Raw genomic sequence first — 57,671 nt, 5'->3', positions numbered from 1 at the left:
AGCGTGAACGCGAGCTGACCATGGTTTTTGAATCCTTCGGTTTCAAGCATGGTATTCCTATCGATGCGGATTACGTGTTTGACGTGCGTTTCCTGCCGAACCCGCACTGGGATCCTAAATTGCGCCCGATGACTGGTCTCGACAAACCCGTCGCGGCGTTCCTCGACAGACATACGGAAGTGCACAATTTTATCTACCAGACGCGCAGTTATCTCGAGTTGTGGCTACCGATGCTGGAGACCAACAACCGTAGTTATCTGACCGTGGCCATCGGTTGTACCGGTGGTAAACACCGCTCCGTCTATGTCGCCGAACAACTGGCGGATTATTTCCGCTCGCGCGGTAAGAACGTTCAATCCCGTCACCGTACGCTGGAAAAACGCAAAACATGACCGTAAAACAAACCGTTGAGATCACCAATAAGCTGGGAATGCATGCGCGCCCGGCCATGAAACTGTTTGAACTGGTACAGGGCTTCGATGCGGAAGTGCTGCTGCGCAATGATGAAGGCACCGAAGCAGAAGCCAGCAGCGTGATTGCGCTGCTGATGCTGGATTCTGCGAAAGGCCGGCAAATTGAAGTGGAGGCCAGCGGCCCGCAGGAAGAAGAAGCGCTGGCGGCGGTGATTGCGCTGTTTAACGCAGGGTTTGATGAAGATTAATTCAGTACAGCTTATTGCGATCCAGGAACGCTTCCCCGCCTAACTGCCGCATCTGGCGCAGGATCCATGCCTGACGACTGCGTACATAGCCAGATGGCGCGGCGGCCTGAAAACGGATCGGGTTTGGCAATACGGCGGCCAGTAGCGCCGCTTCTGACATACTTAAGCGGCTCGCCGGTTTATGGAAATAGCGCTGTGATGCTTCCTCGACGCCAAATACGCCGTCCCCGAACTCAGCGATATTAAGGTAAACGGTCAGGATCCGCCGTTTGGTCCACACCGCTTCCATCCCAAGCGTCAGGCCTGCTTCCAGCCCTTTACGCACCCAGCTTTTTCCATCCCATAGCAGCAGATTTTTTACCGTCTGCTGTGAGATCGTCGAGGCACCACGAATACGGTTCTCATGGCGCTCGTTATGCGAGAGCGCTTTCTCAATGGCGCTAAAATCCAGCCCCCAGTGTTCTGGAAAACGCTGATCTTCAGCGGCCACCACCGCCAGCGCCATCCACGGCGAAATATCATCCATACCGACCCAGTCGGAATGCGCGACATAGCCAAAGTCGCCGCTAAACCACGCGCCCAGCTGGCGTTCCACCATCACGGCGGAAAAAGGTACCGGCAGGAAACTGAACAGCACAATGCCGCCACCCCAGAAGAGTGCCAGTACGCATAAAACCCGCAGAGCAATGCGCTTTAAGGTGGCTTTCAACGGGCCGCGAAACCACTTCCTCATTCGGCCAGTACCAGTACGCGCGCCACCAGCTTTTCGATACCGGAAGCGGCCTGCGCGATGTCCTCTGCCAGCATATACGCCGGCGTCGTCACCACTTTGTTCTCTTCATCCACGACAATATCGTCGACCGGGCAAGGCACATGCTCGGCCCCCATCTCTTCCAGCACTTCTGCGGTATCAATATCCGTGCCGATCGTCAGACGTAGGGGAAAATCGAAGATTTTCGGCAACATTGCCGGTGCGATGCACATAAAACCGAGCGGTTTACCTGCTTCGTGCATCTCCAGCGCCAGCGTTTTAAGGCTGCTGTCAACGGTGCATTCACTGCCGAGGCTGGCAAAATTACTGAGGTTTTTCGCTGCGCCAAAACCACCTGGTACAATCAGCGCATCCAGATCATTTGCAGATGCCTGCGATAACGGCTGGACATTGCCACGGGCAATACGGGCGGATTCAATCAGTACATTACGGCGCTCAGCCAGCGTCTCACCCGTGAGATGGTTTACCACATCGCTTTGCCATTTATCGGGAGCGAAACAGACCGCCTGCGCACCATGACGGGCAATGGCTAACAGCGTAATCACCGCCTCATGAATCTCAGAACCGTCATACACACCTGCGCCGCTGAGAATCACGCCGATTTTTTTCATTTTGCTCATCCTTTATGCAACGTACTGTCGATAATTAAAAATTTTGATAAGGGAGCCTTGCTTCACACATTTCACTGATTGATGTAACAAATCATTTAAGATTTGCTATCTTATGTGCGTGTGGTCGAATTTTTTCAGGCTACGCCCTTGCAAAAAATATAATTTATTACGGCGCAGCCACGATTTCCCTGGTGTTGGCGCAGTATTCGCGCACCCCGGTTAATCCGGGGTCATTTTTTTCCAGCGTCCGCCACCCAGGCTTTTAACACCGCCACATCATTGCGCCACTCCTGCTTCATCTCTTCCACCCAGTCGCCAACATTGTCCCACCAGGCAGGAAGATCGGGAGACTGAATCTGCTGGCCAAGCTGTTGCAGATGGCGCAGCCCGACAGAACCTGCGGCGCCTTTAATTTTATGGCCCTCTTCCACAATCCCTTTTTGGTCGCGCGCGGTCAGGTTTGACTCGAGCACGCTCAAATAACCCGGCATCATTTTTTCAAACACATCCAGCCCGTCGGTAATCAGTTTCGGCCCGACCAGCTCGATATACTGTTCAAGCATGGCGGTATCAAGCAGCGTTTGTACTTTACTGTTGTCCATGGTTGTCACAGGTTCCTCCTCACTTTCACTCGCATCCCAGAACTTTTTAATCATGGCAGTTAATGCCGGGACTGCCAGCGGTTTGCTTAATACATCATCCATGCCCGCATCGAGGTATTCCTGTTTGTCTTTCAGCACGTTGGCGGTAAGCGCCACCAGCGGCGGTAAATCCTCACGCGCGTAACGGCGGGTCAACTCTCGCGAAATATCCAGCCCGGTCATATCCGGCAACTGAATGTCCAGCAACACCAAATCGTATTCACCCGGCGTGAACATCTCCAGCGCGGCAGTACCGGTCATGGCGACATCCACGCTGCTGCCCAGTTTTTCCAGCACCGAGCGCGCGACGATCACGTTCAGCTCGATATCTTCTACCAGCAGCACATGTAACGCCGGAAGCGGCATATCGTCATCTTCAAACGCGTCTTCAACTTCTTCCGCTACCGCCGGAGCGTGAATGGTCAAGGTAAATATCGAACCCGCCCCTGGCTCACTGCTGACAGTTATGTCGCCGCCCATGTTCTTCGCCAGACGGCGTGAAACGGCCAGACCTATACCGGTTCCCGTCGCCGGTTTACCGCCGTGGCTATCTTTCACCTGGTAATACATGGCGAAAATTTTATCCTGCTCATCGCGGGGAATACCGATCCCGGAATCCTGCACTTCAAAGTGCAGCATATCGCCTTCGTCATAACGCACACGCACCACGACCTGCCCTTCACGGGTAAATTTAACGGCGTTGCTGATAAGGTTCCAAAGGATCTGGCGCAAACGCGTCCCGTCCGTAACCACCTGATGTGGCAGCGGTAACGTTGGATCAAGAACAAAGCGCAACCCTTTCTGGTGCGCCTGCAGAGCCGAGAGGTTTTCCAGATCCGCCAGGAAGCTGGTGAAATCAAGCGGTTGGTTATCCAGCTGGACTTTACGCCGCTCCATCTTATCCATGTCGATAATATCGTTGAAAATATTGCCGAGCGTTACGGCGGAAACATGGATCGTCTTCAGGTATTTTCCCTGCTCTTGCGTTAAATCGGTATCCAGCAGAATACGGCTTAACCCAACAATGCCATTCAGCGGCGTACGCAACTCGTGGCTGATGGTGGAAATAAAGGTGGTCTTATCCCGGCTGGCGCGCTCAAGCGCGTCCTGGTAGCGTTTACGCTCAGTGATATCGCGACCAAAGCCCATCAGCCCGTGGCGTTTACCGACGCGATCGTAATAAGGGACTTTGCGGATCTCGAAACAGGCTTTGCGGCCGTCCGGGTAATCCAGCCACTGTTCGTAGGTTAAAGAGACGTTGTGACGGAAAACTTTTTCATCGGTCTCAATCACTTTTTCCGCTGCTTCCGGTGAATAGACATCCTGCGGCTTGAGGTGAATAAGCTGCTTCTCGCTCTTACCGGTCAGCAACTCCATCGCCCGGTTACAGCCGGAGAACTCTTTATCTTCGTTGCGATAGAACACCAGATCCGGCGAAGCGTCGAGGAAGGAACGCAGAAAAGAGGATTGCTGCTCAAGCTGGATTTGCGTCTGCTCGCGCTCCTGCATCTCTATTTTTAGCTGTTCAAAGGTTTCCTGGCGCTCGGCTTCCGCTTTCTCGCGGTCGCTGATCTCCTGGTTAAGCTTGGCAATATTGTCTTTCAACTGCACATTGAGTTTCAGGTCGCGATCGCGCATCTCTTCCAGTTTTTCGACCAGCCGCGATAACCGCTGGCGCGACTCTTCGAGCTGCTCAACCACCACCGACAGGAAATAAACCGCCCATGGCGTGATCAGCAAGCCAAAAAAGATGGAGCGGATAACATCAATGCTTTCTACTTTCCCCTGCAACACCATGGTAACGGCCATCTGCACCACGATTGCCAGCACCACTAGCGCCAAAGCAAGCAGCATGGAAAAACGCACCAGACCCAGCTTCATCATCAGGTCGACGTAATATTGCGCCAGTAAACGGATTTGCTTCATAGAGATTTCCTCGAACAATTCCGCTCAATAATACTCAATTCTGAGCAAGGCGTTGAAGCTTGTGCAAAAAATGCAGGGGTGATTAGCGTTTCGTGATGAGATCAGACGGGTAATTGCCAGCAACGCCCCAGCGCAGAACCTTGCCCACCCTGCTCTTTCAGGTAGCGATCCAGCTCGACCATTCCCGTCCAGCGGTTTTCACACCACAGCGGGGCAAGCAGCGTCGGGCGACGTGCGCTGGCGGAGACACGGTGAAAAATCACCTCCGGCGGCGTATGGCGAATCATTTCGCCAGCGATGACGGTGTACTCTTCCAGCCCGATTCCATTCAGGCGCCCCGCTTCCCAGGCCTTCGCCATAGTGCTGCCTTTCACGATATGTAAAGGATGTAGCTTGATGCCGTCGACGCCGGTTTCTACAACGCGCTGTATCGTCTCCAGGCACTCTACGTGGCGCTCGCCGGGTAATCCGACAATAAGATGAGCGCAGACTTTCAGGCCGCGCTCACGGGCTTGCTGTGTCGTGTGTTGATAACAGGCGAAGTCGTGCCCGCGATTGATACGATGCAGCGTTTTATCATGCGCGGTCTGCAAACCCAGCTCCAGCCACACTTCATAACCCTGCTCACGGTATTCACACAGCAAATCCAGCACAGCCTCCGGTACGCAATCCGGGCGTGTTCCCACACACAAGCCAACAATATTCGCCTGACTGACTGCTTGCTGGTACATCGAGCGCAGCACCTGCACTTCTGCCCAGGTGCTGGTGTACGCCTGGAAATAGGCGAGATAGCGCCGGGCGCGGTTCACCAACAGTGCCTGGTGAGCAAGTTGTGCGGCAATAGATTGATGCTGCTGCGCTTCGTCAGCAAAAGAGGCGACATTACAGAAAGTGCAACCGCCGCGACCAATGGTGCCATCACGGTTAGGGCAGCTAAATCCGCCATGCAATGTCAGTTTATGGACTTTTTCGCCATAGCGGCGGGCAAGATCCCCACCAAACATATTGACTAATTTCTGTAACTGCATAATCTGAAAGGCCGCCCAAATAAAAGGGCGTAGCCTGCCACTTTTAGCTTTCGTCGGCGATGACCTGGATCAATCGCCCTGGAAGGCTTTTATTCATTGCATAATCAGTCAATATAATCGCAATTTCATGCACCCTAAAGACGATTACTTTTCCTTATGTCGCTGCGTTATTTTGCAGAAATACTATCACGCGTGAAAAACAGTGCGTTCATGCGACTCTGACGCACATAGCAGAATAAAAATCTGCCATTAAAACCCCACTCAGAATAGAACATCAGAAACAGCGCTTTTAGATAGTGAGTCAGATCACACTATGCTGCCGCCTGGTAACGCGTTCATTGAATGTAAAAATCCTTAAATAACCATAAATATCAATAACGTAAACATCTTTTAGCACATTTTTGTATAAATAAGCTCGGCATTTGACCTGTGTACGGATTCCCGATAACTTGGGAATCCGCTGGAAGCTTTCTGGATGAGCAGTCTGCTCATCATATTTATGCAGTAATTGAGATTCCCTCTTAAGCAAGTCCTCAACACTTGTGTATCGATGCGAAAAGGAAATTAAAGAGGGCGACATGCGAGGCAATTGCCCCGTCGCCATGCTCTTTTTGTGCCTGTGCGTAACGTTCTGGAGGGGCTCTCGTAGAGCCTGGGGAGGTTCACTGATATGTTGTACGATAAATCTCTTGAGAGAGATAACTGTGGTTTCGGCCTGATCGCCCACATAGAAGGCGAACCTAGCCACAAGGTAGTGCGTACCGCTATTCACGCACTGGCCCGAATGCAGCACCGCGGCGCGATTCTCGCCGATGGCAAAACCGGTGACGGTTGCGGCCTGCTGCTGCAAAAGCCCGATCGTTTTTTCCGTATCGTTGCGGAAGAACGCGGCTGGCGCTTAGCTAAAAACTACGCCGTTGGTATGCTGTTCCTGAATCAGGATGCCGAAAAAGCCAACGCGTCGCGCCGTATTGTAGAAGAAGAACTTCAACGCGAAACCCTGTCGATTGTCGGCTGGCGCGATGTGCCAACCAACGAAGGGGTGCTCGGTGAAATCGCCCTCTCCTCGCTGCCTCGTATCGAGCAAATTTTTGTTAACGCCCCTGCGGGCTGGCGTCCGCGCGATATGGAGCGCCGCCTGTTTATCGCCCGTCGCCGCATCGAAAAGCGCCTGCAGGAAGATAAAGAGTTCTACGTATGTAGCCTCTCGAATCTGGTGAACATCTATAAAGGTCTGTGTATGCCGGCGGATCTGCCGCGCTTCTACCTGGACCTGGCGGATCTGCGTCTGGAATCGGCCATTTGCCTGTTCCACCAACGCTTCTCCACCAACACCGTACCGCGGTGGCCGCTGGCGCAGCCGTTCCGCTACCTGGCGCACAACGGTGAAATCAACACCATTACCGGTAACCGCCAGTGGGCGCGTGCGCGTACTTACAAATTCCAGACGCCGCTGATCCCGGATCTGCATGACGCCGCGCCATTCGTCAACGAAACCGGCTCCGACTCCAGTTCCATGGATAACATGCTTGAACTGCTGCTGGCGGGCGGGATGGATATTGTGCGCGCCATGCGTTTGCTGGTGCCGCCAGCATGGCAGAACAACCCGGAGATGGATCCGGATCTGCGCAGCTTCTTTGACTTTAACTCCATGCATATGGAGCCGTGGGACGGCCCGGCGGGCATCGTGATGTCCGATGGTCGTTTCGCCGCGTGTAACCTCGACCGTAACGGCCTGCGCCCGGCGCGCTACGTCATCACCAAAGACAAGCTGATCACCTGCGCCTCTGAAGTGGGGATTTGGGATTACCAGCCGGACGAAGTGGTCGAGAAAGGCCGCGTTGGCCCTGGCGAGCTGATGGTTATCGATACCCGCGGCGGACGCATTCTGCACTCCGCTGAAACCGATGACGATCTGAAAAGCCGCCACCCGTACAAAGAGTGGATGGAGAAAAACGTCCGCCGTCTGGTGCCGTTCGAAGATCTGCCGGATGAAGAAGTCGGCATGCGCGAAATGGACGATGACCTGCTGACAAGCTACCAGAAACAGTTTAATTACAGCTTCGAAGAGCTCGACTCAGTGATTCGTGTGCTGGGCGAAAACGGCCAGGAAGCGGTCGGTTCAATGGGTGATGACACGCCCTTTGCCGTGCTTTCCAGCCAGCCGCGCATCATTTATGACTACTTCCGCCAGCAGTTCGCGCAGGTCACCAACCCGCCTATCGATCCGCTGCGTGAAGCGCACGTGATGTCGCTGGCGACCAGCATTGGCCGCGAGATGAACGTCTTCTGCGAAGCGGAAGGCCAGGCGCACCGTTTGAGCTTTAAATCGCCGATCCTGCTGTTCTCTGATTTCAAACAGCTGACGACGATGAAAGAGGAACACTATCGCGCTGATACGCTCGATATCACCTTCGACGTCACCGAAACCACGCTGGAAGAGACCATTAAAGCGCTGTGCGATAAAGCTGAGCAGATGGTGCGTAACGGCACGGTTCTGCTGGTGCTCTCTGACCGTAATATCGCCAAAAACCGTCTGCCAGTTCCGGCACCGATGGCCGTTGGCGCGATTCAGACCCGCCTGGTTGATAAGAGCCTGCGCTGCGACGCCAACATTATTGTTGAAACCGCAAGCGCCCGTGATCCGCACCACTTCGCGGTGCTGCTGGGCTTCGGCGCGACGGCAATCTACCCGTACCTGGCATATGAGACGCTGGCGAAACTGGTGGACAGTAAAGCCATCGAAAAAGATTACCGCACGGTGATGCTGAACTACCGTAACGGCATCAACAAAGGGCTGTACAAGATCATGTCCAAAATGGGCATTTCGACTATCGCCTCTTACCGCTGTTCGAAACTGTTTGAAGCCGTCGGCCTGCACGATGATGTTTCCGGGCTGTGCTTCCAGGGCGTGGTCAGCCGTATCGGCGGAGCCGGTTTTGCTGACTTCCAGCAGGATCTGCTGAACCTTTCCAAACGCGCATGGCTGGCACGTAAGCCGCTGGAGCAAGGTGGTTTGCTGAAGTATGTCCACGGCGGCGAGTACCATGCGTACAACCCGGATGTGGTGCGCACGCTGCAACAGGCGGTACAGAGCGGCGAATACAGCGATTACCAGCAATACGCGAAGCTGGTGAATGAGCGCCCGGCGGCAACGCTGCGCGATCTGCTGGCGATTACGCCGAATGGCGAAGCGGTGAGCCTGAAAGATGTTGAACCGGCGACGGAGCTGTTTAAACGCTTCGATACCGCAGCGATGTCCATCGGCGCCCTGAGCCCGGAAGCGCACGAAGCACTGGCGGAAGCGATGAACAGCCTCGGCGGGTTCTCTAACTCCGGCGAAGGCGGCGAAGATCCGGCGCGCTACGGCACCAATAAAGTGTCACGCATCAAACAGGTGGCCTCTGGTCGTTTCGGCGTTACGCCTGCGTACCTGGTCAACGCGGATGTTATTCAGATCAAAGTGGCTCAGGGGGCAAAACCGGGCGAAGGCGGTCAGTTACCGGGTGATAAAGTCACGCCGTATATCGCTAAACTGCGCTACTCCGTGCCTGGCGTTACGCTGATCTCCCCACCGCCGCACCACGATATTTACTCTATCGAGGATCTGGCGCAGCTGATTTTCGACCTGAAACAGGTCAACCCGAAAGCGATGATTTCCGTCAAACTGGTTTCCGAACCAGGTGTTGGCACCATCGCGACCGGCGTGGCGAAAGCCTACGCTGACCTGATCACTATCGCCGGTTATGACGGTGGTACCGGTGCAAGCCCGCTCTCTTCGGTGAAATATGCCGGTTGTCCGTGGGAGCTTGGCCTGGTAGAAACCCAGCAGGCGCTGGTGGCTAATGGCTTGCGTCATAAGATCCGTTTGCAGGTGGATGGCGGTCTGAAAACCGGCCAGGACATCATTAAAGCGGCGATTCTGGGTGCGGAAAGCTTTGGTTTCGGTACCGGCCCGATGGTGGCGCTGGGCTGTAAATATCTGCGAATTTGTCACCTGAACAACTGCGCGACCGGTGTGGCTACCCAGGATGAGAAGCTGCGTAAAAACCATTATCACGGTCTGCCGTTCAAAGTGACCAACTACTTTGAATTTATCGCCCGTGAAACCCGCGAGCTGATGGCGCAACTGGGCGTTAAACGTCTGGTGGACTTGATTGGCCGTACCGATCTGCTCAAAGAGCTGGATGGCTTCACTGCCAAACAGCAAAAACTGGATCTGTCGAAACTGCTGGAAACAGCGGAGCCGCATCCGGGCAAAGCGCTCTACTGCACCGAAAACAACCCGCCGTTTGATAATGGCGTGCTGAACGCGCAGTTGCTGCAACAGGCGAAACCGTTTGTCGATGAGAAGCAGAGCAAAACCTTCTGGTTCGATATTCGCAACACCGATCGTTCCGTCGGCGCGCTGCTGTCGGGTTATATCGCGCAAACACATGGCGACCAGGGGCTGGCGGCAGATCCGATCAAAGCGCACTTTAGCGGTACCGCAGGCCAGAGCTTCGGCGTGTGGAACGCAGGCGGCGTGGAGCTCTATCTGACTGGCGACGCCAACGACTACGTGGGTAAAGGTATGGCTGGCGGCTTGCTGGCGGTACGTCCACCGGTTGGTTCTGCCTTCCGCAGCCATGAAGCGAGCATTATTGGTAACACCTGCCTGTATGGCGCAACCGGCGGTCGTCTGTACGCCGCAGGCCGTGCGGGTGAGCGTTTCGCGGTACGTAACTCTGGCGCTATCACCGTGGTGGAAGGTATCGGCGATAACGGCTGTGAATACATGACCGGCGGTATCGTCTGCGTATTGGGTCGAACCGGTGTTAACTTTGGTGCGGGAATGACGGGCGGCTTCGCCTATGTGCTGGATGAAGATGGTGAATTCCGTAAACGCGTGAACCCGGAGCTGGTGGAAGTGTTGAGCGTCGATGACCTCGCCATCCACGAAGAGCACCTGCGCGGTCTTATCACCGAGCATGTGCAGCATACCGGTTCGCAGCGCGGCGAAGAGATCCTGGCGAACTGGCCAGCCTTCGCCAGCAAATTCGCGCTGGTTAAGCCGAAGTCCAGCGATGTGAAAGCACTGTTGGGTCACCGTAGTCGTAGCGCAGCAGAGCTGCGTGTGCAGGCGCAGTAAGGGGTAGCAATGAGTCAGAACGTATACCAGTTTATCGACTTGCAGCGCGTTGATCCGCCGAAGAAAGCGCTGAAGATCCGTAAAATTGAATTTGTTGAAATCTATGAGCCGTTTTCAGAAGGCCAGGCCAAAGCACAGGCAGATCGTTGCCTCTCCTGCGGCAACCCTTACTGTGAGTGGAAATGCCCGGTCCATAACTACATCCCGAACTGGCTGAAGCTGGCAAATGAGGGGCGTATTTTTGAAGCGGCTGAACTGTCGCATCAGACCAACACCTTGCCGGAAGTGTGTGGCCGCGTTTGCCCGCAAGACAGGTTGTGTGAAGGTTCCTGTACGCTGAACGACGAATTTGGCGCGGTGACCATCGGCAACATTGAACGCTATATCAATGATAAAGCGTTCGAAATGGGCTGGCGCCCGGATTTGACCGGCGTGAAACAGACCGATAAACGTGTGGCGATTATTGGTGCAGGTCCGGCAGGTCTGGCCTGTGCCGATGTACTGACCCGCAACGGCGTGAAAGCGGTGGTGTTCGATCGTCATCCGGAGATCGGCGGCCTGCTGACCTTTGGTATTCCGGCCTTTAAGCTGGAAAAAGAGGTGATGATCCGCCGTCGTGAAATTTTCACCGGTATGGGTATTGAGTTCAAACTCAATACCGAAGTGGGTCGCGACGTACAGATTGACGAGTTGCTGAAAGAGTACGATGCGGTTTTTCTTGGCGTCGGGACTTATCAGTCAATGCGCGGCGGGCTGGAAAATGAAGACGCAAACGGCGTGTTTGACGCGCTGCCGTTCCTCATCGCTAACACCAAGCAGATTATGGGCTTCGGTGAAACGCCGGAAGAACCGTATGTCAGCATGGAAGGCAAACGTGTTGTGGTGCTTGGCGGTGGCGATACCGCAATGGACTGTGTGCGTACGTCAGTGCGCCAGGGCGCGACGCACGTTATCTGTGCCTATCGCCGTGACGAAGAGAACATGCCAGGTTCGAAACGCGAAGTGAAAAACGCGCGCGAAGAGGGCGTGGAGTTCCAGTTCAACGTGCAGCCGCTGGGCATTGAAATCAATGCCAACGGTAAAGTGTGCGGCGTGAAGATGGCACGCACCGAAATGGGCGCGCCGGACGCGAAAGGCCGTCGCCGTGCTGAAATTGTTGCCGGTTCTGAACATGTGGTTCCGGCCGACGCGGTTGTTATGGCGTTTGGTTTCCGCCCGCACAGCATGGAGTGGCTGGCGAAACACAGCGTTGAGCTGGATTCGCAGGGTCGCGTTATTGCGCCAGAGGGCAGCGAAAATGCGTTCCAGACCAGCAATCCAAAAATCTTTGCTGGCGGCGACATCGTGCGTGGCTCCGATTTGGTGGTAACGGCGATTGCCGAAGGCCGTAAGGCGGCGGACGGCATCCTGAACTATCTCGAAGTGTAATATCCATGTAGCGACCAAAAAGGAGGCTTCGGCCTCCTTTTTTATGCGCATGTTAAACACAAAAAAAAGCAGAACCATCAGGTTCTGCTTTCCAGGTTACTTCACCACACGCAGCGATGGACGCCCACCGCGCGGCGGCGGATCGTCATCCGGGCTGTTATCGTGATCGTCTTCGTGATCGGGTTTATCACCGTCGATAACCGACATCACCGTCTCGCTTTCCTGCGCTGAAGTATGATCGTCATCGTTCAGGCTGACGACCTCTTCATCGTACGCGGCTTCCGGTTCAAACATCGTACCGGCGCCGTTTTCACGGGCATAAACCGCCAGCACGGCAGCCATTGGCACTTCAACCTGACGCGGCACGCCGCCGAAGCGCGCGTTGAAACGCACTTCGTCATTCGCCAGTTCCAGGTTGCCAACCGCACGCGGCGCAATGTTCAACACGATCTGCCCGTCACGCGCATACTCCATCGGCACGCGTACGCCCGGCAACGTCACATCAACAACCAGATGCGGCGTAAGCTGGTTATCCAGCAGCCATTCGTAGAAGGCCCGCAGTAAATACGGACGGCGTGGAGACAGTTGTGACAAATCCATGCAATTAACCCCGGCCCAGGCGCATTTCGCGCTCGGCTTCTGTCAGAGAGGCAAGGAAGGAATCACGCTCGAAAACGCGTGTCATATACCCTTTCAGCTCTTTCGCACCGGCACCACTCAGTTCGATACCCAGTACCGGCAGACGCCACAGCAGCGGTGCGAGGTAGCAGTCAACCAGGCTGAACTCGTCGTTCAGGAAGTACGGTTTCTGGGTGAACAGCGGGCCAATCGCCAGCAGCTCTTCACGCAGCTGTTTACGCGCCGCATCCGCCTGTGCGCCACTGCTGTTCTGGATGGTATTCATCAGCGAATACCAGTCTTTCTCAATACGGTGCATGTACAGACGGCTCTCACCGCGCGCCACCGGGTAAACCGGCATTAACGGCGGGTGCGGGAAACGCTCGTCCAGATATTCCATAATGATGCGTGATTCCCACAGGGTGAGTTCACGATCTACAAGTGTCGGTACGCTTTGATTCGGGTTGAGGTCAATCAGATCCTGAGGAGGATTATCCTTTTCCACGTGCTCAATTTCGAAGCTGACACCTTTTTCGGCCAGCACGATACGGACCTGATGGCTATAGATGTCCACAGGACCAGAAAACAGCGTCATTACCGAACGTTTGTTGGCAGCGACAGCCATGAAAACCTCCAGGTATATATTCAGAATTTACTGCTACCGGACTTAATCGACCGGTCAGATGTTGAGTTAACTACCCGCGCGTACTGTCACTCTCGTTATAAGGCAAACAAAAAATGAACAATCCCAGCCATTTGGGCAGAAAATTGGATGATAGTTTACCAGATTTTGCGGGCTTTGTGGTGAGGGGATTCTGGAAATGCTGAAAAAGAAGAGATAATCAATGGATTGCTGTGGATAACACGATCTTTATCCATAAAAAAACCCGGTTCGCACCGGGTTTTTTCGCCAATCGTTCTGCCGAAGCAGAAACCAATTAACGTTTGGAGAACTGCGGACGACGACGTGCTTTGCGCAGACCGACTTTTTTACGTTCAACCTGACGCGCGTCACGAGTGACGAAGCCAGCTTTACGCAGTTCGGAACGCAGGGACTCGTCGTACTCCATCAGAGCGCGGGTGATACCGTGACGGATCGCACCAGCCTGACCGGAGATACCACCACCTTTAACGGTGATGTACAGATCCAATTTTTCAACCATGTCGACCAGTTCCAGCGGCTGACGAACTACCATGCGGGCAGTTTCACGACCGAAGTACTGTTCCAGCGAACGCTGGTTGATTACGATTTTACCGTTGCCCGGTTTAATAAACACGCGAGCGGCGGAGCTTTTGCGGCGACCAGTGCCGTAGTATTGATTTTCAGCCATTGCCTATAATCCCGATTAGATGTCAAGAACTTGCGGTTGCTGTGCCGCGTGGTTGTGCTCGTTGCCAGCGTAAACTTTCAGTTTACGGTACATAGCACGACCCAGCGGGCCTTTTGGCAGCATGCCTTTAACCGCGATTTCAATCACACGCTCAGGACGGCGAGCAATCATCTCTTCAAAGGTCGCTTCTTTGATACCACCGATGTGGCCGGTGTGGTGGTAATACATTTTGTCTTCGCGCTTGTTGCCGGTTACAGCAACTTTTTCTGCGTTCAGAACGATGATGTAATCACCCGTATCAACGTGCGGAGTGTATTCCGCTTTATGCTTACCGCGCAGGCGACGAGCCAGTTCGGAAGCCAGACGGCCCAGAGTTTTACCGGTCGCGTCAACAACATACCAGTCGCGTTTTACGGTTTCTGGTTTAGCTGTAAAAGTTTTCATTAAAAGCTTACCCAAATAATTAGTTACACGTTGGTGAACACCCAAACGTTTAGTCAGTTGAGGTTCACACGACATTGTCCAGCAAACCTACCCCTTCGAATAGCCTATGCCGGCGCAGAGAAAGTTTCGGGAAAAAAACCTTCTTGTAACGTGGGGTCGCAGGATTATAGAGAAGTCGGGGTCAAAGATCGACCCCTTTTCGTGATTTGACGCAGGTTTTGTCGCCCTCTGGCAATAAAAGAAGGCAAGGCCGCATCAGGGCATATGTGCGCGTTTCAGATATTCTTCGCTCTGCATCTCTTGCAAGCGAGATAAACAGCGCTGGAACTCAAACTTCAGCCGCTCACCCTGATAGATGTCATGCAACGCTGCCGCTGCGCTAACCACCAGCTTCACGTGACGCTCGTAGAATTCATCCACCAGCGCGATAAACCGCCGCGCTTCGCTCTCCATCAGCGGCGTCATCACCGGCACATCAAATAACATAACCGTATGAAAGAGCCGTGAAAGCGCAATGTAGTCATGCTGGCTGCGGGCATCCACGCAGAGGGTAGAAAATGACACCGCCAGCGTCTGGTTTTCCACACCCAGCGTTGGCAATGGCCGATGATTAATCTCCAGTTCCGGCGCGTTTTGTCGTGCCGCGCCCGCCAACGCCAGCCACAATTTGTCCATCTGCTGAACGGTACTGGCATCTAACGGCGTTAACCACAGGTGCGCCTGCGTTAGTGTACGCAGCCGGTAGTCCACACCCGCGTCGACATTCATGACGTCGCAAAACTGCTTAATAGCGTCAATCGCAGGTAAAAACCGCGCCCGCTGCAAACCGTTACGGTACAGTTCATCCGGCGGAATGTTCGATGTCGCCACCAGCGTGATACCACGTGCGAACAGCGCTTTCATCAGCCCGCCAAGCAGCATGGCGTCCGTGATATCCGAGACAAAAAACTCGTCAAAGCACAGCACATCGGTTTCGGCTTTAAAGCGGTCGGCCACGATTTCCAGCGGATCGCTTTGCCCCTGTAGCGAGGTCAGTTCTTCATGGACGCGCAGCATAAAGCGGTGAAAGTGCAGACGCTGTTTACGCTCGCCGGGCAGACTTTGATAGAACATGTCCATCAGCCAGGTTTTTCCCCGCCCGACGCCGCCCCACATATAGAGACCACGTACAGGTGCGGCTTCTTTGGGCTCACGTTTGCCGAGCAGCTTGCTAAATTTCGCCATCAAGCCACCACTTTGCGGCGCGGCGGGTTCGCTGCGGTTAATTAATGCCTGGTAAATGACATCCAGCCGTGAGACGGCTTCTTTTTGCACATCATCCGGTTGATGGCTACCCTCGTTCAGGGCATTTAAATATCGCGATGTTGGGGAAAGGCTCTGCATGGTGTTGTTGTTATTCCTTGAAAATCGATCCGCCCCCACAGGGTTGACGAAAAAAAGGCCGTTCTACACTACGCGATGCTGCGTCAGGATTCCACTTCTGCACGATTAGCGGTTATAGTGGCACAATCAGGCGCAGGCAGGGAGCTTGCAGCCCACACCCTACGGAATCAAAAAACAACGGGAGAAGTTCATGACCTGGGAATATGCGCTAATTGGGTTGGTTGTCGGCATTATTATTGGTGCCGTGGGTATGCGTTTCGGAAACCGCAAATTGCGCCAACAGCAGGCCTTGCAGTATGAGCTGGAAAAAAACAAAGCGGAACTCGAAGAGTATCGCGAAGAGCTGGTAAGTCATTTTGCCCGCAGCGCTGAACTGCTGGATAACATGGCGCACGACTACCGCCAGCTTTATCAGCATATGGCGAAAAGTTCGTCCAGCCTGCTGCCGGAAATGTCTGCGGAAGAGAACCCGTTCCGCAACCGTCTGGCTGAATCTGAAGCCAGCAACGATCAGGCACCGGTGCAGATCCCGCGTGACTATTCTGAAGGTGCTTCCGGCCTGCTGCGCGGCGGCGCCAGCCGTAAGTAATCGAACACATCATAAATATTTACGGGCGCGCTCCTTGCGCCCGTCCCTTCTTGCGCATCGCAGCTATTATTTAGTCATTCACCTCATTGTTACCCGGTTGAAATTTCAATAACATCAAACTGTTTTGGGGCGTCATTCCTTCCACTTCAGGTTACGAGAGCCAGCATCAATGAAGAAACAAACCCAGCTGTTGAGTGCATTTGCGTTAAGTGTCGGGTTAACTCTCTCGGCACCCTTTCAGACCCTTGCGGCAATGCCGTCACAAGTCCCTGGTCAGGGAGCGTTACCCAGCCTCGCGCCGGTGCTGGAAAAGGTTCTGCCAGCGGTTGTTAGCGTGCAGGTAGAAGGCACGGCGGTACAAGGTCAGAAGGTCCCTGAAGAGCTGAAAAAATATTTCGGCGAAGAGATGCCGGATCAACCCCAGCAGCAGCCTCAGCCGTTTGAAGGTCTCGGCTCCGGGGTGATTATCGACGCCGCTAAAGGTTACGTGCTGACAAATAACCACGTGATTAACCAGGCACAAAAAATCAATGTGCAGTTGAATGACGGACGCGAATTCGAAGCCAAATTGATTGGCGGGGACGACCAGAGCGACATCGCGCTGCTGCAATTACAAAATGCGAGCAATCTGACGCAAATTGCCATCGCCGATTCCGATCAACTGCGCGTTGGCGACTTCGTTATTGCCGTTGGCAACCCCTTCGGCCTGGGGCAAACCGCCACGTCCGGGATTGTTTCTGCGCTCGGTCGCAGCGGCCTGAACCTTGAAGGGCTGGAAAACTTTATCCAGACCGATGCTTCCATTAACCGTGGCAACTCCGGCGGCGCGCTGCTCAACCTGAACGGCGAACTTATCGGCATTAACACGGCGATACTCGCACCGGGCGGCGGTAGCGTCGGCATCGGCTTCGCGATCCCAAGTAACATGGCGCAAACCCTCTCTCGCCAGTTGATTCAGTTTGGTGAAATCAAACGCGGTCTGCTGGGCATTAAAGGCACCGAAATGAGCGCGGATATCGCCAAAGCCTTTAACCTGAACGTGCAGCGCGGCGCATTTGTCAGTGAAGTGCTGCCGAATTCGGGTTCGGCGAAAGCAGGGATCAAATCGGGTGATGTGATTGTTAGCCTGAACGGTAAGCCACTGAGCAGCTTCGCTGAACTGCGTTCGCGTATTGCGACCACCGAACCAGGTGCCAAAGTGAAGTTAGGCCTGTTACGCGATGGCAAACCAATGGATGTTGAAGTGACGCTTGATAAAAGCACCTCATCTTCCGCCAGCGCCGAACTGATCTCTCCATCACTGCAAGGCGCGGAGCTGAGCGATGGCCAGTTGAAAGATGGCACCAAAGGCATCACCGTTGGTAATGTGGAAAAAGGCAGCGCCGCCGCGCAGGCTGGCCTGCATAAAGATGACGTGATCATTGGCGTTAACCGCGATCGTGTTCAGTCGATTGCTGAAATGCGCAAAGTGCTGGAAGCGAAACCTTCCGTTATGGCACTGCATATCGTGCGGGGCAACGACAGTATCTATCTGCTGCTGCGCTAAGTAATTCTGCCGCCGGACATCACCGCCTGCGTGTGATGTCCGGATAACTCATGTTATGCTGCTGCCGTTCTACTTTTAATGACTATCCCATCATGTATGTGAAGCTTTTACGTTCCGTGGCAATCGGTTTGGTCGTCGGTGGTCTGATCATCGCCGCCATGCCTTCGCTGCGTAAAAACATTCCGCTCGCAACGCCGCAAATCGACAGCGCCGATGAAACGCCTGCCAGCTATAACCCGGCAGTTCGTCGCGCAGCGCCTGCGGTCGTGAACGTCTATAACCGTAGCCTGAATAGCTCCACCCATGATCGCCTAGAAATACGTACGCTCGGTTCCGGCGTCATCATGGATCAACGCGGCTATATCATCACCAACAAACATGTAATCAACGATGCGGATCAAATCATTGTCGCGCTGCAGGATGGTCGGGTGTTTGAAGCGTTACTGGTGGGCTCGGATACGTTGACTGATCTGGCGGTATTGAAGATTAATGCGAACGGCGGCCTGCCGGTGATCCCCATCAACACAAAGCGCACACCGCATATCGGCGATGTGGTGCTGGCGATCGGCAACCCGTATAACCTTGGTCAAACGACGACCCAGGGGATTATCAGCGCCACGGGTCGTATCGGTCTGAATCCCAGCGGGCGGCAAAACTTTTTGCAGACCGATGCATCCATTAACCACGGTAACTCCGGCGGCGCGCTGGTAAATTCGCTGGGCGAACTGATGGGTATCAACACCCTGTCGTTTGATAAAAGTAATGACGGCGAAACGCCGGAAGGTATCGGATTCGCCATTCCCTTCCAGCTGGCGACCAAAATCATGGATAAGTTGATCCGCGATGGCCGAGTGATCCGTGGCTATATCGGCATTGGCGGCCGGGAGATCGCGCCGTTGCATACTCAGGGCGGCGGAATCGATCCGATCCAGGGGATTGTCGTCAACGAAGTCTCGCCGGATGGCCCGGCGGCACGCGCGGGGATTCAGGTCAATGATGTGATCACCTCGGTGAACGGAAAACCGGCTGTTTCCGCTCTCGAAACCATGGATCAAGTGGCGGAAATCCGGCCAGGGTCTGAAATTCCGGTCGAGGTCATGCGCGATGACAAGAAACTCACCTTCAAGGTCACGATTCAGGAATACCCGGCGACCAACTGAGCGCCATAAAAAAACCGGAGCAACAGGCTCCGGTTTTTTCTTCCTGCACGTGCAGGACAACAAGGCTTAACGATTAACGAAATCGACACCAAGCTGAATATCTTTTTTCAGCGTATCCAGCATGCCTTCCAGCGACTGCTGTTCAAACACGCTGAGCTTACCGATAGCATGACGCTCCTCGATACCGTTTTTGCCCAGCAGCAGCGGCTGCGAGAAGAAACGCGCGTATTCGCCGTCACCTTCCACATAAGCGCACTCAACAACGCCTTGTTCGCCCTGTAGCGCGCGCACCAGCGACAAACCAAAACGTGCGGCGGCCTGGCCCATGGAAAGCGTTGCTGAACCGCCACCCGCTTTCGCCTCGACCACTTCTGTACCGGCGTTCTGAATGCGTTTTGTCAGATCGGCCACTTCCTGTTCGCTGAAGCTTACGCCCGGGATTTGCGACAGCAGCGGAAGGATTGTTACACCAGAGTGACCACCGATAACCGGGACTTCGATATCTGTTGGCTGTTTGCCTTTCAACTCTGCCACGAAAGTATTGGAACGGATGATGTCCAGCGTGGTAACGCCAAACAGCTTGTTCTTATCGTAAACACCGGCTTTTTTCAGCACTTCAGCGGCAATCGCGACTGTCGTGTTTACCGGGTTAGTGATGATGCCAATACAGGCTTTCGGCGCGTTTTTCGCCACCTGAGCGACTAGGTTTTTCACGATACCGGCGTTGACGTTAAACAGGTCGGAGCGATCCATACCCGGTTTACGCGCCACACCCGCGGAAATCAGCACCACATCGGCGCCTTCCAGCGCAGGCGTCGCATCATCGCCGGAGAAGCCTTTAATGGTTACAGCGGTAGGAATATGGCTGAGGTCAACGGCAACCCCAGGGGTGACAGGTGCAATATCATACAGGGAGAGTTCTGAACCTGAAGGCAGTTGTGTTTTCAGTAGTAGGGCGAGCGCTTGACCGATACCGCCGGCCGCGCCGAGGACTGCGACTTTCATCCTAAACTCCTTATTATGGTTAGCTAAATATTTTGTTACTCCGTTGCGGCGACCTTAATCCACCCTGGTAATTATGACAGTAAACGCGCCAAAATAGTGCGGCGCAGCCCACTGTTAAGATCTTATATAAGGATGGATATGACCGTCAGATCGGCAAGCTAAGCAACTAACACTCAGAGTCTATAATATAGCTGCGATATTCACCAAAATAACATCAACTTTATAACATTTAATTTACTTTTTAATCTTATTTGCGACGTAAGACACATGTGGCTGTGCTTCATCACAGGATTTGATAAACTTCGCGCCTTCTCAGCAGTTTTCAGAAATTCCCTCGCGAGAATATTTGCATAAAAATTCATCAATATGCATAATAATGTTGTTTTCACGGCCATATTACGGGTGACTTATGCGAAGCTCGGCAAAACAAGAAGAATTAGTTAAAGCGTTTAAGGCGCTTCTTAAAGAAGAGAAATTCAGTTCTCAGGGAGAAATTGTTCAGGCTCTGCAAGAAGAGGGCTTCGACAATATCAATCAGTCTAAAGTCTCTCGCATGCTGACCAAATTCGGCGCGGTGCGCACGCGCAACGCGAAAATGGAAATGGTTTACTGCCTGCCAATCGAACTGGGCGTTCCCACGACCTCCAGCCCGCTGAAAAACCTGGTGCTGGATATCGATTACAATGATGCCGTCGTGGTGATCCACACCAGCCCTGGCGCTGCGCAGCTGATTGCGCGTCTGCTGGACTCTCTGGGTAAAGCGGAAGGCATCCTTGGTACCATCGCCGGGGATGACACTATTTTCACCACACCAGCCAAAGGCTTCACGGTGAAAGATCTCTACGAAGCGATTCTGGTACTGTTCGAACAAGAACTGTAATTAACATCTCTCCCCCGGCTTCGCTCGCGGGGGAATGTTCGGCTTTTCGCTCCACAATTCGACTTTTCACCTACCGCTAACTTAGCAGTTAGTGCGATTTATGGTTTCACCTCCCTTTCCCAGCGTATACCACCGCACAAAAAATCAAATTCAGCTATCCATATGATTTTCTTAACTATCGTTAACTAAATTCTTACCTGAATGCTGTCTTTTATGCCTTTAAGCAATATAAAACCACAAATCATATTCCAATTCATAATGGTTATAATTAGCTTGGTATTAATTATTCGCGTGACTAGTGTATACTTGATTTTGTGATGAGGGTCACGAAACAAGGCCCTCCGAAAAATTTAAAGAAAAGAATACGACGAGGTAAGAGACATGAATATCAAATCAACCGTTGCAACACTGAGTATCCTTTCAGCCCTGTCATTTGGCGCTTTCGCGGCGGATTCCATCAACGCGGAACAGGCGCAATCTCGCCAGTCGCTGGGTACTGTTTCTATCGGTTCTGTCACCGCATCACCGATGGACATGAACGCGCAACTGAGCAAAAAAGCGGAAGAACAAGGTGCGTCAGCTTACCGCATTATTGAAGCACGTAGCGGCGACCAGTGGCACGCAACCGCAGAGCTGTACAAATAAGTTTTACCGATAACCCTATGTATTCGTCCCTCAACGGCACCAGGCATAAAAATAGCAGTTCAATCCTTCTCGCCGTTGAGCCTCTCTAAAGGAGACAGACAATGAAACGTAATACCATCATCGCATCCCTTGGCCTTGCATCCCTGATCTCTTTCGGCGCGAGCGCCGCAACGCTTGTTAACAGCGATCAAGCCAGCAACCTGCAATCTATCGGCAGTGTTTCTATTTCCCAAAGAGCGGGCGTCCCGATGGACATTCGCCAGGAGCTCTCTGCTAAAGCCGATCAGGCTGGCGCGAGCAGCTACCGTATTATTGAAGCACGTACGGGGGATAGCACCCACGTTACAGCTGAACTGTATAAATAAACCCTCGTCGTCTTGTCCGACGACTTGCCCCTGCCTGTCAGGGGCTTTTTTTTGCCTTCGCTCACCGCACATTAAACCGCAGCTCGCCTTCCAGCTCCTCTTCCGCTTCATCAAATAGCAGGATCAATGCCCCAAAACGGCGGCGCTTTTTTTCCGGCAGATGAATAAATTCAATTTCCAGCGGCAAAGGCAGCGCGCCATCCATCACCATGTCCCACAGGGAATCCAGATCGTGAACTTTCTCGCGCTCAATAGCGAACTGGCGGCTAAACTCGCGGTAGAAAGCACTTTGATCGTCAATATGTTTAAAATCGAAAGTGTAGATATTCATTTTCCGCCATCAGCCCAACAGGGAGGCAGACGCCGCCCGCATGATTACAATCCCCCAAGGTGCAGAGTTTTCACTTCCAGAAACTCTTCCAGCCCCAGCACAGAACCTTCCCGGCCGAGACCGGATTCTTTCACCCCGCCAAACGGCCCCAGCTCCGTTGATACCGCGCACTCGTTAATGCCGATCATGCCGCTTTCGATCGCCTGCGAAACGCGGAATACCCGCTGCAGGTTCTGCGTATAGAAATAGGCGGCCAGACCAAACGGTGTTGCGTTGGCGCGCTGCACCACCTCCTCTTCGCTGGTGAAACGGAAACAGGCAGCTACCGGACCAAACGTCTCTTCCTGCGCCAGTTTCATGCCATCGCTGCAATCACCCAGCACCGTTGGCTGCCAGAAGTTTCCGCCGAGGCTGTGCGGTTTACCGCCGGCCAATACTTTCGCCCCTTTGGCGACGGCATCGTCGACGTGCTCGCGCACTTTATCCACCGCAGCGCGTTCAATCAGCGGTCCGACAACCACCCCTTCATCCAGACCATTCCCCACTTTTAATGCATTAACAGCCTCTGTCAGTTTTTGCGTAAAGGTGTCGTAGACAGATTCATGGATATAGAAGCGGTTAACGCTGACGCACACCTGCCCCGCATTACGGAATTTATTGGCGATAGCACCCTGCACCGCAGCGTCAATGTCAGCATCCTCAAACACGATATAAGGCGCATTCCCTCCCAGCTCCATCGACACTTTTTTCATGGTTTCAGCCGCGTTGCGCACCAGCGTTTTCCCCACCGCCGTCGAGCCGGTGAACGAGATTTTGCGCACGTCATGGCTGGCCATAATGGCATCGCTGATTTCAGACGTGTTCCCGGCAACGGCATTCAGCACGCCATCCGGCACACCGGCTTTTTTCGCCAGCGCCAGCAACGCAAAAGCGCTAAGCGGCGTGTTATTCGCCGGTTTGATAACGCCGGTACAGCCTGCCGCCAGCGCGGGCCCCAGTTTGCGGGTCAACATCGCCATCGGGAAATTCCACGGTGTAATCGCGGCCACCACGCCAATCGGTTCTCGCGTCGCCAGAATGCGTGAGCCTGGTTTAATGGGCGGGATAATTTCACCGTTTGCGCGTTTCGCCTGCTCAGCAAACCACTGAATAAAGCTGGCGGCATAGTCGACTTCACCTTCCGCTTCTTTCAATGGTTTGCCCTGCTCAGTGGTCATCAATCTGCCCAGCCAGCTTTTGTTTTCAATGATCAATTCATACCAGCGGTACAAAATGGTCGAACGCTCTTTCGCGGTTTTCGCCCGCCATGCGGGAAAAGCGCGCGTTGCGGCGGCAATGGCTTCTTCTGTCTCTTTCTTACCTGCTTTGGCAACTTTCGCGATAGTTTCACCCGTAGCCGGATTCAGAACGTCAAAGGTGGTGTCCAGCGTTTTCCAGACCCCATCAATCAGATAGCCGGTCTGAAAAAGCGCGTTGTCCTGCAGTGACTGCGTTGTCATTTGTCCTCCCGATCTGCGGTTTATAAAAACTTCTGGAAAGTATAGCTATAAAAAAACCGACGCTTTTGGCGTCGGTTTGGCATTAACTGCTGGTCAGTGCATGTTGATATTTGTGCAACATACCTGTTAGCCGGTGTACCGGCTCGGTAACCTGCGGCGGTGCGTTCCAGTGATGTAGCTTGTGCTGGTAGATATCCAGTTCTTCCAGCAACTGGGTGAAGTAACGGCGACGTTTCGTGTCGTTACCTGCGGATATCACTTGTGACGCCGTACGCCGTAACTGGCGATGAAAAGCCGAAAGATCATCATTAATCGGCACCGGCGCATCCCGCAGGCGCTGATGCGCAATAATCAACGTCAGCGCGAGGCGAAACTTCGCGATATCACCAGGAAATTTATTCAGCAGCAAGAAAAGCTGTTGATACAGCGCGGGCAGATGGTTCTCTTTGCGCCGCGCAGTATTGGTGGTCATTGCCGAGACAGCAGCGGAAACAAACTGGTTCAACAGCATGCGCCCGGTGCGCGCCTGGGAGTTATCGCGCACCAGCAAAAGCACGACCATCGCCAGAACCACGCCAACCAGCTGACCCAGCGCGTTATCAAGAAACTGGCTGAATTTAAAGGTCATCGGATTATCGAGCACCAGAATATTAATGGTGCCCGCCAGCGTCGCCATTGAACCCAGCCGCCTTTTTTGCACTTCAATACCAATAAAGAATGCCAGTACCGCCAGGCTAATACACAGCAGCAGCATGCTTTGTTGCGTCGATGGCAGGATAACCAGGTAATAAAACGAACCAATCGGCAGCGCCCATAACATGCCGTAAATGAAGTCTTTCGCCACCATTTTCGGGTTGGGCAGACGCATCGCCAGCGACGTGACCACCGCGATCATCACCATCGAACCGCTGCCGGATGTCCAGCCGGTCCACAGCCAGAACAAGGTGCCCAGCATGCAAGAAAGCGTGGTGCGCCAGAAGTTAACCATCGCATGGTGGCGTTCGGCTGATTCTGCTTTCACCACCACTTCGCCCTGCAGAACCTCTTCTTCAACAGCGCTGATTTTCGCGTTGCCAATCACACCGCGTTTTAGCAGCAGATAGCGGGTCGCTGCACCAACCCAGCTATAAATAGTAACTGGCGTTTCCCGCTCACCGGTCCAGGCAATGACCCGGCGCATTCTTTTTAACTGCTTGTGCATCTCCTGCACGTTATCGACCGGCTCGGCAAACAGCTCGCGAAACGTGTCGGTGATAAGCTCCGGACGGGTGTTCTGAATCAGATAGGTTTCACACGCCTGGGTGATGAGCGTCAGCGACAGGGTATTGATCACTTTCAGGCGGCGGTTAGCGCGTCCCCAACGGGAAGACTCAATATTCAGATTGCTGCGCATCCCTTCAAGTGCCGTGGTACGGCGCACCAGCCCAGCCCAGGCTTTGTCCACCTCTTCGCTGTCACCATGTTTGATACACAACTGCATCAGTTGATAGTGCGCCAGCAGCAGGCTATCCAGCTCGCGGTCAATTTCCTGTTTGACGGAGCGCGGGGAAAAGAGCAGATCGGCAACAATCGCGCAGAGAATGCCCACCACGATTTCACTGCACCGCTCAACGGCAAATTGCGGTGCCAGCAGTGGTTCCGTCTGAATGGTGACGACAATAATTAACGCGGTATAACCCGCCAGCCCCCAGGCGTAAGAGTTTTCAACGCGCACCAGCGACGAGACCCAGGTACAAAACCCGGCCCAGACACAGCACACCATTAACATCAGAAGCGGGGTGCGGATCAGCATGATGATAATGGCCAGCCCGGCGATACAGCCGATAAAGGTGCCGACAATACGCAACATCCCCCGGTAGCGAATCGCCCCGGAATAGGGCTCGCCACCGGCGGCAAAAGCGGGTCCCGCCGCGACAATCGCCGCGGTTAACACCGCCCAGCGCGGGGTTTCAAGCTGAAAGTGAAAGCCAACAAACAGTGCCAGTACGACGGCAAAGGCCAGCTTGAAAGCAAAACGCAAATGCTGGCTGGCAATGGATAACAGCCCCATAGCGATTACCCCAGCTCACGCAGGCGATGCGCCATTTTGCGAAAGAACGAATCCTGGCTTTCATCACGATCGGATTTACCCGTCACCACCACCGTCGCGGTGGTGCCCGCCGGCCACAGGTTGCCTTGTTGTTTGTCGAGACGAATGCGCACCGGCACACGCTGCGCCAGCCGCACCCATTCAAGGTTGGAATCGACGGTCGCCATGCCTTTGCTGTCATTGCTGCTGCTGGCGTTCGTGACGCCTGCGGCGATGCTATCCACCGTCCCTTTCAATACCAGGTTGCTGCCAAGCGGGGTGATCTCCGCGCGATAACCCGGACGCACGCCTTCCAGCTTGGTCTCTTCCATGTACGCCAGAACGTAGAACGTGTGTTGTTTCACCAGCGCCACCGCGGTGGAACCCCGGGTAATAAATTCACCGGCATACACATTCAGGTTCGTGACCCAACCATCGGCCGGTGCTCGAATGATCGTACGCTCCAGATCCAGCTTCGCCAGATCGCGTGCCGCCTGGGCTTTGGCCAGCTGATGCAGCACGGTTTGCAGGGTGTTATTGGCCTGGTCGATCTCTTCGCGCGACATGGCCTGTACGCCTAACTGATTACGCCGCCCGGCTTCGCGGCGTTTCTCCGCCACCAGCGCTTCGTAGTAGGCGACATCGGCTTCATCTTCCGCCAGCGCTTTTTGGTAACGCGGTTGATCGATGGTGAACAGCACCTGGCCCTCTTTCACCAGTTGGTTGTCATGCACATTAACGGCGGTGACAAGCCCAGTGACATCCGGCGCGATAGCGACGACGTCGGCACTAAAGCGCGCGTCGCGCGTCCAGGGCGATTCGGTGTAATAAACCCAGGCGCGGAAAATCGCGATGAACGCCAGGATCACCAGCACCATAGTGATAGCGGTGCGAGAGATATTTCTTGTTAGTGTTTTCACTTCTACCTCAAACAAACAGGCGCGACAGCAGGTAAAAAAGGCAGCAATACAGCGCAGTGTTAAACAGCGCCGGGTGCCAGACAAAGTCATAGATCCCGGTGGGGACCAGCATCCGGCGCACCAGCCAGAAGATCGCTAGTGACAAAATTAATTCGACAAAAATCGGTGGGAACGACAAACCGAACACCACGATGACGGGAAACAGACTCATGTTGACCTTGATTAGACAGCGTGCAGGTGACAATTCGTTCTAACGTCACCGCAGGAGTAAGGGCAAGGAGAGCCAGGCGAGAGTGACGTGAATATTCTTAATAGATAGTATATTAACGTAACTGTTATGCTGTTATCTATATTATGTGATCTAAATCACTTTTAACTCAGAGTGAATAATGGAACGACTAAAACGCATGTCGGTGTTTGCCAAAGTGGTGGAATTAGGTTCGTTTACCGCCGCTGCCCGACAGCTACAAATGAGTGTTTCCTCCATCAGCCAGACCGTCGCCAAACTTGAAGATGAGTTGCAGGTAAAGCTGCTAAACCGCAGCACGCGCAGTCTGGGCCTCACCGAAGCGGGGAAGATTTACTATCAGGGTTGCCGCCGGATGCTGCATGAAGTGCAGGATGTTCACGAGCAGCTTTACGCCTTTAACAACACACCCATCGGTACGCTGCGTATCGGCAGTTCTTCAACCATGGCGCAAAATGTGCTGGCAAAAATGACCGCCGACATGCTCAAAGAGCATCCGGGTTTGTCGGTAAATCTCGTCACGGGTATCCCGGCGCCGGATCTTATCGCTGACGGTCTGGATCTGGTGATCCGCGTCGGCGCATTGCAGGATTCCAGCCTCTTCTCCCGCCGCCTTGGGGCGATGCCAATGGTGGTTTGCGCGGCAAAAAGTTACCTCGCCCAGTACGGCATTCCTGAAAAGCCAGCGGATATGGTTAACCACTCATGGCTGGAATACAGCGTGCGTCCGGATAACGAATTTGAGCTGGTGGCACCAGAAGGGATCGCCACGCGATTAATTCCACAAGGGCGTTTTGTCACTAACGATCCGATGACGCTCACGCGCTGGCTGACGGCAGGCGCCGGGATCGCATTCGTGCCGTTAATGTGGGTGATCGACGAGATCAACAGCGGTCAACTTGAGATCCTGCTGCCGCGCTACCAGTCGGATCCGCGCCCGGTTTATGCGCTCTATACCGAAAAAGATAAGCTGCCGCTAAAAGTGCAGGTGTGTATTAACTATCTGACGGATTACTTTATTGAAGTGGCGAAGGTGTACCAGGGAATGCAGGGACGCAGCGTGTGATAGAGTGAGAGTCACCCTCTTCGTGCGAAGAGGGTGAGAAGAGCGTTAAGCCGTACCGCCGACGGTCAGGTTATCGACTTTCAGCGTCGGTTGGCCCACCCCCACTGGCAGGCTCTGCCCCTCTTTGCCGCAGACGCCAACGCCATTATCCAGCTTCAGATCGTTACCCACCATGGAGATCTGCTGCATCGCTTCGATACCGGAGCCAATCAGCGTTGCGCCTTTCACCGCTTTGGTGACCTTACCTTTTTCAATCAGATACGCCTCAGAAGTGGAGAAGACGAATTTACCGGAAGTGATATCGACCTGGCCGCCGCCAAAATTCGGGGCGTAGATGCCGTAGTCGACAGATTCGATAATCTCCTGCGGCGTTGATTTGCCCGCCAGCATATAGGTGTTGGTCATACGCGGCATCGGCAGATGCGCGTAAGATTCACGACGCCCGTTACCGGTCGGCTTGACGCCCATCAGACGCGCGTTGAGTTTGTCCTGCATATAGCCTTTCAACACGCCGTTTTCGATAAGCACGTTGTACTGGCCCGGCGTTCCTTCATCATCAATCGCCACAGAACCACGACGATCGGCGATGGTGCCGTCGTCCACAACGGTACACAGTTCTGAGGCCACCAGCTGCCCCATCTGGCCGCTAAATACCGATGTTCCACGGCGGTTGAAGTCGCCTTCCAGCCCGTGTCCAACCGCTTCGTGCAGCAATACGCCCGGCCAGCCCGCGCCCAGCACCACCGGCAGCGTGCCCGCAGGCGCGGCAACGGCAGAAAGATTGACCAACGCCATACGCACGGCTTCTTTCGCCCACGCATCCGCACGAACGTCGCCATCCACATCCTGCAAGAACCAGTCATAACCAAAACGACCGCCGCCGCCGCTGGAGCCGCGCTCGCGTTTGCCGTCGTCTTCAACCTGTACGCTCACGGAAAGCCGCACCAGCGGGCGAACGTCCGCCGCCAGCGTACCATCGGTCGCCGCCACCAGAATGAGTTCGTAAACGCCAGTCAGGCTGGCGGTCACTTCCTGCACGCGTTTATCCGCCGCGCGCGCTGTTTTATCCACGCGACGCAGAATATCGAGCTTCTCTTCCCGGCTCATGCTTTGCAGCGGATCGATGCTGGTATAAAGGCTTTGATGCTCAACCGCGCCCAGCGTTTTCACTTTGCCATCGCCCTCTTCCCGCACGATGGTACGCGCAGCCTGCGCGCTCTGTTCCAGCGCCAGCAGGCTGATTTGGTCCGCATACGCAAAACCGGTTTTCTCACCGCTGACGGCGCGCACGCCCACGCCCTGGTCGATATTGTAAGAACCATCTTTAATGATGCTGTCTTCTAAAACCCAGGATTCGTGATAGCTCGACTGGAAATAGAGATCGCCGTAATCAAGACGACGCGCGGTCAGTTGACCGAGGATAGCAAACAGATCCTGATGGCTCAGGCCGTTCGCTGCCAGAAGTTGTTCACTTACCAGATTAAGACTCATCATTTTTTCTCGTCGTTGCCGCCACTGCGGGCAATAAAAAGTGCGATATAAGGAGCTTGAGGCAATTCGCCGATGCCGTCAAATCATTGCTTTTTGTCCGTACGCGGCTGGCGCAGGACTTCGTTGATTTGCGGCTGATCGACCGGGCCAGTAATGCGGTAGCGCAGAATCGAGACTTTGTTCCACAGAGGCCCCAGCACTTTGCTGGCGGCAAACACCGCCGCACCGACAATCGGGTTAACGGCAAAGGCCGCCGCCACACCGACAGTCGTGGAAATTTCTGGCGCAACCACCGCTTCCATATCCAGCTCGCGGCGCACCAAATTCACCGAGCCTTTCATGGCGATATCCGCTTCCAGACCGTCCACCAGCGTATCGTCGGTATGCAGCACACCATCCTTGATCCACGCCGTGCTGCGAATGGAATCAAACCAGAACCCCTCGCTGCTGAAGGTATCGCTGAAATCAAAACGCAATTTACGCCACAGCGAGTCGACGCTGAACAGGCGCAGCAACTGCCCGGCATGGCCGGTGCTGATATCGGTAATTTTGCCTTTGCCAAGACGCGTACGCAGGATGCCATTGAGCGACTCCTCCTGCGGTTGCCACGGAGTGCTGCGCCAGTGCAGGTCATAATTAATATCAAACGATGAATCACGCACCGGTGTCGGTATGCCAAAAAAGCCCATTGCAGAATCAATTTTCTCGCCGCGCAGCACGCCTTTTAGTGAAGTACGCTCCGCGCCTTCACGGTTGACCCATTCACCGTCGGCGGTGAGCCGCGCAGTGCCGCTGTCCACCAGGCCGTTCGCCAGCGTCAGCGTATCGCCCTGAATGGCGAAATCGCCATCGATGCGACCATATTTTTGCCCCCACAGCCAGCACTCTGCGCAACGCAGTTGCAAATCCGGCCAGCCGGTAAAATCGATCCGTGTCTGACCGCGCAACAGCGTTGAAGGGGAAGAGATGTCATCATCATTCGGTGCCGTGTTCGACGGGTTGTAGTAGAGGTAGCGGATCGCGGCCTGCCACGGCGCATTATCATGGATCGTCAATGTACCGCTGATTTCGCGCCCCTGCGCTTCAATGGTCGAACCCGAATCTTGCGGCTGCGAAACAATGCTGAGGTTATTCCACTGCTGCCCGCCCAGCGTCAGGGCTGGCGTACGCAGCGTAATGCTCTGCGGGAAGGTGGTTGCACTGCTGACATTATTTGCCACGCCCTGCCTGAACAGACCCAGCCACTGCGCGCCGTTCATTGCCGGCAAGTTGAGTTCAAGCCCGGCCTGATCCGGCAGCGGTGGTAGCGTACGGCTGTCCGAGGTCCAGATCCCGCGATCGAGCGTCAGCTTATTATTCAGCAACCAGCGGCTGTTAAAATGGTTGTTACCACCAGCATTACCGGTTAAATCGAAACTGTGCAGGTTCCCTTCTACCTTTACCTTCAGCGGTAACGCTTTGCCTGCGGGTTTATCCAGCGGCGGCGGTAACGTGCTGGCAAGGCTGCCCAGATCGCCGTCAATATTGACCTTGTAAGTAGTGCCGCCACGGTGCGGCAACTCTACGCCGACATCGCCTTTCCATGCGATGCTGCCGCGCAGCGCATCATTAAGTTGTGGGGGTAAAACGCCGGTTTTTGCCGGTTGCCAGTTTCCGTTGAGATTCACCGCCACCTGATAGGCTTTATCCCCTTCGGTGGTGGAGAAATCGAGGTTCACCGGTTGGTTAAACCAGGTTGCCTGTAATGGTTCGCTTTTCAGCGTACCGTTCTCGAAACTGAATTTGCCGCTGAGGTTCTTCAGTGTGCTGTTAAGCGGCTTGATAAACAGGCTGTTGTTGTTCAGCGCCACGTCACCTTTGGCGACGGTCTGCTCGCCGTCCAGCGGGATATCAAGATGTAAGCGAGCGCTTACATCACCATCGATTTGCAGCTCATCCAGCGCACTACCCAGCGTATCGTGCAGCGGCGTCTCTTTGAAATAGGGCCCAACGGCTTTGCCCGGCCCGTTAATGTCGGCATCAATCAACAGCTTCTCTTTGACGTAATCCGGGATGTTGGCAGTCAGGTTGCTGGCCGTTACACCACCCAGCGCCACTTGACTACTTTTCATCCACAAGCCGTCGTTGAGGAAGTCGAGATCGATATCGAGGTTTTGCAGCGCCGGCCAGTCAGGCTGGAAAGCAAAAGTCGCGTTGCGCAGCGGCACCGCAACTTCAAACTGGCCTTCATTGTGCTTAAACGGGAAGAGCTTAGGATTACCGCCAAACAGCAGCGTGGCATCTTGCGTCTGCCCGCCTTTGATCGACGAGCTCAGATACGCTACCAGCTCTTTACCCATCAAATTTTCCGGGAAGTAGCGCCAGGCTTGCCCGGCATCTGTCACATTGATGCCAGCCAGGATACCTAACCAGGGCTCATCACCTTGCAGCTGGAGATAGCGGAAATCACCGCGTGCGCGCAGGGCATTAGCCTGAACGTCGATATTGCGCCCATCCAACTGGAAGCCGTGTTCGTTATTCTGCCAGTTCAGCGTGGCAACGCCTTTTTCAATCTCCAGCGGTTCGGGGAATACCGTCTTATACGGCATCTTCGCCTGCGCGATATCAGCGGTTAAACGCCCGTATTCCAGGCTGCCGGCAAGCGTTCCACTGAGATGTTCAACACCGGGCAGCAGTTCCCACTGTTGCCAGGCAATATCCTGCCACTGCGCGTGGAAGCGCGTTTTTTCTGTCGCCTGCAAAGGGATATCCAGCGCCAGCTGCTCCAGCTTGCCGCGAGGCTGCATGGTATGCCAGATGTCATACAGTTCCGGGGAGATTTTCTGCGCAATCGGCAGCAGCCCCTCTAAGCCACTGAGCTCAAGGTTACTGGCACGTACGCGCAATTCATCGCTGCGCACGCTGCTGGTACCGCCCACTTCCTGTGCCGGAACCCAGGCAAAACTCAGCGCGCCCTGCGGCCAGGGGTGATCATCAATTGCGATACGCGTTACTGGTACATCAAACTGCCAGCCCTGCTGCTGACGAGAGACATGGGCGGTAAGGTTATCCACCGTCATGCGGTGCTGCGTATTATTGCCCTGCCAGCTGGCACCGCCTTTTTTCAGCCATACGTCGCCGCTTTCCACCACACCTTTGCTTAATGTCATCCAGCCTTCAAGGCTGAAGCGCGCGGTATCCAGCGCGACCTTATCCTGCATCCATTTGGCGAGCCAGGGTTTGACATCAATGTCGTCCGCCTGCAACCACACGCGGCCATTATTCAACAGCCCGTTGTCGTCACGTAGATCCATGCGTACCTGCATAATGCCGTGCTGACCGGTGAGGCTCGACAGGCTGACTTGCCCTTCCGCACGGTGACGATCGTTGCCGTTAAGCCAGGTAAGTTGCGGGATCGCCAGCTCAGCGCGCTGCCCGGAGAGCGTTAAGAAGCTGATGCGGCTGTCGCGCAGATCAAAGTGATCGAACTGGCGTAAAAACAGATCGCTGATGCGATCCGTGGTGATAGGTTCGCCGGTGTCATTGCGTTGTAGCGGGGTATTGCTATGCGCGACCAGCTGATAAAAGGTGAGATTGCGAAACTGCCAGCGCATGTGCAGCAGGCTTTGCCAGACATCCAGCGCCAGCGTCACACGTTTGACCGACAGCTCGCCGCCATCGGGCAACGTCGCGTTAATATCGCGCACATCCAGTTCAGGGCCGAAATTTTCCCAGCGCGCCTGTATCTGGCTGGCCGAGACAGGAACGCCGGTTTGTGCGGTGATACGCGCCAGAATGGGCTCGCGCCAGCTATCCAGATGGGGCAGGACAAGGCGCAGCCCACTTACCAGCAGCGCCGCGATAACAATCAGCGTCGCGCCTGTAAGCAGCAATATCCCCGGCAGTCGCCTCACGCCTCTCTCCTTGTCAACCAAACCCAGACCCGCTCATGTCGCAGCACGCTGCGAATTACATCATTACTACGTCAAACTGCTCCTGATTATAGAGCGGCTCGATTTGCACTTTTACCTGCTTGCCAACGAAGATTTCCACCTCCGCCAGCGCGTGCGACTCTTCACCTTTCAGGGCCTCCGCCACCGCCGGGGAAGCGTAAACCAGGAAACGATCGGAATCATAAGCATGATGCACGCGAACGATCTCGCGCATGATTTCATAGCACACGGTTTCCACCGTTTTAACGGTGCCGCGTCCATGACAGGTGGGGCATTCATTGCAGAGGACATGTTCCACGCTTTCGCGCGTGCGTTTGCGCGTCATCTCGACCAGACCAAGCTGGGAGAAGCCATTAATGCTGGTCTTGACCCGATCTTTGCTCAGCGCCTGCTCCAGCGAGTGCAACACGCGACGGCGATGATCGTCATTATTCATATCGATAAAATCGATGATGATAATGCCGCCCAGATTGCGTAAGCGCAGCTGGCGGGCAATGGCCTGCGTGGCTTCAATGTTGGTGTTGAAGATGGTGTCGTCGAGATTGCGATGGCCGACAAACGCACCGGTGTTGATATCAACGGTGGTCATCGCTTCGGTTTGATCGATGATCAGATAGCCGCCCGATTTCAGTTCCACTTTGCGCTCCAGCGCGCGCTGAATTTCATTCTCCACATCGTAAAGATCGAAAATCGGCTGACGGCCGCTGTAGTGTTCGAGCTTGCTGGTCATCTCAGGAATGTATTCCGCCGTGAACTCCAGCAGCGCTTCAAACGTCAGACGCGAATCCACACGGATACGATCCAGATGAGCGTCGGCGAAATCACGCAGCACGCGCTGCGCCAGCGCCAGTTCACCGTAAAGTTTGCAGCGGCTTTGTTGGCGCTTTTTACGCTCCATCACCTTCGTCCAGACGCGCTTGAGGTACGCCGCATCGGAGGCGAGATCCTCTTCGCACACGCCTTCAGCCGCAGTACGGATAATAAAACCGCCCTGCTCATCGCAATACGCCGCAACGACCTGCTTAAGGCGTTCACGCTCGGCTTCACTCTCAATACGCTGGGAAACGCCGACATGCGAAGCGCCCGGCATAAAGACCAGGTAACGGGATGGCAGTGTGATATCCGTGGTCAGGCGCGCACCTTTAGTACCCAGCGGATCTTTTACCACCTGCACCATTAAGTCCTGCCCCTGGCGGACCAGTTCGGAGATGTCGCGCACGGTGAAGTTTTTCTGCTCTTCCCCGGCAACGCATTCGGTGTGCGGCATAATGTCGGAGGCGTGCAGGAACGCCGCCTTTTCCAGACCAATATCTACAAAAGCCGCCTGCATGCCCGGCAGAACCCGGCTAACCCGACCTTTGTAGATATTGCCTACTATCCCGCGCCGTGCTTCGCGCTCGATGTGAATTTCCTGCAGAATGCCGCCGTCAATATAAGCGACGCGTGTTTCCGATGGAGTAACGTTGACCAACAATTCAGCCGTCATGATTATCTTTTCCCTCGCGCAGTGCGTTAAAATTGCTCAGCAATTCCCAGGTTTCCACCAGCGGTAAACCCACAACGGCATGATAACTACCGTTTATTTTTCTCACGAAACAGCCACCCAGCCCCTGAATGCCATAAGCACCGGCTTTATCCAGCGGTTCCCCGCTGGCGACGTAATCGGCGATATCCTTTTCCGATAACACTCTGAAAGTCACTTCTGTTTCCACCAGACAATCGAGCACATGCTGGCTATCTGCCAACGCAACCGCCGTCATCACCTGATGTGTTTGCCCGGAAAGCTGGCGCAACATACTGGCAGCATGCGAGGAGTCTTTTGGTTTTTCAAGCACTTCACCATTAAATATGACGATTGTGTCCGCGCCCAGCACAGGCAGATCGCTTGTGGCCATCGCCACACCGGCCTGCGCTTTTTCACGCGCGAGGCGTAACACATACTGGCGGGCGCTCTCCTGCGCCTGACGCTGTTCCTCAATACCCGGAACAATACGCGTGAAAGTGACGCCCAGTTGGGTGAGCAACTCCTGGCGGCGAGGAGAACCGGAAGCAAGCCAGATATCAGTCATAAACGCCTTATTGCACCGCAAACTGCTGGCGGATCTTACGCATTAACAGGAAGAGCCACGGCCAGAGCACGCCATTGACCAGGCTGCTCCAGAAAATTTCTGGTTTAAACGACACATTAATAACCAGAAACTCCGCCCAGAAGACAATAACTTCTGTCGCCAGCGACAACAGCATCACCACCAGCGCCTGTTGCCAGAGCGCCAGATTACGGAACAACTGGAATTTCAGTGCGACCAGATAGGCGACAATGCTTAACGAAAGCGCGCGTACACCGAGGGTGGATCCGCTAATCAGATCCAGTATGGCACCCATCGCGAAACCCGTGCCAACATTTACGCGGTGCGGCAGCGCGAGGATCCAGTAAAGCAAAATGAGCAATACCCAGTTTGGCCGGTAGACAATGATGTCATCCGGCCAGGGCATGATTTGAAGCAACAGTGCAATTAAAAACGAGAGCCAGATAACCCAGCGCCCCTGGCTACGGTAACTTGCCACTATTGCCCTCCCGGAGAGACTTGCGGCGGCGGCTGCGTAATGCCAGTCGCCGGAGCGGGCATTGGCGCAGGCGGACCCATCGCATCAGGAGAAGGAAGTACCTGCGGCATCATCTGCAGCAGACGTTCGTTCGCCACACGATGCACATCTTCCGGTGTTCTTGGGTTAGTACCGTTACGATCCGCGCCCCACAGCAACAACAGATAACGCAAACGTTGCAGGCCTGCGGTTGGACGCGCCTGAATCACGGTATAAGCACGCTGGGTATCCAGCTTAACCGACGAGACCACCGCAACCGGATACCCTTCCGGGAAACGCCCGCCCAGACCTGATGTCACCAGCACATCGCCAACACGAATATCCGTATTCGCCGGTAAATGTTCGAGTTGCAGATCGTCTGTGCAGCCGTTACCGGCGGCAATCACGCGGATATCGTTACGCAGCACCTGAATCGGCAGCGCATGAGTGGCATCGCAAATCAACAAGACGCGGCTGGTCAGTTTCGCTACCGCCACCACCTGGCCGACAACGCCTTTATCGCTGATCACCGGCTGGCCTTCGTACACCCCGTTCGCACTGCCTTTGTCGATAACCACCTGGTCGCTGTAAGGATCGTTAACCGTCGAGATCACCTGGGTCACCATTTTCTGCTCATCCTGACGCAGCGGAGAGCCCAGCAGTTCACGCAGGCGCGCGTTCTCCTGCTTGTACTGCCCTAACATCAGCAGTTCACTGTTTTTTAGCAGCAGTTCCTGACGTAATGCCCGGTTTTCAAGCTCAAGCTGGTCGCGCGAGGCCAACGTCTGGGAAACGTTATCTAATAATTCGCGGGGACCATTGGAAATAAAATAGAAAGGACTGACGGCAGTATCCATGTACGTTCTGATTTGACTGAACGTACCGAGGCGGCTGTCGGCAATAATGACTCCGAGCGCCACCACAACCGCCAGGAAAAGGCGAATCTGCAGTGACGGGCCACGGCTAAAAATTGGCTTCATAGGCTTTGCGTATTCTCAGGCCAGACAGATGCGAAGCGACTATCCGCTTCGCATCTGACGCGGACTATTCTTCGCTGAACAAGTCGCCGCCGTGCATGTCGATCATTTCCAGCGCCTTGCCGCCGCCGCGCGCTACGCAAGTCAGTGGATCTTCTGCAACTACAACTGGAATACCCGTTTCTTCCATCAACAGGCGGTCAAGGTTGCGCAGCAGCGCGCCACCACCGGTCAATACCATACCGCGCTCAGAGATATCAGAAGCCAGTTCCGGCGGACACTGTTCCAGCGCAACCATCACTGCGCTCACGATGCCGGTCAGCGGTTCCTGCAGCGCTTCCAGAATTTCGTTGGAATTCAGCGTGAAGCCACGCGGAACACCTTCAGCCAGGTTACGGCCACGCACTTCGATTTCACGCACTTCATCGCCCGGGTAAGCAGAGCCAATTTCGTGTTTGATACGTTCTGCGGTTGCTTCACCAATCAGGGAGCCGTAGTTACGACGAACGTAATTAATGATCGCCTCATCGAAGCGGTCACCACCAATACGAACAGAAGAGGAGTAAACCACGCCGTTCAGGGAGATAACGGCAACTTCAGTGGTACCACCACCGATATCCACCACCATTGAACCGGTCGCTTCAGAAACCGGTAAGCCAGCGCCAATTGCAGCCGCCATCGGTTCTTCAATCAGGAACACTTCACGAGCACCAGCGCCCTGCGCGGATTCACGAATTGCACGGCGTTCAACCTGAGTGGCGCCAACCGGCACACAAACCAGAACGCGCGGGCTCGGACGCATAAAGCTGTTGCTGTGCACTTGTTTGATAAAGTGCTGAAGCATTTTTTCGGTCACGAAGAAGTCGGCGATGACGCCGTCTTTCATCGGGCGGATGGCTGCGATATTGCCCGGCGTACGACCAAGCATCTGTTTCGCTTCATGACCGACTGCGGCCACACTTTTCGGTGAACCGGCACGATCCTGGCGAATGGCCACCACGGAAGGCTCATTCAGTACGATGCCTTGTCCTTTTACATAAATCAGGGTATTCGCGGTACCCAGGTCAATGGACAGGTCATTGGAAAACATGCCACGAAATTTTTTCAACATACTAAGGGATAATCCTGAAAGCTGGGGCGGAAACAAAATCCGCTTACTTTACCAACCACACGTAGCAGCGACAAGGCATAAGAATCATCTGCTACGGTGAAAATTAGTGCAGTTTGTTTCCTTTGTTGCAAAACGACATGATTCTGCCCGGAAGTAAAAAAAGCCCATCTTCCAGTCTGTTGCGTTTGCAGTTTTTCATAAGGACAAACCGGCTTTGTTCACTGCGATAATCCGGCGGGCAGGCACGCACACCCCCAAACATGGCAGCGCGCATTATTCTACGTGAAAACGACTTAAACAGCAGTTCAAACCGAGTATCTTTGCGAATATTTTTTCACATTGGTATCGAGCGGTTGGGAAGCCGCGATAAAATCGCCCTGCCCACCCGCAACACCCCGTTCCACCAGCGTCTGCCATTCGCCACGAGAGCGAACACCGGTCGCGAAAACTCGCGTTCGCGTGCCTTTGCACGCTTCCACGAGGCTCTGCACCAGAAGCTGGTTTTCGGTGCGCTTTTCAATGTTCCTGACCAGCCCCGGATGCAGCTTTAATAACTCAACATCCAACGCTTTAATCCAACTGGTGCTCACCAACGTCAGACCCGCCTGATTTACCACCACGCGGGCGCCTAATGCGTTGATTAAACGCACCACCGACTGTAACCGGCTGATATGTTGACAAACATCCGCCTCAGCAAGTTCAAAAATAATCCGTTTACGTTGAGATTTTTCGCACTGCATTAATATATCGCGTAGCCAGCGTTGAAAACGGGGACGGATCAATGATTCCACTGTTATTTGCATGGCGAGGTTTTCTTCCGGCCAAAAACCCATAAAAGGAATCAGCCGCGTCACCTGCAGGCGGTCATACTCTTCAGCAAGACCAAACTGCTGCACCATGGGCATATACTCTTCGGCAATCACTTCTTGTTCGCCGTCGAAAATGCGGCACATCAGCTCGCGGTGATGAACCTGGCCATCACGGTTGATCGCCGGTTTCTGATACACGCGCGGCCCGCCGCGGCTCAGCATCTGCTCAATCAGCGTCCGCCAGCGCACATTTCCACGCCCTTGCTCCGGCAATGTGTCGTCGTACACTGACCAACTGTTTCCGCCCTGCAACACCGCGTTGCGCGCTGCGGCTTCGGCATGCTCCATGACTTGCACACCGGCTTGCCCACTACGCCAGGCACAAATACCAATGTGCATAATGTCTTCGCGGGTCAGCGCTTTATTTGGGGGTAACCCGTCCACTGCTTTCAGGATCTGCCCGGCGATGCTCTCCGCTTCCTTTAATGTGCGATGCGGCAGCAGTACGGCGAAGTCGCTGCGATGGTAGCGAGCCAGTAACGCGCCGGGATAACGCATAATAAAAGTAGAAAGCAGATTAATGAGGGTAAAGAGATACTCTTCGGTGGTGGTTCCACCGCTATCGCGCAGCAGATCAAAGTCCGGCAAACGGATCATCATCACCACGCCGTGCGAACCCACCTTTTCCTGATCTTCCAGCAGCGTGGCGAGCTGGTTATCAAAAAACAGACGGTTATTGAGGCCCGTTCGCTTGTCCTGCGCCGCATAGGAGCGGATAAGCGTATCCATGCGGCTACGTTGATCGCTGGCAAACTGGATATCTGTCAGCAGCACATCCAGCGCGCTGCTGGTGCGTGATGGCCACTCATAAATGCTGCCGCGAACCTGCGGCCCGCGCTCGCCGTTGAGGATACGCGTCGCGCGTGTCTCCAGCAGTTCCTGCCCGGAAAGCTGTCGCCGCAACCAGCGAACGGAGAGAAAGAGGATCACAATCATAAAACCGATCGCCACCGTCAGCGGCGCGGTGGTTAACAACGAACGAAAGTAGTTCGCCATAGGATCCTGGTAAACCAGCGTGAAGGTGAAACCGGGATTTTTCAGGGAGGGAATATGCAGCTCCCGATATTGATAGTTGCTGCCTGCCGGGCGATAACTTCCGTTATGCGAATAACTGAGCACCGTGCGCTGGCCTTGCTTAATCTGAATCTCAATAATGTCTACCGGCACCATTAATTCATCAAGCTGCGGCAACAACCGCGAAACCGGCGTTGAGATCAAGCGCGTATCAATAATTGCCGCCACCGCTTCCACACGATTGGCAACCTTATTTTGAATCGCGTTATAGAAGCTCAGTGAACATCCAATCAGGGTGACGAAAAACGCCAGCCCTGTCAGTAGCGTCACAAAAGCTGAAAATTTCGTCGTTAATCGCATCCTTGTGTTAACTCCGCTTGTATAAAGAACGAAACGATACCGCTCAGGGTTACGTCATTGAAGTAAGTGCTAACTTTGGTGTCTACCCGCGTCCCGGGATAGCGTGGAGGCGGCAGGGAAAACTGGCACCGCGTTTCATATCTGCGAGTATAGCCCTCAGAAATTTTTTGCCAACAATCAATAAGCCTGAAAAATGTCTTAACCTGACTATTTACAATGTTTGGTAACACACTCATGCTCGCGCTCACGCTTCGCTTACACCATGCTTGACGAGAGACTAACGGAGGATGTGATGAAGAAAAAACTAACTGAAGCCGATGTCACTGCGGAATCCGTTTTTATGTTACAGCGCCGCCAGGTGCTGAAAATGCTGGGAATTAGCGCCTCGGCATTGACCCTGGCACCCGGCGCGCGGGCCGATCTGTTGGACTGGTTTAAAGGCCATGACCGGCCAAAAGCGCCATCAGGAAAAGCGCTCGATTTTATGCAACCTGCGCAGTGGAAAGCCTCTCTCCCGCTGACACCGGAAGAGAAAGTCACCGGCTATAACAACTTCTATGAATTTGGCCTCGATAAAGCCGATCCTGCCGCCAACGCCGGGGGAATGAAAACCGATCCCTGGACACTGACCATTGATGGTGAAGTGGCGAAACCGTTAACCCTCGACCACGCGGCGCTGACCTCGCGTTTCCCGCTGGAAGAGCGAATCTACCGGATGCGCTGCGTAGAGGCCTGGTCGATGGTGGTGCCGTGGATCGGCTTCCCGCTGCATAAACTGCTGGCGTTAGTTGAACCCACCAGCAACGCAAAATATGTCGCGTTCCAGACACTTTACGCACCGGATCAGATGCCGGGGCAAAAAGACCGATTTATCGGCGGTGGCCTTAAATACCCGTATGTTGAAGCGCTACGTATAGATGAAGCGATGCATCCGCTCACGCTGCTTACTGTCGGGGTGTATGGTAAAGCGCTGCCGCCGCAAAACGGCGCGCCGATCCGCCTGACTGTGCCGTGGAAATATGGTTTTAAAGGCATCAAATCGATAGTCAGTATCAAGCTCACCAGTAAACGACCGCCGACCACCTGGAACCTTGCCGCGCCCGATGAATATGGCTTCTACGCCAACGTAAACCCGCATGTGGATCACCCACGCTGGTCACAAGCAACGGAACGTTTTATTGGATCCGGCGGCGCGCTGGATGTAAAACGTCAGCCAACGCTGCTGTTTAATGGCTACGCTGAAGAAGTGGCTTCGCTTTATCACGGGTTAGATCTGCGGGAGAATTTCTGAGTGCGCTTAACGGCAAAACAGGTGACATGGTTAAAAGTCGCATTGCATCTGGCGGGTCTGCTGCCTTTACTTTGGCTTTTCTGGGCGGCGAATCAGGGCTATTTCAGCGCCGATCCGGCGAAAGACATCCAGCATTTTACGGGCAGAATGGCGCTTAAATTCCTGCTCGCCAGTTTGCTGGTAGCACCGCTCGCACGCTACGCGAAACAACCTTTATTAATCAGAACCCGGCGTTTGCTGGGACTGTGGTGCTTTGCCTGGGCGACGCTGCACCTGACCAGCTACACCTTGCTGGAACTGGGTATTAATAATCTTTCATTATTAGGACAAGAGTTGGTAACGCGCCCTTATTTAACGCTGGGTGCCGTAAGTTGGCTGATTTTGCTGGCATTGGCGTTGACCTCAACGCAATGGGCGCAGCGCAAGCTGGGAAAACGCTGGCAACAACTACACAATTTCGTCTATCTGGTGGCGATCCTCGCACCGATTCACTACCTTTGGTCGGTGAAAATCTTGTCACCGCAGCCGATCCTTTACGCTGCCGCCGCGATTGGGCTGTTAGCGTGGCGCTATAAGAAGTTTCGCCAATGGTGGCGTTAACACGCTCATTGTGTGCAGTTCTCCGCAGATCTACTATCATTCACCGCCAGATTCCGGGCGGTGGTTGATAATCTTCCCTGATAAGACCAGTATTTAGCTGCCAATTGCTACGAAATGGTTATAATGTGCGACTTTGGTTTTCCTGACAGGGGTTTTTAGCCTCTGAAAAGGTGACAATCGCGAATCGAAGGTATATTTTGTTTTTTACCCGAGAATCGCAGGAGATAGCGGCACAATGGCTGGCAAGTTCCACATATTAGTTTTGAACGGACCGAACCTGAACATGCTTGGCACCCGCGAGCCGGATAAGTACGGCACGCTTACGCTCAGCGAGATTGTTAACGGTTTGAGCACCGAAGCGGCAGCGCTTGATGTGGAACTGGCGCATTTTCAGTCAAACGCGGAGTACGCAATCATCGACCGTATTCATCAGGCTAAAGACATTATGGACTTCATCCTGATCAATCCGGCCGCGTTTACGCACACCAGTGTTGCTATCCGCGACGCATTGTTGGCAGTCGACATCCCGTTTATCGAGATCCACCTGACCAACGTGCATGCGCGGGAGCCATTCCGCCACCACTCGTATCTGTCAGATATCGCCGAAGGTGTTATTTGCGGGCTGGGTGCGGAAGGTTATTCATACGCTTTACAGACGGCGGTAAAACGCCTGTCACAATCACACTAAACAAGAGTACGGAACCCACTCATGGATATTCGTAAGATTAAGAAACTGATCGAGCTGGTTGAAGAATCAGGCATCTCCGAACTGGAAATTTCTGAAGGCGAAGAGTCTGTGCGCATCAGCCGCAGCGCGCCGAATGCTGGCTTCCCGGTGATGCAGCAGGCTTATGCTGCGCCGATGATGCAACAGCAACCAGCCCTGTCTAACGCTGTCGCAACTGCCGCAGCGCCGGAAGCCCCTGCAGCCGCAGCGGAAATCAGTGGTCACATCGTACGTTCCCCGATGGTCGGAACCTTCTATCGCACCCCGAGCCCGGACGCGAAAGCGTTTATCGAAATCGGCCAGAAAGTCAACGTGGGCGATACCCTGTGCATCGTTGAAGCCATGAAAATGATGAACCAGATCGAAGCCGATAAATCAGGCGTGGTGAAAGCCATTCTGGTTGAAAGTGGCCAACCGGTTGAATTTGACGAGCCGCTGGTCGTCATCGAGTAAACGAGGCGCACATGCTGGATAAAATTGTTATCGCCAACCGCGGCGAGATTGCACTGCGTATTCTTCGTGCCTGTAAAGAACTGGGCATCAAGACTGTCGCCGTGCACTCCACTGCGGATCGCGATTTAAAACACGTACTGCTGGCAGATGAGACCGTATGTATCGGTCCTGCGCCATCAGTAAAAAGCTATCTGAATATCCCGGCAATTATCTCCGCCGCCGAAATTACCGGCGCGGTGGCGATTCACCCGGGTTATGGCTTCCTCTCTGAGAACGCCAACTTCGCTGAGCAGGTTGAGCGCTCCGGCTTTATCTTCATCGGCCCGAAAGCTGACACCATCCGCCTGATGGGCGACAAAGTGTCGGCAATCACCGCCATGAAGAAAGCTGGCGTACCGACCGTACCGGGTTCAGACGGCCCGCTGGGCGACGATATGGATGCAAACCGCGCCCATGCTAAGCGCATCGGTTACCCGGTTATCATCAAAGCCTCCGGCGGCGGCGGCGGTCGCGGTATGCGCGTTGTGCGCAAAGACGCCGACCTGGCGCAGTCCATCAGCATGACGCGTGCGGAAGCGAAAGCCGCTTTCAACAACGACATGGTGTACATGGAAAAATACCTGGAAAATCCTCGCCACGTCGAGATCCAGGTGCTGGCCGATGGTCAGGGTAACGCTATCTATCTGGCAGAGCGCGACTGCTCCATGCAGCGCCGCCACCAGAAAGTGGTCGAAGAAGCGCCAGCACCGGGCATCACCCCGGAACTGCGTCGCTATATCGGCGAGCGCTGTGCGAAAGCCTGTGTCGATATCGGCTATCGCGGAGCGGGTACGTTTGAGTTTCTGTTCGAAAACGGCGAGTTCTACTTCATCGAGATGAACACCCGTATTCAGGTTGAGCACCCGGTTACCGAAATGATTACCGGCGTTGACCTGATCAAAGAGCAGTTGCGTATCGCAGCCGGTCAGCCGCTGTCCATTAAGCAAGAAGAAGTGGTGGTGAAAGGCCATGCGGTGGAATGCCGTATTAACGCCGAAGATCCGAACACCTTCCTGCCTAGCCCGGGCAAAATCACTCGCTTCCATGCCCCTGGTGGGTTTGGTGTGCGCTGGGAATCGCATATTTACGCCGGTTACACCGTACCGCCGTATTACGATTCAATGATTGGCAAGCTTATCTGCTACGGCGAGAGCCGCGATGTGGCGATTGCGCGCATGAAGAATGCGTTGCAGGAGCTGATTATCGACGGGATCAAAACCAACGTTGATCTGCAGATGCGTATTATGAGCGACGAGAACTTCCAGCATGGTGGCACCAACATCCACTATCTGGAGAAAAAACTCGGTTTGCAGGAAAAATAATCTGCAATCAGCGCAAAAGGCCGGATCTTCCGGCCTTTTTTGTTTTTCTCTCCCCGGAACCTGCCCATAGGGTACAATCCCCGCTTTCTTCATTTACAAGGGACAAAAATGGACAACCGTTTTGTTCAGGCTCACAAAGAAGCCCGCTGGGCGCTGTGGCTGACCCTTCTTTATCTTGCCGCCTGGTTAGTGTGCGCTTACATACCGGGTACAGAGCAGGGCTTCACCGGGCTGCCGCGTTGGTTTGAACTGGCCTGCCTGCTTACGCCGCTGGTATTTGTTTTACTTTGCTGGGCGATGGTGCGTTTTATCTTCCGCGATATCTCTCTGGAGGATAACGATGCAAACTGAAATTATCGCCGTGCTGATAATCTACCTGATCGTTGTCTTCGGCCTCTCTTTCTATGCGATGCGCCAGCGTAGCAGCGGTACTTTCCTGAGCGAGTACTTCCTCGGTAGCCGTTCCATGGGTGGATTTGTGCTGGCGATGACGCTGACCGCAACCTATGTTAGCGCCAGTTCGTTTATTGGCGGGCCGGGAGCCGCGTACAAATTCGGCCTTGGCTGGGTGCTGCTGGCAATGATCCAGGTTCCCACCATTTGGCTGTCGCTGGGCATTCTCGGCAAAAAATTCGCAATTCTGGCACGTCGCTACAATGCGATTACGCTCAACGACATGCTGATGGCGCGCTACCAGAGCCGCGCGGTCGTGTGGATCGCCAGCGTCAGCCTGCTGGTGGCCTTTGTCGGTGCGATTGCCGTGCAGTTTATCGGCGGCGCGCGTCTGCTGGAGACAGCGGCCGGCATCAAATACGAATCAGGCCTGCTGATCTTCGGCATTACTATCGCGTTGTATACGGCGTTTGGCGGTTTTCGCGCCAGTGTGTTAAACGACACCATGCAAGGTCTGGTGATGCTGATTGGTACGCTGGTGTTACTGGTCGGCGTGATCCATGCGGCGGGCGGATTGCATAACGCCGTTGCTACCTTGCAGCATATCGATCCGAAACTGGTTAGCCCGCAGGGCGCGCACGACATTCTTTCCCCGGCGTTTATGACCTCGTTTTGGGTGCTGGTGTGTTTTGGCGTTATCGGTCTGCCGCATACCGCTGTGCGCTGTATTTCGTATAAAGACAGCAAGTCGGTGCACCGTGGGATCATTATCGGCACCATTGTCATCGCGCTGTTGATGCTGGGAATGCATCTGGCGGGAGCGCTGGGTCGTGCTGTGCTACCGAATCTGTCGGTGCCGGATCAGGTTATTCCCACATTGATGGTCGAAGTGTTGCCACCGTGGGCCGCAGGGTTGTTCCTTGCCGCACCGATGGCCGCGATCATGTCCAATGTCAACGCGCATCTGTTGCAGGCTTCCGCGACAATCATCAAAGACCTGTGGTTAAGCGCGCAGCCGACTAAAATTCGTCATGAGCCACGCTTAAAACGCATTTCCACCGTGACAACGCTGGTACTCGGCATTTTGATGATGCTGGCGGCATGGCGTCCGCCAGAGATGATCATCTGGCTGAATCTGCTGGCGTTTGGCGGGCTTGAGGCGGTATTTCTGTGGCCGCTGGTGCTGGGTCTTTACTGGGACCGCGCGAATGCCACCGGCGCGCTCAGCGCCATGATTGTTGGCGGTGCGCTGTATGCCGTGCTCGCCACCTTTAATATTCAGTACCTGGGCTTCCATCCGATTGTGCCCTCGCTGCTGTTAAGTTTGCTGGCCTTCATTGTCGGGAACCGTTTCGGTCAACCCGCGCCGCAGGCCCCACCTATTTCTGTTAATGAATAAAGAGTTATGCCATGCCTTGGATCCAACTGAAACTGAACACCACCGGCGCGAATGCGGAAGATCTGAGCGATGCTCTGATGGAAGCAGGCGCGGTGTCCATTACCTTCCAGGACACGCACGACACGCCCGTATTTGAACCGCTGCCGGGTGAAACCCGTCTGTGGGGCGATACCGACGTTATCGGCCTGTTCGATGCGGAAACCGAGATGGCGGACGTCGTTGCCCAACTCGCTCTACACCCGCTGCTCGGCGAAGGTTTCGCCCATAAAATTGAGCAACTGGAAGATAAAGACTGGGAGCGCGAATGGATGGACAACTTCCACCCGATGCGCTTTGGCGAACGCCTGTGGATCTGCCCGAGCTGGCGCGAAGTGCCGGATGCCAATGCGGTGAATGTGATGCTCGATCCGGGTCTGGCATTCGGAACCGGCACGCACCCAACCACCTCGTTGTGTCTGCAATGGCTCGATGGCCTGGATCTTGTCGGCAAAACTGTGATCGATTTTGGCTGCGGTTCCGGGATCCTTGCGATCGCCGCCCTGAAACTGGGTGCGGCTAAAGCGATCGGTATTGATATTGATCCGCAAGCGATCCAGGCAAGCCGTGATAACGCCGAGCGCAACGGCGTTTCCGAGCGTCTCGAGTTGTACCTGCCGAAAGACCAGCCAGACGCGATGAAAGCCGATGTGGTGGTTGCCAATATTCTGGCTGGCCCGTTGCGTGAACTGGCGCCGCTAATCAGCGTATTGCCCGTCGAGGGCGGCTTGCTGGGGCTCTCTGGTATTCTTGCCAGCCAGGCAGACAGCGTGTGCGAAGCCTATGCCGAACTCTTTACCCTGGATCCGGTGGTCGAGAAAGAAGAGTGGTGCCGTATCACGGGACAGAAAAGGTAAAACTGAACGCGGCCTGCGGGCCACGTTTCGCGGAGCCAGCGCGCTGAACTGTCGAAAAAACCAGCCAAAATGCCGATCAAAAAATTGCGAGCAGCTTCGCAAAAATCGTCATTTTTGTCTGAAAAAACAGCAGTTCAGCCGCTTATCACCCGCGAAAAAACGATAACTTGTGCGAATTTATGCGTTATGTGAAATTTTTATCTTTTACATAACCCTATGAAAAACATGATTTAATACGTTTATTGCCCCGGTGGACTGGCTATTCCTTGATCTACAACAGAGGATTGCTCAAAGTTTGGCCTTTCATCTCGTGCAAAAAATGCGTAATATACGCCGCCTTGCAGTCACAGTATGGTCATTTCTTAACTCATGCGCATCGGACACCACCAGCTCAGAAATCGCCTGATCGCAGCGCCCATGGCTGGCATTACTGACAGACCATTCCGGACGTTGTGCTACGAGATGGGAGCCGGTTTAACCGTATCCGAGATGATGTCTTCTAACCCACAAGTGTGGGAAAGCGACAAGTCCCGACTGCGGATGGTGCACATTGATGAACCCGGTATTCGCACCGTGCAAATTGCCGGCAGCGACCCGGATGAAATGGCGGAAGCCGCACGTATTAACGTGGAAAGCGGCGCCCAGATTATTGATATCAATATGGGTTGCCCGGCTAAAAAAGTGAATCGCAAGCTTGCAGGTTCCGCCCTGCTGCAATACCCGGATCTGGTGAAGTCGATCCTGACCTCGGTAGTTAATGCAGTGGATGTTCCTGTCACTCTGAAGATTCGCACGGGTTGGGCTCCAGAACACCGTAACTGCGTAGAAATTGCCCAACTGGCTGAAGAGTGTGGTATTCAGGCTCTGACCATTCATGGACGCACCCGCGCCTGTTTGTTCAACGGAGACGCTGAGTACGACAGTATTCGGGCAGTTAAGCAGAAAGTTTCCATTCCGGTTATCGCGAATGGCGACATTACTGACCCGCTTAAAGCCAGAGCTGTGCTCGACTATACAGGGGCGGATGCCCTGATGATAGGCCGCGCAGCTCAGGGAAGACCCTGGATCTTCCGGGAAATCCAGCATTATCTGGACACTGGGGAGCTGCTGGCCCCGCTGCCTTTGGCAGAGGTTAAGCGCTTGCTTTGCGCGCACGTTCGGGAACTGCATGACTTTTACGGTCAGGCGAAAGGTTACCGAATCGCACGCAAACACGTCTCCTGGTATCTCCAGGAGCACGCTCCGAATGACCAGTTTCGGCGCACATTCAACGCCATTGAGAATGCCAGCGAACAGCTGGAGGCGTTGGAGGCATACTTCGAAAATTTTGCGTAAACAGAAATAAAGAGCTGACAGAACTATGTTCGAACAACGCGTAAATTCTGACGTACTGACCGTTTCTACCGTTAACTCTCAGGATCAGGTAACCCAAAAACCGCTCCGTGACTCGGTAAAACAGGCACTGAAGAACTATTTTGCTCAACTGAATGGTCAGGATGTTAATGATCTGTATGAGCTGGTACTGGCTGAAGTAGAACAGCCACTGTTGGACATGGTGATGCAATACACCCGTGGTAATCAGACCCGCGCGGCGCTGATGATGGGCATCAACCGCGGTACGCTGCGTAAAAAACTGAAAAAATACGGCATGAACTGATTTTTAATCAGTGAGTTGTATTGATAAAAAGGCGCTAACCGGCATGGGACAGCGCCTTTTTTATTGCCTGAAATAGCGCTAAAAACCCCGCTTTCCCTGTCATTCCGGGGTTACGGATTCGTGTATATTTCAACAAATGGTTGCAAGAAAGGGAGATACGGAATGATTCGCAAGTATTGGTGGCTGGTGGCTTTCGCCCTGTCGATTCTCATGCTGGATAGCTTAATCATGTACTGGGTTGAGTATATGACCACCGAGATCGATAAGTGCCGCAATATGAACTCCGTAAATCCGCTCAAACTGGTTAACTGCAATAATCTGTAAGTGATTGCTTGTAGCGAAAATTCGCGAAAACGCAGCCATCACCCTGATTAACGCAGGGATTTAAATCATTTTGAGCCATCTCCATACGATGCTAATGTCTCAGCCCTTTTCGCCAGTCCGATCGTAGTAATGCGTAACGCCCTTAGTGAATGAGTTGATGACACCATGCTGGATAGCCAATACGACTATATCCTTGTTGTTGTTTCTTTTATCGTAGCCATTTTAGCCTCTTATACCGCCCTGAATATGGCCGGCCGAGTTTCCACCAGCAGCAAGGGATCGTCATGGGTCTGGCTCAGCGGTGGCGGCGTAGCGATGGGGATAGGCATCTGGGCGATGCATTTTATCGGCATGCTGGCGATGAACATGTCGATGAACATGCGCTACGAACCGTTTCTCACGGCCCTCTCCATGGTTATCGCGATCGGCTCTTCGTTGTTCGCGCTGTGGCTGGTGAGCGCCCCGCATCTGCATCTGCGTCGCCTGATCCCGGGCGCAATTGTCATGGGCCTGGGTATTGCAGCGATGCACTATACCGGCATGGCGGCGCTTCAGGTCTCCCCGGCCATTATCTGGAATCTGAACTGGGTCGCCTTATCGTTAGCGATCGCGCTGGTCGCCTCTTTCGCCGCCCTGTGGCTCACATTTCATCTACGTCATGAAGCGGCCCAGGTTGCGCTGATGCGTTTTGGTGCGGCAATTTTAATGGGCGTCGCCATTGCTGGTATGCATTACACCGGCATGATGGCGGCTCAAATCCCTCACCAACATGCCATGGGGCATAACGGTTTTAACAATAACTGGTTAGCCGTACTGGTCGGCATGATGGCCTTCTCGGTGCTGGGCATTACGTTACTGGTGTCGATGTTTGATGCGCGTCTGCAGGCGAAAACCTCGCTACTGGCAACTTCACTGGCGGCCGCAAACCGCGAACTGGCGCGGCTGGCGTTGCACGATACCTTAACGCGTCTGCCTAACCGCGTGTTGCTGGAAGATCGCCTTGAACAGGCCATCAACAAAGCCAAACGCGAAGGCTCTTTCTTCGCGCTGATGTTTATGGATCTCGACGGTTTCAAAACCGTCAACGACGCCTGGGGCCACGATGTCGGCGATAAATTGCTGGTCGCGGTGACCGATCGCCTGACACAAAAATTAAAAGGGCAATATACGCTGGCGCGCATTGGTGGTGACGAGTTTGTTCTGCTGGCAGAAGTCAGCGCACCAGATGAAGCAGCAACGCTTGCCAGTTCGTTGGTACGCGTGATCGATAAGCCCTTCACTATCGATCCCTATGACGTGATGGTGACGCTGAGCGTCGGTATTGCACTTTATCCGCATGACGGCAAGAACGAACGGGAATTGATGTTCAACGCTGATGCGGCGATGTATCACACCAAGCATATGGGCCGTAACGGTTACCACTTCTTTCAGCCCTCGATGAACACGCTGGCGCAAACACAGCTGCAGTTACTCAATGATTTGTGGATGGCACTGGAGCGCCAGGAGTTCCGGCTGGTTTATCAGCCCAAATTTAAAGCCCCCGCGGGGCCAGTTATCGGCTTTGAGGCGCTGTTGCGCTGGCATCACCCTTACCAGGGCGTGCTCACTCCGGATGTTTTTTTGCCGCTGGCGGAGAAAACCGGTCTGATTGTGCCGCTTGGTAACTGGGTAGTGGACGAAGCCTGCCGTCAGCTTGGCGAATGGCGTAAAATGGGGCACCTTGACTGGTCTGTGGCGGTGAACCTTTCCACCCTGCAATTTGAACAGAGTTCTCTGGTGGCAACGATTATGGAGGCGCTGAAAAAGCATGATGTGCCGCCGCAAAAATTAATCCTGGAAGTGACCGAAACCACGGCAATGAGCAATCCGGATGAGAGTGTGCGCGTGTTGACGGAGCTGACAGATGCGGGCGTTCAATCCTCAATCGATGATTTTGGTACAGGCTACTCCAGTCTGCTGTATCTGAAACGTCTTCCGGCCTGCGAATTAAAAATCGACCGTGCGTTTGTTCGTGAGTTAAGCCGGGAAGGCGAAGATGCCACCATCGTCTCCGCCATCGTAGCGTTAGCCAGGACGCTGAATTTAAAAGTTGTAGCGGAAGGTGTGGAAACAGAAGAACAACAAAAATTTCTCACTGAGCTGGGCTGTAATACGCTGCAGGGGTATTTATTAGGTAAACCGGTGAGCGCGGAGTCTATTACTTCTTACGGAAATAAACTTCCCCCGCCCGAGCCCCTCTCCTGAAGATGGATTGATTTAAATAAAGCGCCTGCAGGCGCTTTTGTTTTACCAAAGCCGTAAACTAGATTATTCTTATAAAAATAATGCCATGCACCATCTCTATTTAATCAAGCGCTTACGCATTGCAATAGAATTTTTTATTTCACTCTTCATCTTTTCTGCACTATTTAACCTGCGACGTAGTTTTGTCTTCATGATTTTTACAAAGAACATAATTTGAGATTATTGCACCCGGGAATTTGCGCAGGCGAATGGTAAAATATGCCTTATCGATTCTGGACAGATATCGTAATTATTGATATCGGGGATCGTGATTATTTCGAGGTAATATTATGAAAAAATTCATTTCCGTGGCATTACTGGCGACCTTCCTGGCAGGCTGTGCCCACGATTCTCCTTGTGTTCCGGTGTACGATGATCAAGGTCGTCTGGTACATACCAATACCTGTATGAAAGGCACAACTCAGGATAACTGGGAAACTGCCGGCGCAATTGCCAGCGGCGCAGCGGCGATTGCCGGTCTGACGCTCGGTATCGTAGCGCTGACGAAATAGTTTAAAAAGCCAAAAGTTATAAAAAGCGCGGTTCGCCGCGCTTTTGCTTTATTAAGGTGCAGTTAATTTTGCATAAGTAAATTTTCAGCCCCATAAGCAAGCAGTAATAAAAAAATAAGTACAGATTTCCTTTTATCTGCCCCTACTGTTTTTCACTTTTTCCTCTTTTTCTCTATTTTTGCGTGACCCATTTCACAAAGCGATGCCAATCAAGATATTGCTTATATTCACGCAGGAAACTTGTCTGTTAATTCCCTCTTAACGGCGTTCTCTTTTTGCTCTGTTTTGTGGCGTAGGTTGTATTTTTGCACCACAACGGGGCAATGGTTTTATTTTTTCCTGTCTACACTCTCAATATTGCGCCTGTGCTAGCCAAATAACGGCACGCGCAAAACTGGCACTACCTTTGCTTTAAAGAGTATGGCCATCGCCACAGACAGGTTCAGGCGTTTCCCGAACGCCTTATATAACGATAAATTTTTCGCCACACAGGATGCATTATGAAAAAGATGATGATCGCCAGCCTGGCCGCTGCCGGTGTACTGTTTGCTGTCGCAAATCAGGCACATGCAGGCGCAACGCTGGATGCCGTTAAAAAGAAAGGTTTCGTACAATGCGGTATCAGCGACGGTCTGCCTGGCTTTTCCTACGCGGATGCGAGCGGTAAATTCACCGGTATCGACGTGGACGTTTGCCGCGGCGTTGCCGCCGCCGTATTCGGTGACGACACGAAAGTAAAATATACCCCGCTGACGGCCAAAGAGCGTTTTACCGCTCTGCAATCTGGCGAAGTGGATATGCTCTCCCGTAATACTACCTGGACCTCTTCCCGCGATGGCGGTATGGGCCTGTCATTCACTGGCGTAACCTATTACGACGGTATCGGCTTCCTGACCCACAACAAAGCAGGCCTGAAAAGCGCTAAAGAGCTGGACGGCGCAACCGTTTGTATTCAGGCGGGCACCGATACTGAGCTGAACGTGGCGGATTACTTTAAATCCAACAAAATGAAATATACGCCGGTGACCTTCGACCGTTCCGATGAATCCGCGAAAGCGCTGGAATCAGGCCGTTGCGATACACTCGCTTCCGACCAGTCTCAGCTATATGCATTGCGTATCAAACTGAGCAACCCGGCAGAGTGGATCGTATTGCCGGAAGTGATCTCGAAAGAGCCGCTGGGGCCGGTGGTTCGCCGTGGTGATGATGACTGGTTCTCGATTGTTCGCTGGACGCTGTTCGCCATGCTGAACGCAGAAGAGATGGGTGTTAACTCGAAAAACGTCGATGAGAAAGCCGCTAACCCAGCAACGCCGGATATGGCACACCTGTTAGGTAAAGAAGGTGACTTCGGTAAAGACCTGAAGCTGGATAACAAGTGGGCTTACAACATCATTAAGAAAGTCGGTAACTATTCAGAAATCTTTGAACGTAACGTCGGTTCTGAAAGCCCGCTGAAAATCAAACGCGGCCAGAACAACCTCTGGAACAACGGCGGTATTCAATACGCTCCGCCAGTGCGCTAATACGTAAGTGCTGTAACGGGCGCTACGCTTGCGTGGCGCCCAGCCCAGAGTCATGGTTACTGAGGTTTTCCTATGTCCCATCGCCGCCCAACCGTGAAAGGCGCTATCTCCCTTTCTAACCCTGCGGTTCGCGCCTGGCTGTTTCAAATCCTTGCGATTATCGCCGTGGTCGTTGTCGCCATTTATTTGATACACAACACCGTTACTAATCTGAATAACCGCGGCATTACCTCCGGCTTTGCCTTTCTGGATCGCGCAGCCGGATTTGGTATTGTTCAACATCTTATTGATTATGAACAAGGTGACACCTACGGGCGTGTATTTCTTGTAGGCTTACTTAACACGCTGCTGGTTTCCGCGCTGTGCATTGTGTTCGCTTCGTTCCTCGGCTTTTTCCTCGGCCTCGCTCGTCTGTCTGAAAACTGGCTACTGCGGAAGCTATCGACCATCTATATCGAAACGTTCCGTAATATCCCGCCGCTGTTGCAGATCTTTTTCTGGTACTTCGCGGTGCTGCGTAACCTACCCGGCCCGCGCCAGGCGGTCAACGCAATGGAGCTGGTGTTTCTGAGCAACCGGGGCTTGTATATACCCTCCCCACAAATGGGCGAGGGCATGCTGGCGTTCGTGGGCGCGATAATCCTGGCGGTGGCTATCTCCATCGGTCTGTTTCGCTTTAATAAAATGCATCAAATCAAAACCGGGCAGCTACGCCGTACATGGCCTGCCGCGCTGGGGTTGATTATTCTGTTGCCGCTGGTAGCGCACTGGGTGTTTGGCGCAGCGCTGCACTGGGACGTTCCGCATCTGCGCGGCTTCAACTTCCAGGGCGGTATGGTGCTGATCCCGGAACTCGCCGCGCTTACCATTGCGCTGTCGGTCTACACTTCCGCGTTTATCGCTGAGATTATTCGTTCAGGTATTCAGTCAGTGCCCTATGGGCAGCACGAAGCGGCACGTTCTCTCGGCTTGCCTAATCCGGTAACGCTGCGGCAGGTGATTATTCCGCAGGCGCTGCGCGTGATTATCCCTCCGCTGACCAGCCAGTATCTGAATATCGCCAAAAACTCCTCGCTGGCAGCGGCAATTGGTTATCCGGATATGGTGTCGCTGTTTGCCGGAACGGTGCTGAATCAGACCGGCCAGGCGATTGAAACTATCGCTATTACCATGTCGGTTTACTTGCTCATCAGCCTGTCGATTTCGTTACTGATGAACATCTATAACCGCCGCATTGCCCTGATTGAGCGCTAAGGAACCTTGATGACAAAAGCAATTCTGTCTCCCTCGACGCGCCAGACACCTGCAGGAAGCAATGGCGCGATAGTGTGGGTACGAAAAAATCTGTTCTCCAGTTGGTCAAACTCGCTGCTGACGCTGCTGTGTCTGTGGTTAATGTGGGAGTTGATTCCCCCTTTGCTGGACTGGGTGCTGTTTCAGGCGAACTGGTTTGGTTCGACACGTGCCGATTGTACGAAAGCAGGCGCGTGCTGGGTGTTTATCCACGAGCGTTTTGGCCAGTTTATGTATGGCCTCTACCCGCATGATCAACGCTGGCGTATTAATGTGGCGCTGCTCGTTGGACTGCTCTCTATCGCACCGATGTTCTGGAAGGCGCTGCCGCGTCGCGGGCGTTATATCGCTTGCTGGGCGGTAATTTATCCGCTTGTCGTGTGGTGGTTGTTGTTTGGTGGATTTCTGGGGCTGGAACGGGTTGAAACCCGCCAGTGGGGCGGTCTGACTCTGACATTGATCATCGCCTCTGTTGGTATTGCTGGCGCACTGCCACTGGGGATTTTGCTGGCGTTGGGTCGCCGTTCGAAAATGCCGGTGGTTCGCGTGTTATCGGTCATTTTCATTGAGTTCTGGCGCGGCGTTCCCTTAATTACCGTACTGTTTATGTCCTCGGTGATGCTGCCGCTGTTTATGTCGGAAGGCACCAGTATCGATAAACTGATCCGTGCGCTGGTCGGTGTGATCTTGTTTCAGTCCGCTTATGTGGCAGAGGTGGTGCGTGGCGGCTTGCAGGCGCTGCCGAAGGGGCAATATGAAGCGGCGGAATCTCTGGCACTGGGATACTGGAAAACGCAAGGGCTGGTGATCTTACCGCAGGCGCTGAAGCTGGTGATCCCGGGGCTTGTGAACACCATCATTGCTCTGTTCAAAGATACGAGTCTGGTGATCATCATCGGCTTGTTTGATCTGTTCAGCAGCGTACAGCAAGCCACGGTCGATCCTGCATGGCTTGGGATGTCCACCGAAGGCTATGTTTTTGCTGCCTTAGTTTATTGGGTTTTCTGTTTTAGCATGTCGCGCTACAGCCAACATCTGGAGAAGCGCTTTAACACCGGGCGTACACCGCACTGAGGATCCCCATGAGTAATACAACTATGCAATCTGGCGACGCGATGATTACGCTCGAAAAAGTGAATAAGTGGTACGGGCAGTTCCATGTACTGAAAGACATTAATCTCAATGTTAAACAGGGCGAGCGCATTGTGCTTTGCGGCCCGTCCGGTTCTGGAAAGTCGACAACGATCCGCTGTATTAACCATCTGGAAGAGCATCAACAAGGGCGTATTGTCGTTGATGGCATTGAGTTAAATGAAGATATCCGCAATATCGAAAAGATCCGCCAGGAAGTGGGAATGGTGTTCCAGCACTTTAATTTATTCCCGCATCTGACCGTCTTGCAAAACTGTACGCTGGCACCGATTTGGGTACGTAAGATGCCCAAGAAGGAGGCTGAAGCGCTGGCAATGCATTATCTTGAACGTGTGCGCATTGCCGAGCATGCGCATAAGTTTCCGGGGCAGATTTCCGGTGGACAGCAGCAACGTGTGGCGATCGCCCGTTCATTATGTATGAAGCCTAAAATCATGCTGTTCGATGAGCCAACTTCAGCGCTGGATCCGGAGATGGTAAAAGAGGTGCTGGATACCATGATTGGGCTGGCGCAGTCCGGCATGACGATGTTGTGTGTCACCCACGAAATGGGTTTTGCGCGCACCGTTGCCGATCGCGTGATCTTTATGGATCGGGGTGAAATCGTTGAACAGGCACCGCCGGAAGAGTTCTTTGCGAACCCAAAATCAGAACGTACCCGCGCGTTTTTGTCGCAGGTTATTCATTGATCTCTCCCGATTGTTACAGGCCACTCATGCGGGTGGCCTTTTTTATTGCCGACGCAAAAGCGCGTCGTGCAAGTATGCTTACCAAAAAGTTGGGGACCGGCTTTATTTTTTGGCTACCTATCTCACTGAGTTGGTCGAGCGCACTTCTTACGAATTCCGGGGCTCGCTAATCAATACCGCCTTACATATAGGTGGTGCTTTGCCTGGTATGTACTTGCTTGTTTGCCCGACGTTCCTGACCCTGACTCTCGCAGGGGAGACCACACTATTATTGGCGCTACGCGTTGCACTTCTGAGTGAGGGTGTCTGATGTCTGGCTGTTGAAGGGAAACGGCTTGCTCGCTACCTCTTTAGATCTGCGGCGCTTAAGTCTATTCATGCTCAAAGTGCTACTGATCTGGTGGAATTGGTTTCAGTGCGACCTTCATGTGCAAGGTTGTAAATAGAAAAGCAAAAGGCCCAGTCATTCGACTGGGCCTTTTGCTT

Annotated in this window: 51 protein-coding genes (1 of these 51 running past the window's edge); 28 read left to right on the top strand and 23 right to left on the bottom strand. The window is 53.8% G+C overall.

The window, feature by feature from the left end; all coding sequences use genetic code 11:
* On the top strand, positions 1 to 392 hold the final stretch of the coding sequence (gene rapZ / locus AAIG26_RS22155; protein ID WP_020455446.1) for an RNase adapter RapZ. Its footprint begins 463 nt before the window's first position; only the last 392 of its 855 coding nucleotides appear in the window; its start codon lies off the left edge, out of view; the stop codon is at positions 390 to 392.
* Entirely contained in the window at positions 389 to 661 is a 273-nt protein-coding gene (npr, locus tag AAIG26_RS22150; RefSeq protein ID WP_007369893.1) for a PTS phosphocarrier protein NPr, read from the top strand. Before rapZ ends, npr begins: the two co-directional genes overlap by 4 nt.
* 1 nt (position 662) lies before the next feature.
* Here npr and mtgA read toward each other — a convergent pair whose 3' ends face one another.
* The 4 genes from mtgA to AAIG26_RS22130 form a co-directional block, all read right to left on the bottom strand.
* On the bottom strand, positions 663 to 1,394 hold the full coding sequence (gene mtgA, locus AAIG26_RS22145) for a monofunctional biosynthetic peptidoglycan transglycosylase (protein WP_020455447.1): 732 nt from the start codon (positions 1,392 to 1,394) through the stop codon (positions 663 to 665).
* The gene (elbB, locus tag AAIG26_RS22140; RefSeq protein WP_020455448.1) at positions 1,391 to 2,044 is read right to left on the bottom strand and encodes an isoprenoid biosynthesis glyoxalase ElbB; all 654 of its coding nucleotides are present in this window, start codon (positions 2,042 to 2,044) and stop codon (positions 1,391 to 1,393) included. Before elbB ends, mtgA begins: the two co-directional genes overlap by 4 nt.
* Before the next feature lie 230 nt (positions 2,045 to 2,274).
* Positions 2,275 to 4,611 carry an aerobic respiration two-component sensor histidine kinase ArcB gene (arcB, locus tag AAIG26_RS22135; RefSeq protein WP_343181500.1) on the bottom strand — a complete coding sequence of 779 codons (2,337 nt, stop codon included), beginning with the start codon at positions 4,609 to 4,611 and terminating at the stop codon, positions 2,275 to 2,277.
* A 101-nt stretch (positions 4,612 to 4,712) separates the two neighbouring features.
* On the bottom strand, positions 4,713 to 5,639 hold the full coding sequence (locus tag AAIG26_RS22130) for a TIGR01212 family radical SAM protein (RefSeq protein WP_160268525.1): 927 nt from the start codon (positions 5,637 to 5,639) through the stop codon (positions 4,713 to 4,715).
* A 670-nt stretch (positions 5,640 to 6,309) separates the two neighbouring features.
* On the opposite strand from AAIG26_RS22130, the gene gltB reads away from it, so the two are divergent.
* A complete protein-coding gene (gene gltB, locus AAIG26_RS22125; RefSeq protein WP_072051656.1) occupies positions 6,310 to 10,770 on the top strand; it encodes a glutamate synthase large subunit in 4,461 nt (1,486 codons plus the stop codon).
* Positions 10,771 to 10,779: 9 nt separating this feature from the next.
* A complete protein-coding gene (locus AAIG26_RS22120) occupies positions 10,780 to 12,198 on the top strand; it encodes a glutamate synthase small subunit (protein WP_017457312.1) in 1,419 nt (472 codons plus the stop codon).
* Between the two features lie 96 nt (positions 12,199 to 12,294).
* Here AAIG26_RS22120 and sspB read toward each other — a convergent pair whose 3' ends face one another.
* From sspB to zapE, 5 genes are all read right to left on the bottom strand, one after another.
* Positions 12,295 to 12,798 (bottom strand): ClpXP protease specificity-enhancing factor, encoded by a 504-nt coding sequence (sspB, locus tag AAIG26_RS22115; protein WP_020455453.1) that lies wholly within the window; start codon positions 12,796 to 12,798, stop codon positions 12,295 to 12,297.
* A gap of 4 nt (positions 12,799 to 12,802) precedes the next feature.
* Positions 12,803 to 13,441 carry a stringent starvation protein SspA gene (gene sspA / locus AAIG26_RS22110; protein ID WP_017457310.1) on the bottom strand — a complete coding sequence of 213 codons (639 nt, stop codon included), beginning with the start codon at positions 13,439 to 13,441 and terminating at the stop codon, positions 12,803 to 12,805.
* Positions 13,442 to 13,754: 313 nt separating this feature from the next.
* The gene (gene rpsI / locus AAIG26_RS22105) at positions 13,755 to 14,147 is read right to left on the bottom strand and encodes a 30S ribosomal protein S9 (RefSeq protein WP_000829818.1); all 393 of its coding nucleotides are present in this window, start codon (positions 14,145 to 14,147) and stop codon (positions 13,755 to 13,757) included.
* A gap of 15 nt (positions 14,148 to 14,162) precedes the next feature.
* Positions 14,163 to 14,591, bottom strand: coding sequence for a 50S ribosomal protein L13 (gene rplM / locus AAIG26_RS22100; protein WP_004868222.1), 429 nt, complete (start codon positions 14,589 to 14,591; stop codon positions 14,163 to 14,165).
* Positions 14,592 to 14,846: 255 nt separating this feature from the next.
* Entirely contained in the window at positions 14,847 to 15,974 is a 1,128-nt protein-coding gene (zapE, locus tag AAIG26_RS22095) for a cell division protein ZapE (RefSeq protein ID WP_343181499.1), read from the bottom strand.
* A gap of 190 nt (positions 15,975 to 16,164) precedes the next feature.
* Between zapE and zapG the strand changes: the two genes are divergently transcribed.
* The 3 genes from zapG to degS all read left to right on the top strand — a co-directional run bounded on the left by zapG (position 16,165) and on the right by degS (position 19,269).
* Positions 16,165 to 16,563, top strand: a complete 399-nt coding sequence (gene zapG, locus AAIG26_RS22090) for a Z-ring associated protein ZapG (RefSeq protein WP_017457307.1) — start codon at positions 16,165 to 16,167, stop codon at positions 16,561 to 16,563.
* Between the two features lie 169 nt (positions 16,564 to 16,732).
* Positions 16,733 to 18,109, top strand: a complete 1,377-nt coding sequence (degQ, locus tag AAIG26_RS22085) for a serine endoprotease DegQ (RefSeq protein ID WP_097405969.1) — start codon at positions 16,733 to 16,735, stop codon at positions 18,107 to 18,109.
* A gap of 92 nt (positions 18,110 to 18,201) precedes the next feature.
* Positions 18,202 to 19,269 carry an outer membrane-stress sensor serine endopeptidase DegS gene (gene degS, locus AAIG26_RS22080; protein WP_020455456.1) on the top strand — a complete coding sequence of 356 codons (1,068 nt, stop codon included), beginning with the start codon at positions 18,202 to 18,204 and terminating at the stop codon, positions 19,267 to 19,269.
* 66 nt (positions 19,270 to 19,335) lie between these two features.
* Here the strand turns inward: degS and mdh are convergent, their stop codons facing one another.
* A complete protein-coding gene (mdh, locus tag AAIG26_RS22075; RefSeq protein WP_343181498.1) occupies positions 19,336 to 20,274 on the bottom strand; it encodes a malate dehydrogenase in 939 nt (312 codons plus the stop codon).
* A gap of 409 nt (positions 20,275 to 20,683) precedes the next feature.
* Between mdh and argR the strand changes: the two genes are divergently transcribed.
* The 3 genes from argR (at position 20,684) to yhcN (AAIG26_RS22060) (ending at position 22,164) form a co-directional block, all read left to right on the top strand.
* Positions 20,684 to 21,154: a transcriptional regulator ArgR gene (gene argR / locus AAIG26_RS22070; RefSeq protein WP_017457303.1), complete on the top strand. Its 471-nt coding sequence runs from the start codon at positions 20,684 to 20,686 to the stop codon at positions 21,152 to 21,154.
* A gap of 381 nt (positions 21,155 to 21,535) precedes the next feature.
* Positions 21,536 to 21,799, top strand: coding sequence for a peroxide/acid stress response protein YhcN (yhcN, locus tag AAIG26_RS22065; RefSeq protein ID WP_017457302.1), 264 nt, complete (start codon positions 21,536 to 21,538; stop codon positions 21,797 to 21,799).
* Positions 21,800 to 21,900: 101 nt separating this feature from the next.
* Positions 21,901 to 22,164 carry a peroxide/acid stress response protein YhcN gene (gene yhcN / locus AAIG26_RS22060; protein ID WP_343181497.1) on the top strand — a complete coding sequence of 88 codons (264 nt, stop codon included), beginning with the start codon at positions 21,901 to 21,903 and terminating at the stop codon, positions 22,162 to 22,164.
* Positions 22,165 to 22,225: 61 nt separating this feature from the next.
* Here the strand turns inward: yhcN (AAIG26_RS22060) and AAIG26_RS22055 are convergent, their stop codons facing one another.
* The 5 genes from AAIG26_RS22055 to aaeX form a co-directional block, all read right to left on the bottom strand.
* Positions 22,226 to 22,495, bottom strand: a complete 270-nt coding sequence (locus tag AAIG26_RS22055) for a barstar family protein (RefSeq protein WP_343181496.1) — start codon at positions 22,493 to 22,495, stop codon at positions 22,226 to 22,228.
* Positions 22,496 to 22,539: 44 nt separating this feature from the next.
* Complete coding sequence (locus tag AAIG26_RS22050; protein WP_343181494.1) at positions 22,540 to 23,994, bottom strand: NAD-dependent succinate-semialdehyde dehydrogenase; 1,455 nt, start codon at positions 23,992 to 23,994, stop codon at positions 22,540 to 22,542.
* 82 nt (positions 23,995 to 24,076) lie between these two features.
* Complete coding sequence (gene aaeB, locus AAIG26_RS22045; RefSeq protein WP_343181492.1) at positions 24,077 to 26,044, bottom strand: p-hydroxybenzoic acid efflux pump subunit AaeB; 1,968 nt, start codon at positions 26,042 to 26,044, stop codon at positions 24,077 to 24,079.
* 5 nt (positions 26,045 to 26,049) lie between these two features.
* Positions 26,050 to 26,982, bottom strand: a complete 933-nt coding sequence (aaeA, locus tag AAIG26_RS22040) for a p-hydroxybenzoic acid efflux pump subunit AaeA (protein ID WP_045512708.1) — start codon at positions 26,980 to 26,982, stop codon at positions 26,050 to 26,052.
* A 7-nt stretch (positions 26,983 to 26,989) separates the two neighbouring features.
* Entirely contained in the window at positions 26,990 to 27,193 is a 204-nt protein-coding gene (gene aaeX, locus AAIG26_RS22035) for a p-hydroxybenzoic acid efflux pump operon protein AaeX (protein ID WP_020455461.1), read from the bottom strand.
* A 178-nt stretch (positions 27,194 to 27,371) separates the two neighbouring features.
* Here aaeX and aaeR point away from each other — a divergent pair, with 178 nt between their 5' ends.
* Positions 27,372 to 28,295 (top strand): HTH-type transcriptional activator AaeR, encoded by a 924-nt coding sequence (gene aaeR / locus AAIG26_RS22030; protein WP_044489502.1) that lies wholly within the window; start codon positions 27,372 to 27,374, stop codon positions 28,293 to 28,295.
* Between the two features lie 45 nt (positions 28,296 to 28,340).
* Here aaeR and tldD read toward each other — a convergent pair whose 3' ends face one another.
* The 8 genes from tldD to csrD form a co-directional block, all read right to left on the bottom strand.
* A complete protein-coding gene (gene tldD / locus AAIG26_RS22025; RefSeq protein ID WP_044489503.1) occupies positions 28,341 to 29,786 on the bottom strand; it encodes a metalloprotease TldD in 1,446 nt (481 codons plus the stop codon).
* Between the two features lie 83 nt (positions 29,787 to 29,869).
* Positions 29,870 to 33,679 (bottom strand): AsmA2 domain-containing protein YhdP, encoded by a 3,810-nt coding sequence (gene yhdP, locus AAIG26_RS22020; protein ID WP_343181489.1) that lies wholly within the window; start codon positions 33,677 to 33,679, stop codon positions 29,870 to 29,872.
* 55 nt (positions 33,680 to 33,734) lie between these two features.
* Positions 33,735 to 35,204, bottom strand: coding sequence for a ribonuclease G (rng, locus tag AAIG26_RS22015; RefSeq protein ID WP_017457292.1), 1,470 nt, complete (start codon positions 35,202 to 35,204; stop codon positions 33,735 to 33,737).
* On the bottom strand, positions 35,194 to 35,787 hold the full coding sequence (locus AAIG26_RS22010) for a nucleoside triphosphate pyrophosphatase (RefSeq protein ID WP_020455465.1): 594 nt from the start codon (positions 35,785 to 35,787) through the stop codon (positions 35,194 to 35,196). Before AAIG26_RS22010 ends, rng begins: the two co-directional genes overlap by 11 nt.
* A 7-nt stretch (positions 35,788 to 35,794) precedes the next feature.
* Complete coding sequence (gene mreD, locus AAIG26_RS22005; RefSeq protein ID WP_020455466.1) at positions 35,795 to 36,283, bottom strand: rod shape-determining protein MreD; 489 nt, start codon at positions 36,281 to 36,283, stop codon at positions 35,795 to 35,797.
* A complete protein-coding gene (gene mreC, locus AAIG26_RS22000) occupies positions 36,283 to 37,281 on the bottom strand; it encodes a rod shape-determining protein MreC (RefSeq protein WP_017457289.1) in 999 nt (332 codons plus the stop codon). The genes mreD and mreC overlap by 1 nt, the downstream gene beginning before the upstream one ends.
* 64 nt (positions 37,282 to 37,345) lie before the next feature.
* Entirely contained in the window at positions 37,346 to 38,389 is a 1,044-nt protein-coding gene (mreB, locus tag AAIG26_RS21995) for a rod shape-determining protein MreB (RefSeq protein ID WP_006818047.1), read from the bottom strand.
* Between the two features lie 305 nt (positions 38,390 to 38,694).
* Positions 38,695 to 40,632 carry an RNase E specificity factor CsrD gene (gene csrD, locus AAIG26_RS21990; RefSeq protein ID WP_020455468.1) on the bottom strand — a complete coding sequence of 646 codons (1,938 nt, stop codon included), beginning with the start codon at positions 40,630 to 40,632 and terminating at the stop codon, positions 38,695 to 38,697.
* 289 nt (positions 40,633 to 40,921) lie between these two features.
* Here csrD and msrP point away from each other — a divergent pair, with 289 nt between their 5' ends.
* From msrP to AAIG26_RS21905, 17 genes are all read left to right on the top strand, one after another.
* On the top strand, positions 40,922 to 41,923 hold the full coding sequence (gene msrP, locus AAIG26_RS21985) for a protein-methionine-sulfoxide reductase catalytic subunit MsrP (RefSeq protein WP_343181488.1): 1,002 nt from the start codon (positions 40,922 to 40,924) through the stop codon (positions 41,921 to 41,923).
* Complete coding sequence (gene msrQ / locus AAIG26_RS21980; protein WP_020455470.1) at positions 41,924 to 42,523, top strand: protein-methionine-sulfoxide reductase heme-binding subunit MsrQ; 600 nt, start codon at positions 41,924 to 41,926, stop codon at positions 42,521 to 42,523.
* 235 nt (positions 42,524 to 42,758) lie between these two features.
* Positions 42,759 to 43,211: a type II 3-dehydroquinate dehydratase gene (gene aroQ / locus AAIG26_RS21975; RefSeq protein ID WP_020455471.1), complete on the top strand. Its 453-nt coding sequence runs from the start codon at positions 42,759 to 42,761 to the stop codon at positions 43,209 to 43,211.
* 21 nt (positions 43,212 to 43,232) lie between these two features.
* Positions 43,233 to 43,703: an acetyl-CoA carboxylase biotin carboxyl carrier protein gene (gene accB / locus AAIG26_RS21970; protein WP_020455472.1), complete on the top strand. Its 471-nt coding sequence runs from the start codon at positions 43,233 to 43,235 to the stop codon at positions 43,701 to 43,703.
* A gap of 11 nt (positions 43,704 to 43,714) precedes the next feature.
* Positions 43,715 to 45,064 (top strand): acetyl-CoA carboxylase biotin carboxylase subunit, encoded by a 1,350-nt coding sequence (accC, locus tag AAIG26_RS21965; RefSeq protein ID WP_017457283.1) that lies wholly within the window; start codon positions 43,715 to 43,717, stop codon positions 45,062 to 45,064.
* A gap of 108 nt (positions 45,065 to 45,172) precedes the next feature.
* Positions 45,173 to 45,415: a YhdT family protein gene (locus AAIG26_RS21960; RefSeq protein WP_343181487.1), complete on the top strand. Its 243-nt coding sequence runs from the start codon at positions 45,173 to 45,175 to the stop codon at positions 45,413 to 45,415.
* Positions 45,405 to 46,856, top strand: coding sequence for a sodium/pantothenate symporter (gene panF, locus AAIG26_RS21955; RefSeq protein ID WP_269231697.1), 1,452 nt, complete (start codon positions 45,405 to 45,407; stop codon positions 46,854 to 46,856). The genes AAIG26_RS21960 and panF overlap by 11 nt, the downstream gene beginning before the upstream one ends.
* A gap of 11 nt (positions 46,857 to 46,867) precedes the next feature.
* Positions 46,868 to 47,749 (top strand): 50S ribosomal protein L11 methyltransferase, encoded by an 882-nt coding sequence (gene prmA, locus AAIG26_RS21950; RefSeq protein ID WP_020455474.1) that lies wholly within the window; start codon positions 46,868 to 46,870, stop codon positions 47,747 to 47,749.
* Positions 47,750 to 48,118: 369 nt separating this feature from the next.
* Positions 48,119 to 49,084, top strand: a complete 966-nt coding sequence (gene dusB / locus AAIG26_RS21945) for a tRNA dihydrouridine synthase DusB (protein WP_044489505.1) — start codon at positions 48,119 to 48,121, stop codon at positions 49,082 to 49,084.
* Between the two features lie 25 nt (positions 49,085 to 49,109).
* A complete protein-coding gene (gene fis / locus AAIG26_RS21940; protein ID WP_000462905.1) occupies positions 49,110 to 49,406 on the top strand; it encodes a DNA-binding transcriptional regulator Fis in 297 nt (98 codons plus the stop codon).
* Positions 49,407 to 49,568: 162 nt separating this feature from the next.
* Positions 49,569 to 49,730, top strand: coding sequence for a DUF2556 family protein (locus tag AAIG26_RS21935; protein WP_020455476.1), 162 nt, complete (start codon positions 49,569 to 49,571; stop codon positions 49,728 to 49,730).
* A gap of 165 nt (positions 49,731 to 49,895) precedes the next feature.
* Positions 49,896 to 51,974 carry a bifunctional diguanylate cyclase/phosphodiesterase gene (locus AAIG26_RS21930; protein ID WP_343181485.1) on the top strand — a complete coding sequence of 693 codons (2,079 nt, stop codon included), beginning with the start codon at positions 49,896 to 49,898 and terminating at the stop codon, positions 51,972 to 51,974.
* A 329-nt stretch (positions 51,975 to 52,303) separates the two neighbouring features.
* Entirely contained in the window at positions 52,304 to 52,525 is a 222-nt protein-coding gene (locus tag AAIG26_RS21925) for a lipoprotein (RefSeq protein WP_343181483.1), read from the top strand.
* A gap of 500 nt (positions 52,526 to 53,025) precedes the next feature.
* A complete protein-coding gene (locus AAIG26_RS21920; protein WP_020455478.1) occupies positions 53,026 to 54,051 on the top strand; it encodes an amino acid ABC transporter substrate-binding protein in 1,026 nt (341 codons plus the stop codon).
* A gap of 72 nt (positions 54,052 to 54,123) precedes the next feature.
* Positions 54,124 to 55,305, top strand: coding sequence for an amino acid ABC transporter permease (locus tag AAIG26_RS21915; RefSeq protein ID WP_160268511.1), 1,182 nt, complete (start codon positions 54,124 to 54,126; stop codon positions 55,303 to 55,305).
* 9 nt (positions 55,306 to 55,314) lie between these two features.
* Positions 55,315 to 56,418, top strand: a complete 1,104-nt coding sequence (locus tag AAIG26_RS21910; RefSeq protein ID WP_343181482.1) for an amino acid ABC transporter permease — start codon at positions 55,315 to 55,317, stop codon at positions 56,416 to 56,418.
* 8 nt (positions 56,419 to 56,426) lie between these two features.
* Positions 56,427 to 57,185: an amino acid ABC transporter ATP-binding protein gene (locus AAIG26_RS21905; RefSeq protein ID WP_343181480.1), complete on the top strand. Its 759-nt coding sequence runs from the start codon at positions 56,427 to 56,429 to the stop codon at positions 57,183 to 57,185.
* Positions 57,186 to 57,671: the final 486 nt, after the last annotated feature.

This window comes from Kosakonia sp. PSU_27 (assembly GCF_039409795.1).
Lineage (GTDB): Bacteria > Pseudomonadota > Gammaproteobacteria > Enterobacterales > Enterobacteriaceae > Kosakonia.
The sequence above is the reverse complement of the archived record's forward strand: the minus strand, read 5'-3'. Positions and strand labels throughout refer to the sequence as shown.

Coding starts and splice junctions, on each gene's coding strand:
- AAIG26_RS21920 (WP_020455478.1), top strand. CDS start 53,026: ATGAAAAAGATGATGATCGCCAGCCTGGCCGCTGCCGGTGTACTGTTT.
- AAIG26_RS21905 (WP_343181480.1), top strand. CDS start 56,427: ATGAGTAATACAACTATGCAATCTGGCGACGCGATGATTACGCTCGAA.
- rng (WP_017457292.1), bottom strand. CDS start 35,204: ATGACGGCTGAATTGTTGGTCAACGTTACTCCATCGGAAACACGCGTC.
- AAIG26_RS21925 (WP_343181483.1), top strand. CDS start 52,304: ATGAAAAAATTCATTTCCGTGGCATTACTGGCGACCTTCCTGGCAGGC.
- dusB (WP_044489505.1), top strand. CDS start 48,119: ATGCGCATCGGACACCACCAGCTCAGAAATCGCCTGATCGCAGCGCCC.
- AAIG26_RS21910 (WP_343181482.1), top strand. CDS start 55,315: ATGACAAAAGCAATTCTGTCTCCCTCGACGCGCCAGACACCTGCAGGA.
- panF (WP_269231697.1), top strand. CDS start 45,405: ATGCAAACTGAAATTATCGCCGTGCTGATAATCTACCTGATCGTTGTC.
- yhcN (WP_017457302.1), top strand. CDS start 21,536: ATGAATATCAAATCAACCGTTGCAACACTGAGTATCCTTTCAGCCCTG.
- aaeR (WP_044489502.1), top strand. CDS start 27,372: ATGGAACGACTAAAACGCATGTCGGTGTTTGCCAAAGTGGTGGAATTA.
- rplM (WP_004868222.1), bottom strand. CDS start 14,591: ATGAAAACTTTTACAGCTAAACCAGAAACCGTAAAACGCGACTGGTAT.
- AAIG26_RS22120 (WP_017457312.1), top strand. CDS start 10,780: ATGAGTCAGAACGTATACCAGTTTATCGACTTGCAGCGCGTTGATCCG.
- npr (WP_007369893.1), top strand. CDS start 389: ATGACCGTAAAACAAACCGTTGAGATCACCAATAAGCTGGGAATGCAT.
- mdh (WP_343181498.1), bottom strand. CDS start 20,274: ATGAAAGTCGCAGTCCTCGGCGCGGCCGGCGGTATCGGTCAAGCGCTC.
- mreC (WP_017457289.1), bottom strand. CDS start 37,281: ATGAAGCCAATTTTTAGCCGTGGCCCGTCACTGCAGATTCGCCTTTTC.
- accB (WP_020455472.1), top strand. CDS start 43,233: ATGGATATTCGTAAGATTAAGAAACTGATCGAGCTGGTTGAAGAATCA.
- fis (WP_000462905.1), top strand. CDS start 49,110: ATGTTCGAACAACGCGTAAATTCTGACGTACTGACCGTTTCTACCGTT.
- zapG (WP_017457307.1), top strand. CDS start 16,165: ATGACCTGGGAATATGCGCTAATTGGGTTGGTTGTCGGCATTATTATT.
- aaeB (WP_343181492.1), bottom strand. CDS start 26,044: ATGGGGCTGTTATCCATTGCCAGCCAGCATTTGCGTTTTGCTTTCAAG.
- mreB (WP_006818047.1), bottom strand. CDS start 38,389: ATGTTGAAAAAATTTCGTGGCATGTTTTCCAATGACCTGTCCATTGAC.
- zapE (WP_343181499.1), bottom strand. CDS start 15,974: ATGCAGAGCCTTTCCCCAACATCGCGATATTTAAATGCCCTGAACGAG.
- degQ (WP_097405969.1), top strand. CDS start 16,733: ATGAAGAAACAAACCCAGCTGTTGAGTGCATTTGCGTTAAGTGTCGGG.
- AAIG26_RS22055 (WP_343181496.1), bottom strand. CDS start 22,495: ATGAATATCTACACTTTCGATTTTAAACATATTGACGATCAAAGTGCT.
- accC (WP_017457283.1), top strand. CDS start 43,715: ATGCTGGATAAAATTGTTATCGCCAACCGCGGCGAGATTGCACTGCGT.
- rpsI (WP_000829818.1), bottom strand. CDS start 14,147: ATGGCTGAAAATCAATACTACGGCACTGGTCGCCGCAAAAGCTCCGCC.
- AAIG26_RS22010 (WP_020455465.1), bottom strand. CDS start 35,787: ATGACTGATATCTGGCTTGCTTCCGGTTCTCCTCGCCGCCAGGAGTTG.
- AAIG26_RS21935 (WP_020455476.1), top strand. CDS start 49,569: ATGATTCGCAAGTATTGGTGGCTGGTGGCTTTCGCCCTGTCGATTCTC.
- degS (WP_020455456.1), top strand. CDS start 18,202: ATGTATGTGAAGCTTTTACGTTCCGTGGCAATCGGTTTGGTCGTCGGT.
- elbB (WP_020455448.1), bottom strand. CDS start 2,044: ATGAAAAAAATCGGCGTGATTCTCAGCGGCGCAGGTGTGTATGACGGT.
- argR (WP_017457303.1), top strand. CDS start 20,684: ATGCGAAGCTCGGCAAAACAAGAAGAATTAGTTAAAGCGTTTAAGGCG.
- tldD (WP_044489503.1), bottom strand. CDS start 29,786: ATGAGTCTTAATCTGGTAAGTGAACAACTTCTGGCAGCGAACGGCCTG.
- arcB (WP_343181500.1), bottom strand. CDS start 4,611: ATGAAGCAAATCCGTTTACTGGCGCAATATTACGTCGACCTGATGATG.
- prmA (WP_020455474.1), top strand. CDS start 46,868: ATGCCTTGGATCCAACTGAAACTGAACACCACCGGCGCGAATGCGGAA.
- yhcN (WP_343181497.1), top strand. CDS start 21,901: ATGAAACGTAATACCATCATCGCATCCCTTGGCCTTGCATCCCTGATC.
- csrD (WP_020455468.1), bottom strand. CDS start 40,632: ATGCGATTAACGACGAAATTTTCAGCTTTTGTGACGCTACTGACAGGG.
- gltB (WP_072051656.1), top strand. CDS start 6,310: ATGTTGTACGATAAATCTCTTGAGAGAGATAACTGTGGTTTCGGCCTG.
- sspB (WP_020455453.1), bottom strand. CDS start 12,798: ATGGATTTGTCACAACTGTCTCCACGCCGTCCGTATTTACTGCGGGCC.
- AAIG26_RS21915 (WP_160268511.1), top strand. CDS start 54,124: ATGTCCCATCGCCGCCCAACCGTGAAAGGCGCTATCTCCCTTTCTAAC.
- AAIG26_RS21930 (WP_343181485.1), top strand. CDS start 49,896: ATGCTGGATAGCCAATACGACTATATCCTTGTTGTTGTTTCTTTTATC.
- aaeX (WP_020455461.1), bottom strand. CDS start 27,193: ATGAGTCTGTTTCCCGTCATCGTGGTGTTCGGTTTGTCGTTCCCACCG.
- mtgA (WP_020455447.1), bottom strand. CDS start 1,394: ATGAGGAAGTGGTTTCGCGGCCCGTTGAAAGCCACCTTAAAGCGCATT.
- AAIG26_RS21960 (WP_343181487.1), top strand. CDS start 45,173: ATGGACAACCGTTTTGTTCAGGCTCACAAAGAAGCCCGCTGGGCGCTG.
- sspA (WP_017457310.1), bottom strand. CDS start 13,441: ATGGCTGTCGCTGCCAACAAACGTTCGGTAATGACGCTGTTTTCTGGT.
- AAIG26_RS22050 (WP_343181494.1), bottom strand. CDS start 23,994: ATGACAACGCAGTCACTGCAGGACAACGCGCTTTTTCAGACCGGCTAT.
- AAIG26_RS22130 (WP_160268525.1), bottom strand. CDS start 5,639: ATGCAGTTACAGAAATTAGTCAATATGTTTGGTGGGGATCTTGCCCGC.
- aroQ (WP_020455471.1), top strand. CDS start 42,759: ATGGCTGGCAAGTTCCACATATTAGTTTTGAACGGACCGAACCTGAAC.